This window comes from Lyngbya confervoides BDU141951 (assembly GCF_000817775.3).
Taxonomy (GTDB): domain Bacteria; phylum Cyanobacteriota; class Cyanobacteriia; order Thermosynechococcales; family Thermosynechococcaceae; genus Lyngbya; species Lyngbya confervoides.
Window position 1 is genome coordinate 1 of record NZ_JTHE03000035.1, and the last position, 56,433, is coordinate 56,433.

Genomic DNA, 56,433 nt, shown 5'->3' on the forward strand with positions numbered 1-56,433 from the left:
CCCTCAATGACGCCCCCTAGCCTTGGGAGTTTTGAATTCGACCAGAGTAATTCCGTTGCCCAAGCGCAGCTTGCAGTCCAGGGAGAAGGGCTTGCACAGGAGATTGCGGGGCAGATTCCATCCCAAGAACTGATCGAGCAAATTCCAGCGCAGGTGAATCCAGCGCTGTCTGGTGCGATTGTCACCCAGTCTTTCCTCCATAACCCAACTCGGCTGGTGCTTGACGCCGTCTACCCAGAGATTGCCCCAGGCGATCGCATTCTGATTGAGCGCGATCGCCAGCTCCAGGTGCGGACGGTCGATAACCTGGATCTGTTTGCCGCGCCAGTGAGTGAACCCGTCCTAGAGTTGACTGATCCGCCCACGATTCCAGTCACGCGGGTTCGACTTTCCCAGCCCCTGCCTGCGGCCTGGATTGCCACGCCGTCTCGCCTGACGGTTCATTTCCAGATGGTGTCGGCTGGAGCGCTGACCCGAGTGGCCAAACTCCATCTCGATCAAGGTGACTTTGAACCGAATGGGTTGGCGCTAGAGGGGCTAATTGAGCCGTTGCCAGATGGCGTTGCCGCCCCCGGAGCGCTGCTGCTCCAGGACGCCATGGACCAGGGACGACAGGTGAGCGGGGCGATCGCGATCAATCCCCAAGGCCAAGGCAAGGTCACCCTGGACCAGGATACTGACCCCTTTCAGCCCCGACTGCGCACCCCGGTCACGATTTTTGGCAACGTGATTCAGGCCAGTCGCGGTGAGAGCGTGATCGACGAAGTGCTGGGCAGTGGCGATGCCGCTCAACCCTTTCAAACCTTTGCCCTCCAGAAAAGCCCCCTGACCTACTTCAATGACCCGGCAGCTCCCAACGGGCGACGCAGTACCTTGTCTGTGCGGGTGAATAGGGTGCTGTGGCGGGAAGTTCCTAGCTTTTTTGGGCAGGGTCCCCAGGATCAGGTTTATATCGTTCGCCAATCGGAGCAGCAGGAGACCACTCTCACCTTCGGGGATGGCAAAACCGGGGCTCGCCTGCCGACCGGAATTGATAACGTGATTGCCACCTATCGCTACGGGGCTGGAGCTGCTAAACCTCCGGCAGGGGCGATCGCCCAGCTTGCTAAGCCCGTGGCGGGACTGCGGCGCGTCGTCAGTCCAGTAGCTGCAGGCGGCGGAGCCGATGCCGACCGCCCCCAGGATATCCGTCGCAATGCCCCCACCAGTGCCCTAATTCTAGGCCGGGCGATCTCCACCCTCGATTTTGAGGCCCTGGCCCGCGAATTTGGCGGGGTGATCAATGCCCAGGCCACCTGGGCTTGGGATGAAACCACGCAGCGCGCTGTGGTGAAGGTGTGGTTCATTGGCGATGGCGGCGACCTGGCCGCCGACCTGCGCAGCTTCTTGCAGGGACAGGCGGACCCGACGACGCCCCTGGTGGTCACTGAAGCGATCGCCCAGCCGTCAAGCCTGGTGCTGGATGTGACCCTGGACCCGCGCTTTACGCCTGCCCTGGTGGAAGATGCCCTCCGTCAGGCGCTGGTTCACGAAGAAACAGGACTGCTGGCTCTGGCGAATCTGGCGATTGGGCGACCGCTGTTTCGCAGTCAGCTTTTTGCCACGCTGCTGGCGGTGGAGGGCACCTGTGGCGTCCGCGCGATCACCGTGGATGGCAGTCCCGCCCCCTTTGCAATGACCAGTCCAGAAGGCACCTACCGCGACTTTCTCGCAAATCTGGAGATTTCAACCACGCCAGCATCTACCTTGCAGGAGGTGAGTGGATTATGACGCAGCAATCCGATGCCCTGACCCCAGCCCAAGACCAGTTTGAGCGCTACTACACCGAGAAACTCTGGGACTGGATTCCGGCCATCTACCGCGACGAGGACGGGCTGGCGGACTATCCTGGCGTTCTGCGAGCCCTGGTGACGCTCCTAGCGCAGCAGGCGGCGATCGCACGGCGCAGCCTCGACCGTCTGTGGGAAGACCAGTTTATTGAACTGTGTGATGACTGGGCGATTCCCTATCTGGGCGACCTGGTGGGCACCCGCCTGGTCCATGAGCTAAATCGACGCGGGCGACGGGTGGACGTAGCCCGGACCATTTTCTATCGGCGTCGCAAGGGCACCCCCCTGGTTCTGGAGCGCCTGACCCAGGACATTACGGGCTGGGAAGGGACCGTTGTCGAAAGCTTCCGCCGTCTGGGACGCACTCGTCATGGGTTAGATCCAGAGCTGGCAGACCTTCAGCCGATTGAGGCCATTGCGAGTTTGTACACCCCACCGGGCGGCTGGGCCAACCTCAAGTCCGCGGCCCCAACCGTGGACGGTCCCTTCGAGGGACTGGCCCATACTCCAGATTTCCGGCAGCTTCGCGGACATCTGGGTCGCTACAACATTCCCAAGCTAAATGTGCATCTGTATCGGCTGCGGGCCTATGCAGTAGAGCTGGCTACCCCCTTCGAGTTTGGCTCCGGTCGCTGGACTGTGGACCCCTCTGGGCGGGATATCCCACTGTTTCGACCAGACCAACGTCTGGGGGGCGAGGAATGGCAGTTGCCCCAGGAATGGCAGTTCCCGGCGCCGATTCCCTGTCGGCTGCTGGGCGATGCTCGCTACCAGATCAGCTTCGATCAGCTGGAAGCGCTAGAGATTCCGGCGGATTCGCCCCTGGACGCCCCGGCCCTCTCGCCACTGGTGGGGATTCCCTTCCGTCAGGAAGCGCGACTGCGGCGCACGCTCCAGTCCTTGATTCCCAACTTTGCGGCCCTGACCCCGGCGGAGCTGGCCGCATTTGAAACGCTTCTGGATCAGATTCTGGCAGTGGCGATCGCCCCTAGCTCTCCCAAAGCCTATCTGGTCCCTAGCTCGATTCAGGTGGACCCCACCGCGATTGCTGTGGCGGAAGGCCTAGATCAGGACCCCGGCAACGCCAGCCTGGATCGGGTGCCTCTTCCCCATCAGCGTCTGGTGGCGGGGACTTTAAGCGACTGGGGGGTGAGTCTTAGCGGTCTGCTGCCGCCGACTAAGCGCCTGGTGATTGACCCCGAGCGCGGTCGGCTGTGGTTCCCTCCGGTTCTAGGTGAGGTGGATCCAGTCTGGGTGCTGCGCTATCACTATGGCCTGGCCGGAAATCTGGGCGCTGGAACTTATGATCGACAGGCTGCGATCGCCCAACCGAATCTGACGGCAACCCCGCCCTGTCCCTTGATCTCGATTCCTCCTGGCGATCTCAACAACCCCGGTCCGATTCCCTGGGCTCTGCCGCCGGAGCGAGTGGGCATTTTCCAATTTGAGAATAGTAAAACCTACACCTTCAGCGAAGACCTGATCGGGGTTGAGCGGTTGGTAATTCAGGTGGAGAATCCCCAGCGGCCCTACCTACGGCGTCTGGAATCTGAACCGGCCATCTGGCAGATTGAAGCTGCCCCCAAGCCCGATCCGCCGGACCCCGAGCTTGATCGCCGCACCCTGATCCTGGAAGGACTCTGGATTGGCCTGGAATCCCCTGAGGCGGTGCCTGGCCCGCCGCCGCGATCGCCGGTCATGGCCACCCTGGAACTGGCCGGTAACTTCGATCGCGTCGAGATTCGCCACTGCACCCTGGACCCAGGGGGGGAACAGGCTGTTGTTGAGGGAGTCACCCGCGCCATCCCAGCGGTGCAGCTGCTGGTGCGCGGCACGGTGGAGGATCTGGTAATTGAGTCCTCCATTGTCGGGCCGATTGCGGAGGCCAGCGATCTGGAAACCCCCGGTACGATTGCCCAGATCACCATCCGCGACTCGATTGTGCAAAGTCTGGGTCCAGCGCCCGCGATTGAAACCCATCGGGGTACTGTCACTCTAGATCGCTGCACCGTGTTCGGGGAGGTGCAGGTGAAGGTGCTGCAGGCCAGCGACTCCCTGATTCAGGGACGGGTTGCGGTGGTGGATAACCAGCATGGCTGTTTCCGGTTTAGTGCCACCCGATCTGGAGCCGATGTTCGATTGCCGCCGCAGTTTGAGTCACACCTGTTCACCCCGGAGATGCCCAGTCTCTACTTCGTATCGCGGCGGTTTGGCGATCCGGGCTACGGCCAGCTCAGCGATCGCGCCCCCCTGTCCATTGTTCGCGGCGCTGAGAATCGGGCTGAAATGGGGGCCTTTAATCACTTGTTTAATCCAATCAAGCTGGATGACCTGCGGGCCAAAATGAGCGAATTTATGCCCTTTGGTCTGATTGCTCAATTCATCCATCAAACCTAAGGGAGTGAGCCATGGCCACTGAAGATATTTCCAGATTCCTCTTCCAGCCAGAAAAGCGCTACGCCAGTGTGCGCATGCAGCAGGGCCGGGTCCTGATGGACTCGGACTGGAACGAGGCCGAACGCCTGGACCAGGAGCTGGATCGCCAAACCCTGATGGACCTTGTTTGCGCCAAGGGCACCTCCAACACCGGGTTTCAGATTGCAGATCCCGCCGCGGCAACGGTGTCCCTACCGCCGGATGGGGATCTGTCCAATGACGTGCAAACCTACGACTTTGCGATCGCCCCCGGCAGTTTTTACCTGGGGGGACTGCGGTTTACAGCTCCGGGACAGCCGTTTCTCGACCAGCTCGACTGGCTGCAGCAGGATGCCAGGGGGGATGGACTCCCCTCCAGCCCCGAGACGCTGGCCAGTAATGCGGTACGCCAGGATCTGGTGTATCTGCGCGGCTGGGAACAGTGCGTCACGGCGGTTGAGGACCGCGAGCTGCGGGAACAGGCCCTGGGTGGCCCGGATACCTCGGTGCGCATGCGGCGGATGCAGCGGGTGGAAGTGCTACCCGATGTGAGCGACACCTGTGCAGCGGCCATGACCCAGCTTCAGCAGCAGTTGACCGCAGGGCTGCACACCTTCGACGATCGCACCTGCGAACTCCAGTCGGCGGCTCGGCTCACGGTCAGTCCTGACCCGAATGGTGTAACCGAAGATCCCTGCCGGCCAGCGGTGAGCAGCGGCTATTTAGGGGCCGATAACCAAACCATTCGCGTTCAGCTCACGGCCCCGGATCGATTTCTCTGGAGTTACGACAACGCGGCTCCCCTCTATCGAGTGCAGGTGGATGCCAATGACTTAACCCAGGTGCGGTTTCTGACCCTACCCCGCGACCAAGAAGCTCAGCCGTTGGCGGGGCAGGCCGTCGAGATTATTCCCTGGGGGGCGCTGCTGCCCAATCAGGAAAAAATAGCGGAATTACAGGGACAGTTTTTCACCATTGCCAGCAGCTATGATCCTACGACACAAACCTTGACCCTGGCCCAGGGGATTGATCCGGCCTGGTTAGTTTGGCTGGCCGATCACCCCGAATACCACAGCGATCGCGACCCCAGTCAGGAGCAACAATATTTTTACCTGCGGCTGTGGACTGGAGGCAGTGGCGAAGCGACTAGCCCCGATTTCGGCTTTACGCCCACGGTTCCAGTTTCGTTGCCGGGAACGGGGCTGAGTGTCACCTTTAGCAGTCTCGGACTCACCGGGGATTTTTGGATCATGGCTGCCCGCCCGAATACGCCCGCCTTGGTGGTGCCCTGGGACCTCTTGGTCTCTGCTCCTCCCATGGGTCCCCGGGTTTATGTTGCGCCCCTGGCGCTGATTCGCTGGCAGACTGATGAAAATGGGGAACTCCGGGAGCCTGAGGTGCGCGACTGCCGCGATCGCTTCCAGCCCCTCTGTCAGATTCGCGGCTGCTGTACAGTAACGGTAGGCGATGGCAATCAAAGTCAGGGGTTGTTCAATGCCCTGGAAGAGGCGATCGCCTTTCTGCCTCCCGAAGGCGGCAAAGTCTGTCTGCTGCCGGGAGTGCATCGCGCCAATGTCGTGCTGGAAAATCGCCAAAACCTTCGCATATCGGGCTGCGGTCCTCAGACGATTGTCCAGCCGCGCCCGGATCAGGTCGATCAACCCATCTTTCGTCTGGATGGAGCTCAAGACATTCACCTGGATCAGATGACCCTGGTAGCCCAAAGCGGCACCGCCATTCAAGTGCTGGATACTGAAGCTGCGATTCAGCCGTCCCGTGGCATTCATATTCTCTGGAACGATATCGTTGCCCGTGTTCACGCGATTGAAATTCGTGTGGATAATACCCAATTGGGCAACAGTGAGATACGGATTGCTCACAATCATCTAGGCATCCTCGACACCGATCAGGGACGTGCCATCATCTTTAGCTTGGCGGATGATGTGGTGATTGAACGCAATCGCCTGGTTGTCGTACCCGCTCCCGACCCCAGCGATCCAAATGACCCAAGACGTCCCCAGGACTTCCCGGATGACCCGTTTGATAATTGTATTCGGCCGCAGTTTTTCTCGACCGCTAATTTTGCGATTCAAGCTTGGACAGTGCAAACTTTTAATTACATTGCCATTCTCACCTATCTTCCGCCTCGGACCTATCAGGCGCAGGGGGGCATTCAAATCGGGGGTAGCTCAGACCAGGTCCGCATCGTGGGCAATGAGATTTTTGGGGGCAGTGGACATGGAGTGACCTTGGGGCATTGGCCAACGGTTGTTACCGATACCGGTCGGCTTGAAACTGGGACTTTTTTTGTCAGTCAGTTCCCAGAGCAGGCCTTTGCTCGGATTCAGGAGGCGTTTGTGAGCACGCTCTACGCCATTGTGATTGCCGAAAACCAGATTCAGTTTATGGGCCTTTCTGGGATTGGCGTGGGGGCGTTTCTAATTGGCGATCGCATTGGCCTGCGGGTGCGAGTCGAGGACCTGACGGTCTATCGCAACCAGATCACCCACTGTGCCCAGCAAATTCCGGCAGAAATCCCGGAAGCACTGCTTCCCGATATGGCCTTTGGGGGGATTGCCCTCACCGACTGTGAGCTGGCCATTATTCAAGAAAATCGAATTGAAGACAATGGTCTCAGCCACCGCGATCCCGTCTGCGGCATCTTTATTCTCTACGGTGAAAAGATTGAGATCACTAACAATCGGATTCTCAATAATGGTCCCCGCACTTCCGCCAGCAATGCAAATCTCCGTTCCGGCGTTCGCGGCGGCATTGTAATCGGCATAAGCTTTCAGCCGCTCGCGCACGAGATTGACCAGGGAGAAGAGCTTCTCAGTCCTGATGGGATTCCAGCCGTTAAGATCCACGGCAATATAGTCACCCAGCCCCTAGGGCAGGCTCTGTTTATCGTTGCCTTTGGGCCAGTTTCCATCGTCGGAAACCAGTTCACCTCCCAGGATGTGGATGTTCAAGTTAATCCCATTTCATTGCTGGCTGGGACCGTGTATATTCTCAACCTGGGACTCTCGCAGGATTTGGCGACGTCGCTGCTGCTTAACTCTTTTCGGACAGCGGCCACCCACAACGCGGCTGGATTTGAACAAGCTCCTCAACTGACTTCTGATCCGGCAGCACTGAGGCGAATTTTCTATCTGCCTAGCGGCAGTATTTTGTTCGCTAATAACCAAACCACCTTAGATCTTAGAGCCGAGGAGATTGACTTAACGCTGAGTTCCCAACTTCTAGCCTCTCTGGATGACATTGCCTACAACAGTAATCAGTCAGAATGCACCACTATTCTGGATTTCCTGCTGACCAATACCATGATGCTTGGAGTCACAATACGCAGCAACGACAATCGATTTCAAGAGGGGGCGACAATTACGGTGTTTTCCTTAATTTCACTAGGCTTTGTGAATATGGCCACGGGCAATCAGGCTACGCATTGTTTATTTGTCTATAGTCCAGCATTTCGGGTTGAAGCTCTAAACACGATTTTGTATTCAGGGTTGTGTGAACGAGGCAACGTGATCCTGGCACGATTGCTAGGATTACCCCCAGTGCAGAGCCAGTCCAGGGCTTGAACTGAGTCGATGATGCTGAACGGTTGAAGCGGGTATAAATTAAAGCACAGGAGAAAGCCATGGCCAGCAATCAGAAGCAACCGGGTTTAGAGGAAAAACTACAGGCCGTTGACCGGGGGATCGACTGCTTGGATCAAGCGCGATCGCAGGGTCTAGAGCGCTTACAAACGCTGCAGGTAATCAACAACACCCTCCTGGAGCGAGAACAGCAGCGTCTTTCCCGCAAGTACGGTGCGACTCATCCCCGAACCCAAAAGGTAAACCAGCGTCTGGTCTACAACCAGGGCGTTCGCCAGGAGTTGGAGCGAGAAATTGAGCGATCGCAGATTCAGGTGCCCAAAACCGACGATCAGACCTGGCTGGTGCATGGTCGCCTCCTCACTGCGGAATTAAAAGGAATCTCCGGCTTAACCCTTTCCCTCTTCGATGCGGAAAATCGCTGGGTGCGGCAGCTTGGATTTACCTGTACCGATTCGCGGGGTTACTTTGCGATTTCCTATTCCCCTGACCCCAACTCCCCTGATCCGAATCCCATTCCTGCGGATCAGCCCCTGACGCTAACGGTGACCGATGGCGATCGCCAGATTCTGCATCAAGAACAAACCCCGCTGTTTGTGCGCCTGGGCCTGATCGACTCCCGCGAGATTATTCTTGACCCCAATGCCGAACCCAAGACGCCCCCAGAACCCGATGATGAGACGCCAGTCCCGGATGTTTTCCCCAAGGCTGTCCAGGTGACTTCGATCCAGGCTCCAGCGCAGCTCAAGGTGAATGAAGTTGGCAACTTTAGTGCTGAAATTAATCCTGATAGCACACCACCCGTCACCACCCAGTGGCAATTTGGAGATGGAGCCACGGCAATGGGGTTATTGGCGCAACATAGCTATGCTGAGGCCGGAACCTATCGAGCAGTCTTTACGGCCAGCAATCAATGCGGCAGGGATTCTAAATCTGCAGATGTGCAGGTCAGAGCCGACTCCCAACCCCCCATGATTGAAACCGTGACTGTTCAGCCAGAGAGCCCTACCGTCGGCAGTCCAGTTAAGTTTGAGGCAACGGTTCAGGGCAGTCCGCCGCTCTCGTTTCAGTGGAAGTTTGGCGATGACCAAATGGCTCAAGGTGCTGGGGTAACCCACACCTACGATCGCCCCGGCCTCTTTACCCTTGCCCTTACCGTCACCAATCCGGTGGGAACCGCAACCGCAGAGCGAGAGATTCGTGTAACGTCGTCCGAGCGAGGGTTTTGGGTGGTGCGCGGCAGGGTCACCAACTTAGCGAATCGAGAGTTTGCCACGGTTACTGTAGGATTGCGTAACCGGGCTGGAGAAGATGCTTTTAACCTGGGAACGGTCCCCCTTGACCGGGAGGGGGACTTCACTCTCCGCTATGCTGTGGCAGAGTTCCCAAGTCTATTCGAAGCCAGACCCATGCTGTTTCTGATAGTTCAAGATCCAACGGGTCGGGTGCTGGTTCGCTCCAATGAAGCGGTGCAACCAGAATCAGGCAAGCGCGATCGCATGGATATCGCCCTACCCTAGATTGCCCCTGGAATGATGCATGTTAGAGAGGGTTGATATGAGAACCTTTGCCCCTAAAACCCATGCTCCCGCCCAGCTCTCGCCTTAGCCGCGATGGTGTTCTCAGCCCCTCAGGCGACAACTCCAGCGCCAATGTGCCTGTGGGGGCCTTCGTCCCCGCTGTCAGGGTCAATGTTCACTCCCCGTTAACTACAGAGGGAAGGAGCAAACTCTTGTTGACCGCGACCCCGACGACAGCGATAGCGACCTCCAGCCCAATCAATCTCCCAGAGGTTTTGAGTGCGGATCAAGTCAGCTCTGATTTCCGACGCGGCTACAGAATCGTCCGCGCACTGTTCTCCCTGGGAGTCTCCAGTTTTAACCAGCACAGTCACCCAATTGGGGTCTTGCGATGCGATCGTAGAGACACTATCAGGTTGACAGTCCGATGAGTCAGAGAATCCAGCTAACCGTATCGCCACTTGCTCCGGATCGGATATCCAGGGCGCATTGTTTGCTTTGGCTGCTTGGTAGGCTTGATTAAAGCTAGATAGCCAGGGATCACCCTCAAAATCATAGGGGCGGTAGGACGTCCTCGGCAGCAGTGCGGAGTGTCCTGAATCCGCTTGTGTCACAAAGTCAGAGCGGACCCAGCCTTCGGCTTTGGATTTCTCAAACTGTAGATAGTACCAAAGATAGCTGTCTTCTCCCTCAGCCTGTTGGAGCAGGGTGACTCGGTCACCTTTGAGGCCATAGTGTTTGATTTTAGACTGGGTTGAGGGCTGCGATCGCACATTGATTTTCGAGCCCGCATATTGACTGGTCAACTGGGCTGCGACTGGGTCAATTTTTTCAGCGACGTAGGTTCTTACTTCCACCTCGCGCTGGGGCGGCGGCTCATTCCCAGGAGTATCAGAGGAGGGTGCTTCTCCTGAAGGTTCGTTGACGATGGCCGTGGTATCTGGCGATCGCCCACGCGTTTCAGTATCAGGAGAACCTTGCTGACAGGCTTGAAGGAGAATACAACAGACACAGAGGCCAGCCAACGGAATCAGATTGCGGGAGGTAGGGCGTATCATAGTCAAACCAAGTGGTGTGGGAGCAAATCAAAGGGGATTGGGCATCCAAACCTCAGGGGTTAGTCATTGAGCAGCACCAAGTCTTCTCTGACCCACCCCTTTGCCCCTGACTCGTTAAACTTCAAGTACCACCAGCGGTAGCCATCATTGCCATGGGCTTCATTTAAAATAGTGACGCGATCGCCGGATAAGCCGTAGTGTCTGGGGTAAAAATAAGTACCGGGGCCGGTGCGAACGTTGATTTGAGCATCCGAGTAGGATGAGTACAGTTCACCGGGGACGTAATATTCGGGAGAGGGATTGTATTCTTGGGGCAAGCCATAGGTGGCGATCGCACCTTTCAGGGAATCAGCATTTGCTTGGGGCGTAACGTTTACGGCTGTGTAGCCCAGGGCACTTGCTAGGGTGATCAGACCGACGATTTTGACACTTTTATTGAGCTTCACCATTGTTTTTCTCTCCTGAGTCGATAGGTTCAAGATAGTTCAGTCCCAGGAAAGCCCCGGTGATGTGTCTCACAGTTATCTGTCAGATCCGTTCACCCGGCTGCCACGAACCACCCGTTTGGGCTATGCCATCGCTCGGTGTCACTTCTGTCACGAGACTTCCCGCTGGCTAGGTCTGAAGGATAGGGGCAAGGCGCAGGAGACCCCTAGGGAGCGATCGCTCTTTCCTTCTCTTAGGTGGCGTTGGGGCGATCGTTGTTGCTTGTCGGCTTCACTCGCCGGACTCGATTGTGGGATCTGCCATTTCTTCTCTGAGTCTGACCAAAACATCACCAAGTCCAAACCATTCTTGGCCTTGCATCCCTCCTGACCATGAACTCATCCACCTGCATTCCCAGCACCGTAGGTTCCAGTTTGCCTTTTTCCAGGGTGACGTAGGCGCGTTCCTTCAGCGTCTGGTTAGCGATGTGCACTCGGATCAAAGAGAGAGTGGCATGCAGTCATTTCAGTGGACTTTAAGTGGACTTTAAAAAGAAGCCAGGAACGTGATTTCCTGGCGATTGAGATCAGAGATGAAAGATCTCATCAGTTAGCCTAGATAGGCCCAGTAGCAGACTTTTCTAAACTGAACTCTTACCCGATGACGCCACCCCCCTACACGCACCCAGCGGCAAATGAACCGTCTGTGCCGTTGAAATTGCTGACGACTCCCGCGGTTTCCCGATCGGGTCATTTGGACACGTTCTTCTGGCTGGGGCATTTCAGAAGAGTCGGATCCTTGAGGACCAGAGGACATATAGGCCGTCGCAGGGGCAATGATCAAGGAGGTCATTGTTGCGGCCATGAGCCCCACAGCGGAAACTCTAATGGGTTTAAACATGATTTTTTCCTCTACGCTTGGATTCAGATCGACCGGATGTCCTGCGACTGGCGGATCCCTGGTAAGAGGCGTCAATCTCTGCAATGAGGAAACACACCTGAATTCTATCGACCGGGGGATCTAGGTCACCAGGATCTTTGGTCATAACGGCCCCGGATCTATGGAACTATTATTCTCTGGAGATTTAGTACCAGGCTGGTGGCGATCGCCAGGGGGTTATCTAGGCTTTATCTAAGCGGTGACCCCTGAGCGGTTGTTTGAGAAGGATCAAACCCATTGCCCGCGCCCCCTTTTCTGGTATGCCCGGAGGGCTTTAATCCCCCAATGTTGGGGGACTTTGACCTTCAGACCCCCCAAACTATAGCCTTCGGCATTCAAGAAAGGGGGGGGCAGGGGGGCGAATGCAGAGTCTGGAGAGACTTTTTAAACTGCCTCTGAGGAAACGCTGAACGGTTATTTGGAACTATGAAACAGCGATGAGTTTGGCAATAAAGTCTGCGGCCCAGGCGTGATGCAGGTACGCTCAAGGGAGCCTGGAGAGTCCATCGGATCTCTCTCCCTAGCCTGGAACGGACAATCGCTTCACAATCTCCCGGATGATCTGGTCCGCCGTTTTTCCAGAAAAGCGGGCCTGGGGATCGACCACCAGACGATGGGCCAAGACCGCAACAGCCATCTCTTGGATGTGTTTAGGACGCACCACACTGTACCCATCAAAGAGCGCCAGAGCCTGGGCTATTTTCATCAGCGCAATCGATCCGCGGGGGCTCGCTCCAATCTGGACGCCCTCGGCTTGACGAGTCGCGTTAACGATATTAACGATGTAGCGTTTGATCTCAGGACTAACCTCCACCTGCTGAACCGCCTGCTTCAAGGTCAAAATATCTTCCAGCGCCAGGCAGGGACGCAGCTTGGCCATGGGGGACTGCTGCGTCTGATTCGAGAGAATCTCCACCTCTTCTTCGGCGGAGATATAACCCAGGCTAAACTGAACCGCGAAGCGATCCATTTGAGCCTCGGGAAGAGGATAGGTGCCGCGCGAGTCCACCGGATTTTGGGTGGCGATCACAAAGAAGGGATCGTGCAGGATGCGCACCTGACCCTCGATGCTCACCTGGGATTCGGCCATGGCCTCTAGCAGAGCCGACTGGGTTCGCGGAGAGGCGCGATTAATTTCATCGGCCAGGATGAGGTTGGCAAAAATTGGGCCAGCGTGGAATTGGAAGGATTGATCCTTGGGATTTAAAACGGAAACCCCCAAAATATCCGAGGGTAGCAGGTCTGGGGTAAACTGAATCCGCTTGAAGGCAATATCGACGGAGCAGGCCAGGGCCTTGGCTAGGGTAGTTTTTCCGGTCCCAGGATAATCGTCGAGCAGCACATGTCCGCCACTAAAAAAAGCAGCCAGCAGTTTACGGATGGAGGCATTCTGGCCCTTGATCACGGTTTGAATGTTTCGGGCTAAGCGCTGGTAAATCTCTTGACCGGTGCGGCTTTCCGTAGGTGAGGATGACAGGTCCATGGGGGATTTTTTACTCAGCATGCCCCGTTGAGGCGCAGGGCATAGCGCATGGGGGAAGCGATCCCTGATCCAGGGGGACCCCTGCGATGGACGGGCAGATTCCCTAGCTCTGACTGCTTTTCTTTTTTACCAGAGCAAATTGATCAAACTGCTGGGCCTGCTCCATCAGGCGCTTGCTAATGGATCCACACACCAACTCGCACAGCTCAAAGATAATGGGATCAACGATTTCGTAGTAGACGCTGACACCACTGGGCTGCCGCGAAAGAATCCCCGCCTGCGTGAGTAGCTTCAGGTGCTTGGACAGATTCGCCTGCCCCAAACCGGTTTCTTCCACTAACTCGGTCACCGTCATGGGACCCTTTTGCAGCGCACTCAGGATTTGCAGACGGCTTCCCTCGGAGAGCACCTTAAAGAAATCGGCAATGGATTCCAGAACGTTTTCGGAAAGTTGAACCATGGCTTACGTGTGCATCCATGACCATATATTAGCATAGGGATTTGCCTGAACCGCAATTGGGCCGCGCTTCCCACACAAATCCCCAAGAGTCTTTTAAAAGCCTGCTCAAAGTTCGCCGTAAATTTACAGGTCCGGAACTCTATTGATAAAATCGATGTATCGACATTTAATTATATAGTAATTATAATGGGATTAATAATTCAGCCGCGTCCCCGTTTGGGGTGAGCTGCGGGGCTGAGAGATTTGTTTTGGGAGAAAGCCCATGTTATTTCGCCAATTGTTCGATCCTGAAACCTCAACCTATAGCTACCTCATGGCTGATGAGGGCACGCGAGAGGCGGTGCTGGTGGATTCGGTGGCAGACCAAGTCCCTCGCGACTGGAAACTGCTTCAGGAGTTGAGGCTAACGCTTAAATACTGTCTGGAAACTCATGTTCATGCCGACCATATTACCGGGGCTGGGCAACTGCGAGAGCTGTCTGGCTGCGAGACCCTGGTTCCCGAGCAGGCTCAGGTTAGCTGTGCCACTCGAACCCTGAAAGATGGCGAAACTCTGCGGTTGGCCAACCTGACGATTCAGGCGATCGCCACGCCGGGTCACACCGACAGTCACCTCAGCTATCTGGTCAACGGCGATCGCTTGCTGACGGGGGACTCGCTCCTGATTCGGGGGTGCGGTCGTACCGACTTTCAGAGCGGTGATGCCGGGTTAATGTACGACCATGTGGTGGGGCGATTGTTTTCCTTGCCAGACCAGACGCGGGTTTATCCGGGCCATGACTATCGAGGACACACGGTTTCGACGATTGGTGAAGAGCGCCAATTTAATCCGCGCTTCCAGGGAAAAACCCGGCAAGACTTTATTGAATTCATGGCGACTTTGAACCTGCCCAGCCCGAAAAAGATGGCCATCGCGGTTCCCGCCAATCAGGAATGCGGCCAGGTTTCCGCCTAGCGTCTAGACCCGACTTTAAAGAACAGGCTTTCTTTACTTTTGACATGATTGATCCAACCCCAATGTCCAAACCTCCCTCGGCGGCCGCAATGGCCATGAATGCTCAGACCCTCAAGCAGCACCTCAATCACCCTCACACCCTCCTCATTGATGTCCGGGAAGCGGTTGAATTTTCCGGTGAACACATTCCAGGCGCTGTTTCCATGCCGCTTTCCAGCTTCACTCCCCAGGCGCTTCCCCTGCCGGGCGATCGCCAAATTGTCTTCTACTGTCGGACCGGCAACCGGTCTGCCCAGGCGTTGACTCAATGCCATCAGGCTGGATATTCCCAGTTCAAACATCTCCACGGGGGGCTAGAAGCCTGGAAGGCGGAGGGGTTTCCCACAGTTCGAAATCCAGAGGCCCCGATGAGTTTGATTCGCCAGGTCCAAATTGTGGCCGGGAGTTTAATTTTGGCCGGGGTGATCTTAGGTAGCTGGCTATCCCCCACCTTCTATGTCCTGAGCGGACTGGTGGGCGCAGGGCTCTTGTTTGCCGGACTCACAGATACCTGCGCCCTAGGGATGCTGCTGGCAAAGCTACCCTATAATCAGCCCCGTCCCTCTCGCCCAATCTCTCGCTCAATATCGCTCTAAACTGGGCTTATGCCCTATCGTCCATGGGGGATTCAACGTCATGATCTGGTGGATTGGTCACTTTCTTGCGGCCGGAATTGGAGTCAGCCTGGGGCTGATTGGAGGAGGGGGATCCGTTCTGGCCCTGCCCATCTTAGTGTATGTGCTAGGTGTGCCCACCAAGGCCGCCATCCCCATGACCTTGATCATTGTGGGAACCGTGAGTGTGCTGGGGCTCATTCCCCATTGGCGATCGGGGAATGTCAACTTTAAGGCCGCCACCGTGTTTGGCCTGGCAACCATGGTGGGTGCTTACGCCGGGGCCAGGTTAGCGGTTTGGGTCCCTGGAACCGTCCAGCTGCTGCTGTTTGGACTCCTCATGTTTCTAGCCGCGCTGTTTATGATTCGCAAGGGCCGACGGCGACCTCCACCGGAGGACGCATTAGCCTATTATCCCAAACCAATTTGCCGCTGGTGCTGGCTTTGGCTGCCCACGGAAGGACTGGGAGTGGGGCTGATGACGGGATTGGTGGGGGTGGGGGGTGGCTTTGCCATCGTTCCGGCCCTGGTGCTGCTGGCAAAGGTGCCGATTAAAGAAGCCATTGGCACCTCACTCCTGGTCATTGCCCTCAACTCCGTCACGGGATTTATGGGTTACCTGGGCCAGGTGGATATCAACTACCCCCTGATGATTTCCATGACCCTGGCTGCGAGCTTAGGCACCTTGCCGGGGGCGTATTTATCCCGCTACGTCTCGGCCCAACAGCTGCAGAAAGGATTTGGCTATTTCCTGCTGGCGATGGCGGCCTTTGTGTTGTTTCAGAATCGACCTCAACCCACGAAGGCGGCTCACCCCCCGAGTCATGGCCCTTTGGCCTCCTCCGGTAAGTCTGTGCCGTTTCATCATTACAGCTCCTGATCAAACATCATGAAACCACCCTGGCAAAACTTCAAGCGTGAGGCTCTTTTCTCAGCAGTTCTGAGGCAGGGCGGGCTTTGGGTGCTGGGGCAGGGCCTGCTCATTTTGTTATTTGTGACCCTGCCTACGAAACCCCTGCCCCTTCCCCATGATTTCTGGCCAGTCCAGGGGCGGCTGCACTGGCTTGCCAGCCTGGGTTGTGCCCTCACAGCCCTGATCTTTTTGGGGAGAGGCCTCCTGGATCTGGGCTCCAATCTCACCCCCTTTCCCTACCCCCGATCCGAAGGAACCCTGGTGCAAACCGGTATCTACAGACTCATTCGGCATCCCCTGTATTCGGGCTTGATCCTGCTAGAACTTGCCTGGTGCCTCTTTACCCTCAGCTGGACCCATGCCCTCGCCGCCCTAGCCTTGGGAAGTTTCTTAGACCAAAAGGCCAACCAGGAAGAAGAATGGCTTCAGGAACAGTATGGTGAGTATGCTCAATATCAAGAACGAGTTAAAAAGCTCATTCCCTTTGTGTATTAAAGACACCTTTGTGTATTGAAGACCTATAGACCGGACATGGATTCGACATGGATTGGACACGAGGGTAAACGCGAGGATAAAAAAGACCCGGTAGATTCCCAGGGCTTAGGCCGAATGATGCCGGGGGATGTCATTGCCGTTGCGGGTGTCTCAAGAAAATTTTAGCTCTCTGCCTGATGGAGGCGAGAGACTTCAGGTTCTCCCAGGGTGAAATAGAAGGTTGCGCCTTGATTGGGCTGGCTTTCTGCCCAGATTCTGCCGCCATGGCGCAGGATAATGCGTTGGGCAATGGCCAGTCCGATGCCAGTGCCTTCAAAGTCCCGTTGATCGTGTAGCCGCTGAAAGGATCCAAAGAGCTTGTTGGCATATTCCATTTGGAAACCCACGCCATTATCCTTGAAAAAAATTGTGCCCTGGGGCAGAGCGCCAATTTCAACCCGAGGCTGGGGCTGGGTGCGGCTAAACTTGACTGCATTGTCCATCAGGTTGGTCACTACCTGTTGCAGCAACGTGGTGTCCCCCTGCACGATGGGTAAGTCGCCTACAACAAATTCCACCGCTGCAGAGTCCCCTAATTCGCTCTGCAGCAGTGCCATGGCTTCTTGCACGAGATCACGGAGAGGGACCGAGCGCTGGACCATCGGCTTGCGTCCCAGACGGGAGAGGGTCAGAAGGCCCTCAATCAGCAAGGACATTTTTTTGCTGCTGTTCTCGATGACCTGTAAATAGTGCAGCACCTTGGCATCGGGCGGAACGCTCTGGCTCTGGAGGTGTTGCCGGAGGGCGTTGACAAATCCATTGACATGACGCAGTGGTGCCCGCAAATCGTGGGAGACAGAATAGGAGAAAGTTTCCAGTTCCCGATTCGTGGCTTCGAGCAACAGCGCCTGCTTGGCTAGGGCCTGGCGAGATCGCACCAGTTCCGTCACATCTCGGGAGGATCCAATCAGGGCGTACACTTCACCATTGGAACGCTTCAGCGGGATTTTATAGGTGTCGAAATGTAGTTGTTCCTGGGAGATCGACAGGAATTCCTGGAGATGCAGGGTTGTTCCAGATTCAAAGACTTGGCGATTTTGCGCGGCAAAGTAGGCTGCATTTTCCGCAGAAAAACACTCAAAAATGTTCTTCCCCTCGACTTTTTGGCGATCGCCTTGGGAGGTGGTGCGGGCCAGATGATCGTTACAAAAGACAATTCTCATCTCCTCGCGCTCGATCACGTAGATAGAGTCTGGCAAGGCATTGATAAAGGTCAACAGTTCAGCCGTTCGCTGCTCCACCATGGCCTCCAAGTTCCGGTTTTGCTGTTCCAGGGCTTCATTCAGCTGCAGAATTTCCTGATCGGCCCGCTTGCGATCGGTAATTTCGGTCAAGTAAATGGTTAATCCATCCTCAGAGGGATAGATGCGATTTGCAAACCAGCGGCCCCAGGGCTCATAGTATTCCTCCAGGGAAAGGACCCGTTGCTCCTCCATGGCCCGATAATACTGCCGATAGAACGGTTGATCGATTCCCTCCGGAAACTCTGTCCAGATATGTTTGCCCACCAACGCCTCGGCAGATCGGCCCAACAGGTCTGCGGCTTTTTCATTGACGTAGGTGTAGCGCCACTGGTTATCCAGGGCAATGATGCCATCGTTAACCCGCTCAAATACGCTTTGGAGTAAATCTCGGGTTTTGTCCGCCTCCTTTCGAGCCGAAAGCGCCTCAGACAGTAATCTCTCCCGTTCAAGTTCAGCTTCTTTGCGGTCGGTAACATCGCGCATGAAGCAATAATGACCGTCGTATTTTCCCTGGCTGTCTAGAGATTTAACCAGAAGCAGACGTTGATAGAACCGGGACCCATCCTGACGAAGGCCTTGAAGATCCTGTTCGGCTCGCCCCTGTGCCAACATTTTTTGGACGCTTTCCTGGGCGATCCCGTGGTCCGCTGCCGCAATGGTCTCGGTCCAGTGCATCCCGAGCAATTGCTCCGGCGCATAGCCCAGGATCTGTGCATATCCCTCCCGCACCAGGGTGAAATGACCCGAGGCATCAAGTTTAGAGACACCGGGCATGGCGTTTTCCACCGCAATGCCAAGCTGAAGGATTTTTTCTTCGCTTTGTTTTTGATCGGTGATGTCCTCCGCTACGCCGCAGATTCGATAGTGTTGACCTTTCTCATTAAAGATCGGGAAACTATGGTCTGATATCCAGCGAATTGAGCCGTCAGGACGGACAACCCGATAAATGGTCTGGGTTTTTTCTCCTTTTTTCTGTCGATCCAGGGATTCGAACACCTGTGGATGGTCATCTGGATGGATTGCCTCCAGGAATGACTGAGGCTGATGGTATAGACTCTGACAGCTGCGTCCCCAAATTTTTTCGTAGGCAGGACTGACGTATAGAACCTGGGAATGGCTACTCTCCGATAAATAAAACACTTCGTGGATATTGTCGGTGAGCTGCCGAAATTTTTCCTCACTTTGCCTCAGATTGGATTCCGCTTCGATGCGATCGCTGATGTCCTGAGCAAAGGACAGCATCGATTGCAAATGACCGGCTTGGTCGAAGATGACGGAGGAGTTCCATTCACAGGTAATCACCCGTCCATCTTTTCGATAATTTCGATTCTGAATTCTGCAATTTTTTAACCGTCCTTCCCTGAGGGCTGAGATTTGGCAGGCGACGGCGTCATAATCCTCCTCATGCACAAATTGCCAGACAGACAGAGACATCGACTGAATTTCTGCTTCTGTCCAGCCGAATATCTTCTCTGCCTGTTTAGACCACCGGGTAATTTTGCGATCTTTATCCCATTCAATAATTGCTAAGAGGGAATTTTCGAAATGACTATCCAACGCCGCCAACGAGTTGCTCAGTTGTTGCTCCACCTGCTTGCGATCGCTGATGTCAGTATGGGTGCCAAGCATCCGTAGCGGTTCGCCGTCCTCGCTCCATTCAATAATTTTTCCCAGGGATAAAATCCATTTCCAGTCCTGGCTACAGGTTCGTTGCCGAAACTCCACTCGATATTCTGGAATATCTCCAGCAACGTAGGCTCGAAAAATTTGGAGCACCCGATCCTTGTCCTCTGGGTGCAAGCGATCAATCCACCTGGCGTTGGTTTCAACAAAGGTGTCCGGATCGTAGCCCAGCATGGTGGCATATTCAGGGCTGACCAGGGCTTCTCCCGTTTTGATATTGAGGTCATAAATGCCTTGATTGGCGGCCTTAAGGGCCAGTCTGAGCCGCGCTTCACTCGCCTTAAGCGCCGCCTCGGCCTGTTTTCGGCTGCTGATGTCGGTCACAAACCCTTCCAAACAGATCAACTCCCCCCTCTCGTCATAGATGCCGCGCCCCCGTTCCCAGACCCACTTGAGATCCCCGGATTTCGTAATAATGCGATATTCGCACTCGTAGGGCGCTTTCGCCCCCAAGGCTTGCTGAATAATCTCCCAAATGGGATGGGCATCCTCGGGATGGACTTCCTGACCACAGGAGATGGTGCGATCAACCAGATATTCCTCCGGACGGTAGCCCGAGATCTCAAAAACGCCTGAGCTGATGAACTCAGGCGTATAGTTTGGGTCGTTGGCCACGCGGTACATATAACCTGGAAGGTTGCTCATCAAGGTCGCGAAGCGACGCTCACTTTCTGTCACAGCCTCCTCAGACCTCTGGGATGCTTCTGTTTCCTTGACCCTGTCCGCCCCGCCATCGCGCGGTCCTTGCCCGTCCGCACCAGGGGGCAGAAAGGAGTGGAACCTCTGGCGAACAGGCCTTTGCCAGGGAATCATTCCTCCCAGGACTATTCCCCCGATCAAGAAGAGAATATTGGGGAGTAAACCAGCGATCGCGGAACTCTGGCCAAGGTTATGGAGGCACTGGCTCCAATCATTCCCCATATTCAGATCCATAACGCTAATCATGACCGTGCCTTACATCCTGCTGCAACTGATTCATTCCCCTCTATTCACCTGCCCCTCCCTTGAAGTCTGTCCCCAAGTTTAAGGATAGTGGCCGAATTCTTCAATCAAATCTGGCAGATCTGGGGATTGCTCCCTGGGGCTGCGAAGGCCCAGGGGGCAGCGGCCCCTCAATAGAGATGTCGCAGCCTGAGACCAGGCGGCTATTCACCCCCCAAAAAAGATACTTGACTTTTGTATAACTATACAGTTATAAAATGATTTATTCATTGATTCCTCACATATTAAGGATGACTCAGTCATGATATCTACCTACCTACAGCGCGATCGCGTTTCTCCTTGGGAGAGATTCTGTCGCTGGATTACCAGTACCGACAATCGGCTTTATATTGGGTGGTTTGGGACCTTGATGATTCCCACCCTGCTTGTGGCGACCCTTGTCTTTATTCTTGCCTTTGTGGCGGCCCCGCCCGTTGACATTGACGGAATTCGCGAACCCGTTTCGGGTTCGTTGATGTACGGCAATAACCTCATTTCAGCAACGGTTGTTCCCACCTCTGCTGCGGTGGGGTTGCATCTCTACCCCCTCTGGGAAGCTGCATCCCTGGATGAATGGCTGTATAACGGTGGTCCCTGGCAAATGATTGTCTTTCATTTTCTGATTGGCATTTATGCTTACCTGGGACGGCAGTGGGAACTTAGCTATCGGCTGGGAATGCGTCCCTGGATTGCGGTGGCCTTTTCTGCGCCGGTGTCCGCGGCAACAGCGGTTTTGCTCATTTATCCCATTGGGCAAGGCAGTTTCTCCGATGGCCTGATGCTGGGCATTTCTGGAACCTTTAATTTCATGCTGGTGTTTTCCCCAGAACACAATCCCCTCATGCATCCCTTCCATATGCTCGGAGTGGCGGGTGTCTTTGGCGGCGCACTGTTCTCGGCCATGCATGGGTCCTTGGTCACCTCAAGCCTGATTCGCGAAACCACCGAGGTTGAATCCACGAACGCCGGTTATAAATTTGGTCAAGAGGAAGAAACCTACAACATTGTTGCGGCCCACGGCTATTTTGGTCGGCTCATTTTCCAGTACGCAAGTTTTAACAACAGCCGCAGCCTGCACTTTCTTCTGGCGGCCTGGCCCGTGGTCGGGATTTGGTTTGCTTCCCTAGGGATTAGCACCATGTCCTTCAATCTCAACGGATTCAATTTCAATCATTCCGTCCTGGATCACAATGGCAACGTCATTCCCACCTGGGCAGATGTTTTGAACCGTGCCAACCTGGGAATTGAAGTCATGCATGAGCGCAATGCACATAATTTTCCCCTGGATCTGGCGGCTGACACCAGCCAGCCGGTGGCTCTGGTTGCCCCTCACATCGGTTAGCAACACCTGAACGCATCAAAAATTTCCTCTCTTCTTGTTGATGGGGCGCTTGTGATCAAGCGCCCTTTTTCTGGGCAGGGGCAAGATTGCTAGAGTTCAATCTGCGCAGGAATTCCACGGATTCCAATGCCCACCAGACCTATGGGAAGACGACGGCAATGATCCCCCTGTTCCAGGCCCGGAGCAAGGGTGCCAGACTCCGGTGTATTGCGATCGCTACTCAGGCGTCCCTAACACCAAGAGGCTTCTCCCGATGGGCTGTTGAGCAACTCGCGAATGTTCGCTTCAATCACACGATACCCAACGTTGCCATTCAGGCGTTGCCGACCTTCGTTAAAGATGAGGGTTGGACTGACCGTTACCGCATGGGCCTTGACTAAATCTAGATCTTGAGAGAGCCTCGCGTAGGCGGTACCACTCTCGATCTTCTCTTGGATCTGGGCAATGGGGAGGTTCAATTCCTCGGCAATCTCCAGCTGAACGCTACGATGAGAGATGTCCCGTAGCTGGCAAAAGAAGGCTTCTCGACAGGCCTTTATGACTTTTTCCAGCAGGACGATGGATCCTGGGGATTGCTCTTGCTCCACAAGCTCGATGGCCTTTAAAAACACGTGGCTGGACAGGGAGGAGGTGGGAACGGTTTGAGTCCAAACTCCAGGATTTACATTGATATGATTAAATTTTTGACTGACCTTTTGGATGTGCTGACCATAGGCCGCCAGGCCGCCTCGATCCTGCCATCCCTTTTCCAGCTTTTCGCGGGCACTCCCAAATACTGAGACGAAGTGATATTGAACCGCCACCTGGGTAGAAAAGTTTCTTTGGAGCTCATCCAGGCGAATTTGAGCAATATAGGCCCAAATGCAGAGAATATCTGAGAAGCAAAAGATTTTAATGGGGGCCATAATAGCTCGATATGTCTTGCCAAATGTTCATCGATGTTCCACCATCGCCAGCTGGGAGAGAAGCGTGCCTGCAGCCGGGGTCAAGCACCCCGGTTAGCTTAATTAAGCCTGCGGCGGCAGGATGACTTTGCGGGCTAACCCCAGGGTTTTCAGGACCCAAATGGCCCACCAGGTGGGGTCATATTCCCACCATTTCCATCCGGCCTTAGCAACGTGGGGATAGGCATGGTGATTATTATGCCACCCTTCTCCGTAGGTTAATATGGCAGCCCACCAAAGATTTCTGGAATTATCGCGGGTTTGAAAGGAACGATAGCCCCACAGATGAGTGACGGAATTGATAAACCAGGTACTATGCCAGAGAAGCACCGCTCTGACAAACACGCCCCAGATCACGAAGGACCAGCCGCCCAGGAGGTAGAGCAAAAGACCGAGGGGAAGTTGCAGCAGCAGAAAGTAACGATTGAGAATTCTATAAAAGGGGTCGCGGGCTAAGTCAGGGGCGAATGGTTTGTACTGTTCATAATTGAAGAACTCGGCCTGGGGATAGAAGATCCAGAGCATATGGCTCCACCAAAATCCTCGACTGGCGGCATAGGGATCTTTATCTTGGTCTTCGGTGTAGGCATGGTGTAAACGGTGCCCTGCGACCCAAAAGATGGGGCCACCCTGCAGCGCCAGGGCCCCTATCATGGCGATCGCGTATTCCAGAGGTTTGGACACCTGCAAGCTTCTGTGGCTCAAGAGGCGGTGGTACCCCAGACAGATACCAATACTCCCCAACAGCCAATGCAGCAGTAAGGTCACCCCGACGGCAGACCAGGAAAAGTAAAGGGGAGCCAGCAGGGCCAGCAGATGAACGCTGCCGAAAAAAATCACGGCAATCCAGCTAAGCGGTGGGGTTTGCTGCGAACGGGCATGGGTTGAATGAACGGTCATGTATTTCTGGGTAATCGTTGTGCGCCTTCGGAAATCAAGGGCCTGATCGCCAATCGCTGCCTTTACTGCGCCCGTTAGGGCAGAGACCCGGTCTGGATTGATCTAACAAGGCCTCACTGGTCTTATGGATAACGCATTGCGGGTAATGCACATCCAGGGTTGCCTCCTGAGTGTGCCCAACCTTCCGTTGACTATAGCAGTTTATAACTAATTAGCTATTTATTTGTAAATTTTTTCGAAGCCTTGACTTGAATCCTTAAAATGCGATTTATACTCATTAACCTAGGTGTGATTTCTTGGAATTTTGTCTATAACTGCTAGGTGGTTATGCAAGGGTTGGGCGTGATTAACCCGATCAAGCTGCTCGCACCAATCTAGATCAAGCGAGGAGGCTTGCTCCGCCTTGGTCTGTCCCCTAGCCCTGGTTCCTAGCCAAACCTTTTTAGCAATGAGGTCATCATGATGCGGTCTCCCCAAGCGTTTACCTCCCCTGATCTCTCCGATGAAAGACCGATGCTCAATCTGATGGGATATGTCGATTGCTCGGAGGTGAACGGTCCTGGTCGGCGGGCAGTGGTGTGGCTCCAGGGATGTGTCCGAGCCTGTCCCGGCTGCTTTAACCCTGCCTCCTGGTCCACGGCTCCGAATCAGATCCTCTCTGTTGAGGAACTGGTGGCCCGAATCTTAGGAGATCCCCTGAATCAGGGCGTCACCTTTTCGGGGGGAGAGCCCTTTTTACAGGCCCTTGCCCTCACGCAGGTGGCCAAGCGGGTAAAGGCCCAGGGATTAAACGTAATGTCGTTTACCGGATTCACCCTGGATCAGTTGAAGGGGCCCCAGGCCCCTCCCGGTAGTGAGTCTTTACTGGCGCAGCTCGATCTTCTGGTGGATGGTCCCTATGTGGAGTCCTTGGCGATTCACTCGCCCACCTCTCTGGTTTCTTCCCGGAATCAGCAGGTGCATCGTCTCAATCCACGGCTCTCGCTGTCTCTGGATTGGGCGAGTGATCAGGTGGAGGTACATATTCTGAAGGATGGGCAGCGAATTATCACCGGGTATCGAGGCGAAGTTCTGCATAAAATCGGTGCGAGCTCCCTTTGAAGAAACAAGCATGACGGCATCCTCGGACTGGTCCTGCCAGCAGGGGTTCTTTGAACTCGAAACGCCCTGGCTCAAGCTCTTGGGTGAACAGTGGCGCGATGAGACTGGGGCAACCTTGAACTATTGGCGCATTGAAAAGGCTGATTCTGTGATAGTCATTCCTCTGTATGACCATCACCTTCTGCTGCCCCCGCCCCAATATCGACCTGGGATTGGGGCGGCCACCTGGGATTTTCCGGGGGGGCGACTTCCCTCCGGCCAACCCCCTGCGGCGATCGCCCCGGTGATTTTGCAACGAGAACTGGGGCTGGCGACCGAATCCATCGGCACGATTCAGCCGATCAATGATTCCGGTTGGGTGGTCAATAGCTCCTTTTCCAACCAGCGGGTTTTCGCCATGGAGGCGCTGATCCAGGACTCCACCGATCTCAAAAACCTCAACATCGGTCAAAAAATCCCCGCCACCCAAGCGGGGGTCGGGGACTTGCTCAAACTGTTGATTTGTTTACAATGTCGCGCGGTGCTGCTGGAATGGTGGTTTCTGCGCCACTGCTGACCGGCGTGTGGATTCCCGCCTATGGGGAGGCCAAGGAGGGGTCGAGTCCGGGCTCCAGGTCGGCGGTATGGGGACTTTTGAAGGTGTTCTGAGCGCTGGGCTGCTGACAGGCCACCATGGTTTTTACATGCTCCATTTCGTCATCGCGGATGGCCACAAAAACATCGTAAAGATTGTTAATCTCGGGACGTCGCTGGGTGGGCACCTGTCCAGTTTGAAACTCATCAAACATGTAGAGGTCTCCGTCCCGGTAATAGTGAACGGCAACCTCTGGGGCGGCTTGAGACTGGAGAAATTCTGCCTGAGAGTTGAGGAAGCCATCGTAGCTATGATAAGCGTGCTTTTCGACTTCTTCCATGAAATGATAGGCCGCTTTAGGATGGAAAAGGTAAAGAATTGCAATGATCCAATAGTAAAGCAGGGCTGTGTGACGAGCCAGGAACCGATCGATCCAATGGCGATCGCCCCCCAACGCTTCCATGATCAGCAGATGGTGCAGCTCATTCCAGGATTCCGCGAAATGCACCTTGAGCCAGTCGGCCTTGCGCCACCAGCCAATGGTTTCGTAGAGATGCAGCACCGACAAATAGGAAAAATAAGGCACCCGCGCCACGGTTTCGAGCACGTAAAAGCGGGGATAGGGGCGATCGCGGTACACCCGATTAATGACAAACACTAACAGACCGACGAGTAATCGAATCATGGGGTAGGTTCTCCCAAAACGGAATAGCTAGGCTCAACCCAGAGGTTTTCTGGGGGCTGGCCTCTCCTTTTCTATCCTGCTGATCCCCGATTCCTTTTCAAGGAACTTTCCTGGACCCTCCCTACTATCCCTGAGGGAAAAAATAGGGTTTCCTCCGGTAAAAACTTGGGCGAAGTCTGGCACCGGGAGAATCGTGAAAAAAAAGTTAAGATCCCGGTTCTGTGTGCAAAATTCCCCCAGTGGCGGTGGGCATTGGGAATAATAGAGGACGTTTGGTGCAACCCAGGGGTTTATGTTGAGTACAAGTGACTGTCTGCAAGGGGCGTGTCCCATTAGCCATGTGCTGGATCTCATTGATGGCAAATGGTCGATTCTGCTGTTGCGAGAACTGTTTTGTGGCGATCGCCGCACCCATGAGTTAAGCAAAGCCCTAACCGGAATTAGCAGCAAGACGCTTTCCCACGAACTGAAGCGTTTGGAGAAATACGGCTTACTGGATCGCCGCGTCTATGCCGAGGTGCCGCCCCGCGTGGAATACAGTCTGACGCCGAAGGGACGAGAGATTCAGCCGGTTTTGAGGGCCCTCTACGAGGTGGGGCGGCAATGGTTGGACCAGGACAGCTGCGATTGTCCGATGTGCTAGGGAAGTTTGACCGACTGGCAAGCGTGGCGGGAGGATCTCAAAGTGGCATCCAGATCGAAGGGGCTCAAGGTAAACCGAGACGAGAGTGAGTAGGCCGGAAGCATTCCTACACCGCCGTCAGTCCCATGCCCCAAGTGCATGCCAACCCCTTGGAGGCCTTGAATAGTGCGCTACGGCGTCGAGCTACGGCATATCGCAGACAGCAGAACCACTATGCCAAACACCGAGCGGGGTAACAGCGAGGGTTGAATGTGCAGCGATTACTTCATAACTGGGTGCGTCCGCACTGGAGTCTGGGAAAACAGACCACCCTAGCCATGGCGATGGGATTTGTTGAACGCCCCATCACGATTGCGAAAATCTTGATCTGGAGAGGCTTGAGTACCTTTACTCCTTAACTAGACAGTGCCACTTCCAGGGTAAGGGAAGAGTAAGGAGGGGAGGTCGTATTAGAATCAGGTACATACAAGTCAACCAGATCTACCCTCACTTATCGTCACTGCTCCAACTAACGCTAGATCAAGCGTTTTATAGAACGAAATGGGTGTTGCAAGGGGGGGGAGAAGGAAGGGCGATCGCCAATCGCTGAGGTTAGTCCGACCAATTGCTTGAGTTCCTCCCCAGGGAGTGGGTGGGCAAAAAAATCTCCGTCACAGCCCCTGCCTTCCTGAACATGGATTTTCGATTGAACCAGATCACTAGCCCAGCAACGGCCACAAATAGAACCGTATCGTAGGGTTCTGCGTCCGGCCAAAGCGGATTGATGCACTGAAAATGGAATAAGGCCGGTAGCAGAATGCTTCCGCCTGAGGCGTTCAGAAGGGGAGTGACGATGACGCTGAGGGCAATGGTGCCCACAAAAAACGGAGTGAAGGACCAGTGACTTTGCTGAGTTCCACTCAGCAGGAATGCCGGTAGATGCCAAATTCCCCAAATCCCGCCCACAATTAAGCCAGCCCAGATCGGCATAAATCGGCGTTGGAGCAGTGGCAAGAGCAGCCCCCGCCAACCCAATTCCTCAATTGGACCTTTAATCGCCGCTAGAAGCAGAGCCGCAAGCAGCGACGGAACGGAGTCAAAGGGCAGGGGTTCAGTAAAAAGCGTTCCTTTTAAGGCAGATCCACCGCCAAAAATGATCGGCATTCCGATGAGCAAGAAGGCATACCATGCCAGGGAGCAGCGCCAGAGCAGGCAACGAGTGATATAGGCCTGCAAGCCACCTAAGCCACCACTAGACAAAACAATGAGGCAAGCCGCGATCGCCGGTGCCCACACGGATAGATAAAAGAGGGGATGCTGACCGGTCAGTTGGCCAAAAATTGAGACCATGGGTGCAGGCAGCAGAATAAATAATCCCAAAATCCCCCAGGCCAGGCCAAAGGTTATCAGCAGAAATGGCACAAGGGCGATAAAGGGCACCTGAAGGGGGGTGGCACTTGAGGATTCACTGTTCATCACCTTCTCCGTGCAAAGCAGATTCTTTAAACTATCATTGCCGTATTGAGGGGCGGGTATAGGTTGCAAAGGACTAAGCCTTGCTCTTAATGATGCCAGGAACCGTTGATCGCCCTGCGAAGATGGTGCAACGTTCAGGAAAAGCACGAGCAATGTGCTGAGACTGAACGCCCCATGGGTTGCGTAGGCAATTTGCGATAATAAAGGTGTGAGCCATCATCTCCGTGCTGACGGAAGGGGGTTCTATGAAACTCTGCGGGAGTCTTTTAAGTGTTTTAACGGCGGGTCTACTCTGGGCCATCCCCGCCTCCGCCGAAACCCTGATTTCCGATAGTGGCAAAACGCAGATTTTTGACTATCAGTTTAGCCACTATCCAGGGGATGTCCTTGAATACCATACTGAAGTGCGCGGCGAATCGTATCATGGCTTGATTCAAGTCACGCAAGTAGGGAATGGCTTTGTCTCTGGATGGTTTAGCGATCGCAGCCAACGGGGGGATACCGGCTGCACCGGCAATGTCCACATCCGCTTTACTGGAAACAATCGCTATACCTCCATCTGGGATGTGGGCGGAAGCTATAGTCCTTACCTCACCTGTCCCGATTCTGGATCATCCTTCAGCTTGGGAATGACTGCCTACCCATAACGCTTTAGAATCCCTGGCATCAGATCGCGTCCTGCGAAAGCGGAGGGGCTGGGCACAGGCGACTCCACCCCCCACCAGGCCACTGCTGCGATCTGCCTGCCTGAGATTCACCCAGGATCGCTTTTCCAAGCGTTGATGCGCCTGTGAGTCGTTTTGCCACAACATCCTCCCAGGCAGACCGCCTTCCCTGGGGTTAGCTGTGACAATGACAGCCCGCATGTCCACAGCCCGAACCCCCGTCATGACCGCTGGCGCAGGCCTCGCTGCAAAAATATTGACCGCTTTTCTGTACCGCAGAACTCACGTCCACAACACATAAACAGGACTCGCAGGCACATTTCATTTGACTTACAGTTGCCATGGGAACCTCCATCGACTTAACATTTGAACACTTGTTCATGTATTAACATAGCACAAGCCGCCTGGCTCCAGGTCAAGAAACTCTAAAAATTTAGACTCCCCATGACTTCCCCTGCCTCCGACCGATCCCTGCCGAACCAGACCTAGCTGCTGAGTCCCGAGAAGGCAGAGCGGATGGCCCAGTTTTTTGGCGTTCTTGGCGATGCTAACCGCTGGCGCATTTTGTCGGCCCTGGCAGTCCAAGATCTGCGGGTGAGCGAGTTGGCCGATCTCGTGGGCATGAGCGACTCGGCAGTCTCTCATCAGCTCCGAGTCCTCAAGGGCCAGCACCTGGTGCGCTACCGGCGCGAGGGGCGCTATCGGGTCTACACCCTCAAAGATCACCACATTCTCACTCTCTATCGCGAGGTCTCAGAGCACTTGGACGAGGATCTTTGAAGGATCGCGGCCGAAGCCCCAACAAGATCGCCTCAGAGCATCCGCATTTGCTCGTTCGGAGGCGAATAGCCCAAATGCTTCCAGGCTGCCGGGGTGGCCACCCGACCGCGCGGGGTGCGATTCAGATAGCCAATTTGTAGCAGATAGGGTTCATAGACCTCCTCGATGGTTTGGGAATCCTCCCCTGTGGCGGCCGCTAGGGTGTCCAGGCCCACCGGTCCCCCCTGGTAATGTTCAATCATGACCGTCAACAGCCGTCGATCGGTCCAGTCTAGCCCACAGGGGTCCACATTAAATAGCTCCAGGGCCTCCACTGCGATCGCTGGGGTCACAGATCCCGAGGCCCGCACCTGGGCAAAATCGCGCACCCGCTTCAACAGCCGGTTGGCAATTCGAGGTGTTCCCCGCGATCGCCGGGCAATCTCCAGCGCCGCCTCCGCCTGCAGCGCCACCTCAAAAATGCCCGCGGTGCGTCGGACAATCTGGCTCAGTTCCTCCGCTTCGTAAAAGCGCAACCGCTGCACAAAGCCAAAGCGATCGCGCAGGGGGGATGAGAGGGCCCCCACCCGCGTCGTCGCACCCACCAGGGTAAAGGGCTTCAGATCCAGGCTGCGCGTGCGGGCACTTTGCCCCTTACCCAGGGTGATATCGAGGCGAAAATCTTCCATGGCCGGATACAGCAGCTCCTCACTCATGCGCGAAAGCCGATGAATCTCATCAATAAATAAGATATCTCCGGGTTGAAGATTGACCAGCAGCCCCACAATATCGCGGGGACGCTCCAGGGCTGGGGCACTGGTCACCTTACAGTTCACCCCCATCTCCGCCGCTAAAATCAGCGAAATGGTGGTCTTTCCTAATCCCGGTGGACCGTACAGCAGCAGGTGATCCAAGGGTTCAGCGCGGGACTTGGCCGCTTCAATGGCAATGTGCAGCACCTCCTTGAGATCGCGCTGGCCCACATAGTCGCTGAGCCGCTGGGGCCGAATTTTGTCTTCGCTTTGGGGTCGACGTTCCTCTTCATCGGCCTCGGGCTGGAGCAACTTCGGGTCAGGGGGCTGCGGCTGTACCGTATTTTTCTCTGGCGCAGGGTCAAAATGACCGGACTTGGAAGAAACAATTGCCATGCAGTAGAGTCTTAGGCTGAAGTGTTCTCTATGGTAAGAGGATTTGGTGATGGGGGGGAAAATAATCGGGGGTCTGGCCATCGCCGCCATGACCACCGGAGTTTTTGCCGGGAATGGATCTAATGCCCAAACCCTGGACAATACTTGGATCACTCGCGTGCGGATGCGATTGGCCAATTCCTGGACCGCGGCTTTGCCTCAGCGGCGATCGCGATCTCAAATGCAGGCCTACAGCCTGAAGCTGGTGAATCGAGACCGCAAGAACTACCGGCGATCGCGCCTTATGGCCGATCCGCTCTTAACTCAAGTTGCCCAGCGCCATGCCGAGGATATGGCAACCCGTAATTTTTTTGGTCATGTCAATCCCTGGGGACAAACCCCCAGCGATCGCATCAAGGCCGCAGGTGGATCAGGCGGCGTGGCGGAAAACCTGGCCTACCAGATGTCCGGGAGCGGCATCCATCCCTCCTATCCCCTGGCGGAAACCTTTCAGGACGGATGGATGCGCAGTGCCGGACATCGCGCTAATCTGCTGAATCCGACCTACCATCGGTTTGGGTATGGCATTGCCACCTCACGCGATGGGACCAAGGTCTTTGCGGTGCAGCTCTTTCGCTAACAGCCCAGGTCAGCGAGAGCCAGAAGACATATGATTTAAACCCCTTGCGTCAGAATGGGTAATCCTAGAACGCATATTGAACCCCAGCGGTCACGTGCCAATCCGTTTCAAGCTGGGGTCCATCCAGGGATTGAAAAATTGGCAATCCAAATTCGAGGCCTAAGCGCCCGCCTTTCAAGGCCCCTCGCGGCGCAAATAGATTGAGGCCAAGATTTAAATCTATGCGGCTTCCGCCACGACGGCTTGGATCGGCGGTAGGGATGACCAAGGGGTTGAGCCGAGGATCAGCTCCAGCAATGTCCCCCCAATCTCGCCCCTGTAGGCGTAGGGAGGTGCTAATCCAGTCATTCCAGCGTCGTGCGCCCCAGATCGTCCCATTAATTTCGTTGCCGAGCCGGTAATCGTTATCATTCTTTCCCAGACGGAGCGTACCCAGCATCTGCACTCCCCAGGACCAGTCTTGGGTTTGTCCCAGATAGGTGACGCCAGGGCGCAGATCAACGGTGCCTGAGCCAATTTGCATGGGATAGGGCAAAACCTGGTTTGGGCCAGCAGGGGTGTCATCGCGTTGATTAATGGACCCTGTGGGAAAGCTCGTGCCAAAGTTCAGATGAACCCGATGCCGGTCTCGATCCAGAATTTTATAAAGGCCGCTGAGACTGACATCTCCAAGTCCAGAACTGTTTGTGGTGAAGGAAGTACCCATGCGAGTTTGATGCTTCATTTCCTTGGTGATGAAGGGTACCATCCCCATCAAGGTCAGCTCATGGGTGGGTGCATACATTATCCCAAACATATGCATGTCCATAGTCATGTGAACCGGGGCAACCGGGAACTGTTGAAGGACATCAGCTAGGGTCAGGTTCGTCGTTCCGGTTAGATTTCCTCCCATCCCCATGGACATATATCGGTAGGAAACCATGAATTCGCCTGCCTGGTGTGTGTGATCGCCCATAACACCCATGGGAGCGTGGCCATCGGGCCGACCAGCGGTCCAGCGCAGCTGATCTAAACGCCCCTCTTCCGAGACAACCGCATCGGCCATCAGACTGGGGACAGGAGCAAGGGCGGGTTCCTCCCCAGACCGAACCTCTGGGGTTGTCCGGACTGGCGAGATGTCTGTCTGCTCTAGCAAAGGCTCCGCTGTGGGCAGGGCAAAATGATCCCTCCCCGAGAGAGGTTGATCGTGCCCGAGAGTCTCTAACGCTAGAGGTTCCCCTGCGTTCCCTGGGGTGGGAAAGTCCTCTGCGTTCCCTGGGGCGGGAAACAACAGTGGGAGATCCCAAAATCCTCCGCTGATAAGCACCATCCCCTTTAAAAATACGGAGGACCAATTCCCCCGAGTACGCTTTTGATTCACTGAGAGCTATCCTCATGTCCACTAAAGACCTCAATATCAAAGGCCGATGCATCAAGTCAAAAGACGGACTGTCAAACCACCGCAGGCCAAACCGCCGCAGGTCCAATCACCGTAAGGGAGACATCCTTTGTCTGTGGGTTGCCGGCGGATCTATAAGGCAAGGGCTCAAGACCCCAGAGAGAATACCTGCCCCCATCCCAAAGAATCCCAGAGGCTGCGATCGCAAGCGCGGACCTCTTTTCCTTGATACAGTAGGGCTTAGGTTTATTGCGTTGGTATGGCTCCCTTTCCAAACCATTCCCCAACCTCACTATCTTTAGGGCCTCTAGAGTCTGAGATTCTTGGAATTCTCTGGCATTTAGAGGCGGGGACCGTGCGGGAAATTCATGAACTGATTTTGGCCGATCCCGATCGCGAGTTGGCCTACCCATCGGTAACCACCGTTTTAAACCGGCTGGCAAAGAAAGGCTGGGTTCAATGCGATCGCCAGGCGCAGGCGTTTATTTGGCGACCGCTGATCTCAGAACACGAAGCCCAGGTGCTGCAAGCCCAACAGCATCTCAAAGATTTTTTAAAGGTCAGTCATCCAGATATTGTCGCGACCTTTATCGAGAGTCTGGACGAGGCCAGCTTGGCGCAGCTAGACGCCATTTCCGCCCAGATCAAGGCAGCAAGGGAGGCTAAACAAGACCCATGATTCATTCAGCCTTCTTGCTTAGTATGGTTGGGGTGGCTTGGGGACTGCGCCACTGTCGCCTAAGCCGCTTATTGGGTTCCGGGGGAAAAGATCAACGCAAGTCCCTCACCATTTCTCAACGGTGGCTATATGCTCTCCTGGCGCTGACCGTTCCTCCCTTAACACTTCTGATGAGCGTGGTGTCTATTCTGATCATGGGGCCTTGGGAACAGGGAATCCCTGCTTGGGAAGGCTGGCTTACCTATGGACTGTGCTGGTTGATCCTCCTCTATGGGGGAGCCTTGGGGATTGATCTTCTCTGGTACAACCACCTCATCCTGCGTCAAATTCGCACCTGGCCTCAGAGGACGGTGCAAGGACAATCCTGCCGAATTCTGGAGACCCCCCGGCGATTTAGTGGACTCTTTGGACTTTGGCACTCAGAATTGGTCCTGAGCCAGGGCCTATTGGATCAGCTTCAGCCTGCCCAGGTGGCCGCGGTTTTAGCGCACGAAAAGGCCCATCTGTTCTATTCAGATATTGGCTGGTTCGCGTTGATCCACTGGCTGAGTCGGATGTTTGGCTTTCTCCCCTTCACGGAAACTCTCTGGAAAGAACTGCTGTTGCTCCGAGAGCTGAGAGCAGATCATTGGGCCGCTCAGCGCACTGACCCCTTTGTCCTGGCGGAATCTTTAGTTCAGGTTGCTCGATACCCTTTGCTGTATCGATCAGACTTGTGTGCCACCCTCGGCAGCGAAGTACCTCCCTCCCGACTGCAAGAACGCGTCCAGGCCCTGCTGAATCCCCACGTGGCTCAGGTGAAAGCTTCAAGGGTTTGGCTAATCTTAGGCAGTATATTCGCCTGTGGACCGTTGCTTCTCATTCCGTTCCACCGTTAACTTCTGAAAATGCGTGATTTCTCGGAAATACAAATTGATATACCCAAAGAAAAATAGGGAACGATCAAGGTAAGTTCCCCAGTTTTCCAATCTATGTGTGCCCCCTCCCTGTGTCTGGGAGTCTTCGATCGAAGACTCTCTTATTCTTGGCTGTTTGCTTCGATCTGGTGGATCCAGCGGCTTCGTCGCGGGACGGCGATCGCCTGGCGCATCACCACAACGAGCCTGGGACAGGGGTGGTCTAAGCTGGCTTGGGGATGGGGGCAAGCCCATAGCGTCACCCCTGGAGATGAGGATCGCCAGAGCCACGCATCCCCCGCTGCCGTCGTGGGATATTTCGGGGCGGTGCAGCGAATTTTAATCATTGACGATGCTCCCGATAATCGGGCTGTACTGCGTTACCTTTTAGAATCTTTGGGATTTCAGGTTATTGAAGCGGAAAATGGCGAACAAGGACTATCCCAGGCTCAAACCCAGCCCAATTTAGTCATTACCGATTTAGACATGCCCGTGCTGGACGGCTACGGCTTTTTGGCCGCCCTGCGCGCTCAACCGGCCCTGCGATCCCTAACGGTCATTGTTTGCTCTGCGGCCCTTTCCGCTGGAGAGCGCCAAAAAATCCTGGCGGCAGGAGCCAATGATCTGCTGCCCAAGCCTGTGTCAGAGTCGGATCTGCTGCACATTCTCAGGCAGTACCTTCCCATCCGCTGGCGCTATGCTTCGGATTCCGAAGAGTCAAGATAACCCATCTGCGCGCCGCCACGGACCTAATCCCCCGAATGATGCCAAACAATGGGGGCAATGGGGTGAGTATGGAATGAACCGTCGGAATAGGGGCCTGTGGTTTCCGCATCTAGAACCTGGATCACGCGCTGATGTACCCGCTGTGCCTCCTCCGGTGAGTTCCCAATACTGGTCATACCCAGCTTGCCAAACTCCGAAAGACATCCCATGAGATGAAACACCGTGCCAGTTTCACTGCCGGTATCAAAATGCAAGCCATGGTGGGCAATGATATCCATCAAATCCGTCGGCATCAATCCCCGATAGGAATCCCGCTGTAGATTATCGGTTGCCAGATAGTACTTGGCCGCCCCCTGCTTGCCCAGAAAGAGACCCGATTCAGCAATATAATCCCCGTTGGTGAGGAGTTTAAGGGTCATAAATGGATGGGTGGTTCCGCCTTTGCGCAGATTGATTTCAATGGCGTCTAAGGTCCAGTGAACTTCCCCGGAGGGGAGAGGATGGGCCACCGCCACAAAATCCACACCGTAGCGCTCCAAGACGCCCAGCTTGCCTAAATATTCTCCAATGCGCTGGCCGTAATCGTGGAGCATTAATCGATAGGCCACATCGGCGGGAAAATGACAGCCCAGATAAATCTGTCCGCTGGGTCCCCCCAGAATCTGATCGTGGGTGGACAAAATTTCCACGCTGCCATCGGGATTGATCTGCCCCTGTACGCTGGGCGATCGCTTGGTCTCTCCTTCAATGAAGGCCTCCACAATGACGCCTAATTCTTGAATCTGCGCTTGAAAGCTCTCCCAGGTTTCGGTAGGCGACTCAAAGGCCATATGGGGAAGGCGATCGCGGATATAGCCCTGCCGCTGATCGAGGGCCCACTGGCGGCTTTGATCCAGGGGCAACAGGCTCAAAATGGCGTTGCCCTCTCCCGAAAACCCTTCATTGAGCTTCACCACCAGCCGCTTCAGGTCGGGGTTCCGATGCCAAAGCCGAGCGGCCTCTAGCACCAGGTCCTCCTGATTGGCCAGCAGCAAGCTGCCATCGGGATGGGGAATCGCGCAGTCCCGGAAAACCTGACGGCTACCGCTTTTAGTGCCCCACTGCAGCAGGGTGGGGTCAGCCGCAAACAGAGGAATATTCAGCCGCACCGAGAGTTCTTGCTCCAGGGCGGTGGAATTGAAGCAGACCATATAGGCACAGTCAGGACGCAGGGCCGTTTTAATCCGCTCAATCAGCCGGGGACGCTCCAGGATTTTCTGGCTCAGGGGCTTGAGGGACAAATCGTAAATGGGCAGCAGCAGCAGGCGATCGCGGGCATGGGAGAAGGGAATCCCCGGCAATAGCTGCAAATAGTAATCAATGACGATGGACGGTAGGGGCTGAGAGGTCACAAAAATCAGTCGCGCCCGCGGATTGCGTAACCGGATCAGGGAGAATAGCATCCGCTCTTCGTAGTGCAAAAAGCCCTCAATTTTCTGAAGTTCCTGCTGATCCAGACTAAAGGAGGGCACCACTAAAATATCCGTATTGCCATAGCGAGCGTCACGGATAGTGGCCCAGCGATCGCGCAGCTGAGCCTGTAGACGGCGGAAATTATGGGCCAGATCAGGGGATAACTCAGGGGACATCTCACTCGGGGGCATAGGGCGGGTGCAAGCACAGGGGCCAAGGCAACAGCAGGTGCAGGGACGTTCTCGATACCCTGTCTGTTCACGATAAATCTTAACCGGGGTGACGGGTCTATTTCTCCCTTTAGTTTTAAGCCTGGGCCGGGTCAATTCCTGGATTTTTGCATAGGATAGAGCCGAGGCCTCCTCTGAGAATGGTTTCAATGCCCCATCTGCAACTGCGTCTCAAAGGAATGAGCTGTGCGGCCTGTGCCAGCACCATTGAGCGCGCGCTGGCCCATATTCAGAAGCTCGCTGACCGCATCACGCGCTGGTTTGTGCCAGCGGTCATTGCCATTGCGATCGCCACCTTCCTCCTCTGGCTAAATGTGGCGGGCAATCTCACCCTGGCAATCCTCACCTTGGTGAGCGTGCTGATTATTGCCTGTCCCTGCGCCCTAGGACTGGCTACCCCCACTTCGGTCACCGTGGGCATTGGCAAGGGAGCCGAATATGGGATTTTAATCAAACGTGCCGATAGCCTGGAACTGGCCCACCAGGTTGACACCATTGTGTTGGATAAAACCGGAACCATCACCGCCGGGCAACCTGCCGTAACCAATTTTGAGGCTGTAGCACCCACCCACCCCCTGTCGCGAGACCAGCTTCTCCACCTGATGGGCTCGCTAGAGCATCACTCCGAACATCCTCTGGCCGAGGCCATGGTTGCCTATGCCCAATTAATCAATCCCCCATCCAGCATTCCCGGCCAAGCCTGGGCAACGGTGGACCAATTTGAGGCCATTCCTGGCCGAGGGGTTCAGGGATACGTCGAGTCCCGTTGGGTGCAGGTGGGTACCGTTAGCTGGATGGAGGACCAGGGCCTTTCCATTCCCACGGTCGTCCCTCCCCAACAGTCTGTTTGGGAAGATCAGGGAAAAACTGTGGTTCTAGCGGGGGTCGATGGCCAGGTTGTGGGTCTCATTGCCATTGCCGATCCGATCAAACCCACCTCTGGCGATGCCATCTGGAGCCTCCAGTGGCTGGGGCTAGAGGTGGTGATGCTCACGGGCGATAACCCGCGCACTGCCGCTGCGATCGCCCAGCAGGTGGGCATTAAACGCATCTTTGCCGAAGTGCGCCCGGACCAAAAAGCCACCACCGTGCGTCGCCTCCAGGAGGAGGGCAAGCGTGTGGCCATGGTGGGCGATGGCATCAACGATGCTCCGGCCCTGGCCCAGGCCGATGTGGGGATGGCCCTGGGCACAGGAACCGATATTGCCATTGCCACCGCCGACATCATCCTCATCTCTGGGGATCTGCGCGGGATCTGCACCGCCATCGAGCTCAGCAAAGCGACCATGGGCAACATTCAGCAAAATTTATGGTTTGCCTTTCTCTATAATGTGGCCGGCATTCCGATTGCGGCGGGGATTTTGTTCCCCAGGTTTGGGTGGCTCCTCAGTCCCATCCTAGCCGGAGCCGCGATGGCTTGTAGTTCGCTCTCCGTCGTCTCAAACGCCCTGCGACTGAGACAATTCCAACCGCGACTCTAGGGAATGTCCGGTCCCCATCCACTGCCCAAGGTTGAATGCTAGGATAAACGACGTCTGAGGATGTTTGTTTGCCCCTTTGCCAATGTCCCCACCCTTCGACTGGATCTTTTTTGACTGCTTTAACACCCTCATCGACGATTTTGATCCCCATGGGGATGAGTCTGGCCTGGGTCCCATGCAGCATCTTCCAGTGAAAGCCGGGCTTTATGCAGATGTGTATGAACTGCGGCGAGATTATCTGAGCTGGCGTCAGCAAACCGTGAAGGCCCAGCCCGAGGAAATGCCCATTCAGGATCGGCTCCGGGCGCTGCTAGAACGGCGATCGCCTCCCCTTTCCACCGCAGCCTTAGATCAGCTGGTGACCCAGATGGTGGATTGTTTTATCCAAACCTATCCGGCCACCCTGCGCCTTCCGGCCGGGGTCCAGGAGATGCTCGGTCACTGGCGTGGCACGGTTTCCATGGGCGTTGTGTCAAATTTTCACGTGGGCGCCTTGCCAGAGCAGCTTCTAGAGTCCTTCGGACTGCGCCAATATTTTGATTTTGTGGTGGACAGCGCCCAGTGTGGCTATCGCAAGCCCAGCGATCAAATTTATGCCATTGCAGCGGCCACGGCTCAGGTTCCCCCGGAAGAGTACCACCGTATCTTGTTCATTGGCGATCACCTCCAAAACGATTGCCTCAAACCTCGAACCCTTGGCATGAGCGCCGTCTACTTTGACCGAAGTGCCGTTCGTCCTCGATCTGCAAGCGCCCCTGAGAACATTCCTGCCATTCAGCACTGGGATGACTTTCGTCAGGAAACTTTGCCGCAGATCTTGGGATTATCCTCCTCCCCGCCATAATTTTTTTGAGCCTGCGGACGATTTTCGTATAATTTAACGACAATATCACTGTCCCTTTCAGCAGGGTTTATCCTACTGGAACGCAGACCAATCCTCCCGCAAGTGACCCGCTAATATGGCTTTTTACCTGGATTCTGCTGACTTATCGCAGGCTCAAGCAGCCATGGATTGGGGCTGGGTGCATGGAATTACCACCAATCCAACGCTGATGGCGCAACAGTCCCAGTCCCCTGAACAGATTCTGGCCCAGCTCAGGCGGATTTGTCGGGGAGAGCTGTACTATCAGCTCATGGCACCTGACCTGCCGCAAATGATCCGCGAAGCTCACCTGGCCTACGACATTGTGGGACCGCAGCTGGTCTTGAAAATTCCAGCAACGCACCATGGCTTTCGGGCGGTAGCTCAGCTTGCGCCACGGATGACCTGTTCCGTGACGGGAATCTACAGCGCGGCCCAGGCGGCCATCGCTCAGGCGGCCGGGGCAACCTACGCCATTGCCTACGTTAATCGCGCCACTCGACTGCTGGGCAATGGGATTGAACTGGTGCAGGGCATGGCTCAGGTGTTAGCCGGTACCAAGACGCAAATTCTGGCGGCCAGCCTCAAAAGTTCGGAGGAAGCCGTCGCTGCCCGCATTGCAGGGGCCAAGCACCTGACGCTTCCCTATGATTTGCTCAAAACTCTGGCTGACCATCCCTTATCCGAACAAACGGCAGCAGCCTTTCACCAATCCGGACGGGGGCTGAATCTTGAAACCCACTGACATGAAAACATCCCACCTCTCCGTGGCCGTTCTCTTTACTGAGTACCGCAAAAAAGTTCTCCAAAAGCGCGGCGTACTTTGGTTTCATGCAGACTACGGGCATTCTCCGGAAAAGATGCCGCCGCCCCCGGACCCAAGCTCTCTGCTGGAAGAGATCCCGGGGCCTGAATCTCTCCCGCTGGAGGAAATCGTGCATCGCCCTCCCCCCTCGTTTCAGGAGGGCGTTGACCCGCGATCTCTAACAGAATCAGCGCCATTGGGACTGCCCGTGTCGCGTAGGTCTGAACCCGATTCGCTGGCCCCCCTGGACCAGATGAGGGATCTGACCTCCTCCTCCCCTGTCCATCTTTTTCCCTTCTCGCCGCCTGCCACGGTGCCGCCGCCTGCCACGGTGCCGCCGCCTGCCATGGTGCCGCCCCCGGAGGAGATGCCCGCCCCCTTTGATCTCCATGAGCTAGACAGTGGCGAACTGGAAGTTCCCCCCCTTGCGATTCGCGAGCAAAAGCCCACCTTTTATGAGCGCATTGGACCTGAGCCACCGCCCACCCCGGATCCGCCAGCCCTGGAAACAGACCCCACCCCTGACCTGCCCAACTCCGCTGACCAGTCTTCGGCTGCGATCGCCAAATCTCGACTCAAAAACTGTCTCTAGCCGCTGCCTTTCCCCTGTTTATCCATTCCCTATGACTTCCAACCCTATCCAAGGTGGGGCTGCAGCCAGCGCCAATCCAAAACTCCCCCTTGGGTTTTGGATTATGGTGTTTATTGCATTTATCAATGCGGTGGGATTTACGATTATTATTCCCACCCTCTATCCCCTAGCCAAGCAGTTTCAGCTGACGGACTTTGAAGCGAGCCTTTTGAGTACCGCCTACGCCGGATCGCAGTTTCTTGCCACCCCCGTACTGGGTCGCCTTTCCGATCGCCTCGGGCGCAAACCCTTGTTGATTCTGAGTTTACTGGGCACGGTGGCAGCCAACCTCCTGGCCAGCCTCACGCCCATTGCCTGGCCCCTCTTCGCAGCTCGCATCCTGGATGGCTTAACCGGCGGGAACACCTCCATTGCCCAGGCCGTCGTCAGCGACCTCACTTCTCCGGCCCAGCGCGCTAGAGCCTTTGGACTGTTCGGGGGAATTTTTCGATTGGGATTTGTGGTCGGACCGGCCCTGAGCTACTTTGCCCAGTCCCTGCCGCCGATCCCCGGTGTTTCTTCCCTAGGGATGAGCTTCATTGTCTCGGCGGCGATGGCGCTTTTGGCTGCGCTGTTCACGCTGCTGCTGCTGCCAGAAACGGCCCAGCAGACTGAACCGTTTCAGCTGCGATGGCAAGACTTTGGGCTGGCTAAGGTGTTTCGGGCCGCGCGCCACCCCAACCTGGGGCCCATCTTCATTCTGACCTTCCTCAATGGTGGCACCTTCACAATTTTTACCTTTGCCTTTCAGCCCTTTTTTCTGAATGTGCTCAACCAGGATGCCAAAGCTCTTGCGGTCGTCTTCGCTGCCATCGGCATTCTGGGATTCATTGCCCAGGCATTTCTGCTGGAGCCGCTGCGACAGAAACTCTCCCTCCAAAGGGTCTTGGTCACCAGCTTGGGTCTGCGCGGGCTGATCTTTCTGGCAATTCCCACCTTTCCCACCCTCGCTGGATTTACAGCCATTATTCTGCCCTTCGGGATTATCAACGCCTTTCCGATGCCCATCATTGACACCCTGCTCTCCCTGCGAGCCGATGAAAAGCAGCAGGGGGAAGCCCTGGGAATCAATTCTTCCTACCTGAATATTTCCAACGCCCTTGGGCCGGCGGTGGGGGGATTCTTAGTGGGATTAGGCTATCAAGTGCCCTTCTGGACGGCGGGTGCCCTGACCCTCCTCACCGCCGGGTTTTCCCTGAGCCTGAAGCCAACGCCACAGTCCCCAGCCTGAGGGACCAGACTGTCTTGGGTGCGGTCTGTCGGGCGCGGCCTGTCTTGAATAAGGACTGTCTTGATCGCCAAGGACGTCAAGGCGAATCTAGGGGACCAGCTAAAGACAGACCTATACAGTGGCGCCATCGCCCCTCACAATGGAAACATGGTTGGATATTGTCAAAGATACAGGACATAGATGAGTGATAGACATGAGTGAACTATCCGGAGCCGAGGCCGTTGATGCCGCGATCGCCCAGGGAATTGATTTAGACGGCACGCCAATTCCGCCCCAAAAGCTGTCCCTGTATCGGCAGATTATGGCCCTAGAGGCACAGCGCAAACGCAGTGGGGTCACCACCAGTATGCGATCGCGGATTGTCCGGATTGGCGCCAAGCATCTCGCCCAGGCAGACCTCAACCAGAAGTTAATCGATGCCGACTTTCCTCCCCTCAAGGACAAGGAAATAGCCTTTTACTATGGCCAGTGAGGGTTCTACCAGGCATCAGTTCTGCCGGGCATCAGGGTCCGAGGGGAGCTTGATGCCCGTCAAATCCTCCTGCGTCTCCTCCTCGGCAAGGTCTAGGTCCCACGGGTCCATGGACAGCTTGCCCACCTTTTCACTCAAGGTTTGATGCGGCAGATGTTCCTGACCGGGCAGCTGAATCACGGCCTCTCCCAGTTCATAGATGGATCGACGGGTGGCTACCAGCTTACGATCCCCGATGATTTGGAACCCAATGATCTGAGAGGTGGTAATTTTCGTGCCCTTAGGGTACTTGCAGTGATGCTCTACCCATCCCCGAATGCGGATGCGGTTGCCCTGTGACTCATCAATGACCCATTGGTTAATTCTGGGAATCACAAATCCCACGGCAGGCCTGGACTGAGGGGACCGGGACTCTGCCTCCAGTAAAGCTTTAATTTTTCCTGCCGATAACCACATAGACAGCACCCATTGAAGTCCCCTAGAGCAGGATTGCGCCCCTGATTATTTTCCAGGAGAGATTAACTTCATCTTATCGGGTCGGTGGAGGGAATGGTTTGCGTGGGTTCACGGAAAATCAGGTCCCTCCTGTCCAGCCAGACTCGCGCCATTCTTGTCTCCGCTGTCCCTCACCCAGGGAGCTCTGGTCCGTCCTGAGGATGGAAGCGGGGCTCGGGGATGATGAGGTCATCTGAGGCAAATCCTGGATCTGGGCCTGGAACTGGGGCCAGTCCACTGTGTGGTCTACCTCTCGCAGGGGCACTTCGTAGAGTGCTGCAAATCCATCCTCTAAGCGGGGAGGCTGCTGGTTGAGCAATTGGGCATAGTCAATGATCACATCCAGAGGCACCTGGCGATCGCGCTGCTGATTGCGCTCCAGGCAAATCTTGACTGGGGTCAACAGGATCCAGCCCAGCCATTGCAGTTGCGGATAGGCACCGATCAAATCCCGCCGCCAGGATCGCTTGACATTGGTGGCATCGTAAATGACAGAGCGATGGGCCTGAATGGCCCCCTGAAACTGTCGCCGGACTTCCGCATTCACGGCTTCCCAATCCCCTTGAATAATCGGATCGCCATACAACTCATCGCGGATGGCGTCCGGGGCAATGACCACCAGACTCGGGTCGAGGGCCAACCACTGCTGGGCTAGCGTGGATTTTCCCGACCCAGGAACCCCCATCAGGCAATGACAATAGAGCGTTGTGGTCATGGCAACGGCTCACTCATAGCGTAAAGGTAAAGTCTCGAATCAGCATTCCGGGCACAAAGGATCCCCCCAGTGCCCGCGCATCGTAGGTGTCCACATCGGGAATGAAGGACTGCTGCTGGGTCACAGCCTCTAGATTCTCTCCCAGGAACTGGTAGAGGCTATCGTCAAAGCGCAAATCTTGAATCGGGGCAACAATCTCGCCTGCTTCAACCCAAAAGCAAGCGTAGCGCGTCATTCCCGTAATCCGCCCCCCAGGGCGATCGCTCCAGTTCAGGTAGTGCAAGTTAGACAGGTAAAGTCCGGTGCCAAGGACGCTGAGAACCTCGGCGGGATGCAGATGGCCGGGTGCCACATCGGGGGCTCGCAGGGATTCGGCCAGGTTGGCGCTGTTGCTCTCCAGGCCATATTCTTTGGCGGTGCGGGAATTCACTAGGGTTTGGGTAAGCTCGCCTGCTGTAATCAAAGGAACCTGCTCTGGCGCAGTTTCGCCAAAGCTATTAAATCGGGGCACCGTTCCGCGGCTAAAGTCCTCTTTCAGGCTAAACAGGGGCGATAGGGACTGACCATCCCGCAGCTTTTTGAGGGCACTGCCCCCCTGGCGCAGGGCGGCTTCGCTCACCGCTCCCCAAGAAAACATGGTCAGAATTTCGGCAAGGGCCGCTGGCGCCAGATAGGTGCGATGCTGGCCGGGAGCGATGGTTTTCATTGGGCGCTCTAGGACCAAAATCTGCTGCTTGGCCTGGTCAATTTGCTTGGAAAATTCCTCCCCCTGCCAGGTGGACCCCGCCAGGGTGGACTTGACGGCTTTTTCGCTCGGGGCAATCACAGAGTAGTCTAAAAAGAAGGTTTCTGTGGAAAACCAGTGGCGCTGCCCGACAGAGTTCCGATTGGCCCGCACAATGGGACCGGCCGCATAGATCCCCGTGAAGTCAAGGCCCTGCACCGTTGGTAAAATGGCGTCGGCAACCTGATCCGGGTCCAGGAGAGTTCCCGCATAGGCATCGTGACTGGACCCCAAATTTTGCGGCCGGATCAGATAGGGATCATCCGGAAGCTGCGGCAAGTCGGCCCGCAGCAGGGCAATCTGGTCCAGGCCTAGCCGGGTGTCGCGCTCCAGGTCGCCCGTAAAGGGAAAGGTTGCGGTTGCGGTTTTAGCGTCGTGAATGAAGGTGAGGCGAATTTTGCCATCGGTCACCAGCCCTGTTTGACGCACCCTCGCCGCGTTCAGCCGCATAAAGTGGCTTTGCTCACCCATCAGCTCAATGGAAAGATGTTCTGCCGGGGCCAGGGCATTAAACAGGCGATCGCAGAGCTGATCAAAGCTGGCTTCCCAGGTTTCAATGGCCATAAAACTCATGCTGCCCCTCCAAACACTTCAATATCGCGAAACGCACAGACTGGGGAAGCATGGCCCACCCGAATGCACTGATTGGGTTCTCCTTTGCCGCAAAAGGGGGTGCCGTACATCTCAAAGGTGCTGGCATCGCCCACTTGAATTAAGCTGCGCCAGAACTGATTGGTAATCCCGCGGTAGTTCGGGTTGCGCAGGGTTTTGGTCAGCCGGCCGTTTTCAATTAGCCGGGCATATTCGCAGCCAAACTGAAACTTATTGCGGTAGTCGTCAATGGACCAGGATCGGTTGGATTCCATGTAAACCCCGGATTCAATGGAGGCAATCATCTGATCAAAGCGGCTCTCTCCCGGCTCCAAGTTGAGGTTGGCCATCCGGTCAATGGGGGGCCGATTCCAGGAGGTGGCGCGGAAATTAGCCACCCCTGCCACCTGCGATCGCGCCTGACTCTCTAAACTGCCCAACCCTCGCAGCAGCAGGCCCTGCTTGATTAAATACTCGCGCGATGCTGGCATCCCAGCATCGTCAAAGGCATAGCTCGCCATTTCTCCGGCGACGCTGGGATCAAAGGTCACGTTCATCAGGGGAGATCCGTACACCAGCTGACCAAAGTCCGAGAGCTTCACAAAACTAGATCCGGCATAGTTGCGCTCATCACCCAGGATCCGGTCTAACTCCAGGGGATGACCAATGCTCTCGTGAATTTGCAGCATCATCTGATCCGGCGCCAGAACCAGGTGGGTGGTAGTGGTGGGGCATTCTTGCGCCTGCAGCAGTTCCAGAGCCTGCTCCCCAATCCGCTGCGCCCGCCCCAGAACGGTTTCTAGATCCAATACCTCAACACCGGTTTGATAGCACCGGGCAAAGGCGCCGTTGTCCGACCGCTTCTGCACAATGGTGCCCTCTTGGGCCGTGGCTTCGTAGTCGGTGTCAATGAAGGTGAAGGACTGGAATACGTCCGATCCATTGCTGCTCACAAAGCGCTGTTGGGTTTCGGTGGTTTGGGCCAGCGCCGTGGTGCTGACGATGGGATCTGCAACCTTAAGGGTGTCGCACACCTGTACGAGCAGTCCCACCACATCGCTCACAGACATCAAGTCCAGGGGTTTTTGCAGAGGAGATTGATAGGTGCCAACGGCCTTAGGCCGTGCTGCAATCGTAAACCCATGCACCCCGTACCGAGCCGCGGCGATCGCCTGATGGTAGGCCCGCTGCGCCGCCGTTTGCAAACTCGCCAAATCCAGGTGATTCGTGGCGGCATAGCCAAACTGCCCCTGGGCCAGCACCTCCACCATCACCCCCTCCGATCGAGATCGGCTGTTGCTCTGGGGCTTACCATCGCGTACATAGCGACGGGTGGATTGCTTCGCCTGATGGCGTAGACCCACCCAATCCGCCTGGGGCAGGTCAAGCTGGTTCAACACTGGGCTGATATCAAAATTCACGCGATCGCTCCTCAAGGGGACTGAACCTCAAGCCTATTTTTAGCCTATTTTCTAAAGCGTATTTAAATAACTCAACAAATCGGCCATCTCCGAAGAAGAAGCCTGAAACTTAGGCATGGGTGGCGTTTTGCCCGTGGTAATTTGCCGAATCAGCCCAATCTGGGTTCGGCGGGTGGCCACCCCCTGCAGGCTCGGTCCCACCTTCCCCGCGCCAAAATCACCATGGCAGCCAGCACAGTTGAGTTGAAAAATTGCCTGGCCGTTGTTAACGTCGCCGGGCGTCGCTAACACGTCACGCACATAGGGATCGGACATTCGAATGGCGTAGACGCCGCCCACTAGGAACAGCACCCCTATGACAGTGCCAAGGACAGCTAAAATGACTCTGAGTCGTCCAGTTTTAAGCGTTTGAGGCGGCTCGGTGATCATTCTACGGAATATCTACGGAATATCAAACAACGGTTTTGTAATGGGTGAACCCACCAAGATGGGCCTCAGAGGACTGCTCAGCGGTTAGCCTTTGATCATTACATTGGGTTTTGTAAACATCTATTTGCATATCTTAACTGTTAGGGTTCAGAAACGGTTAGGGGTCTGGTCGAAGAATCGATCCCTCTGTTGACCTCGGGGACGAGGGTTCAAACGCACCTGCTTAACCCTCTGGCCCAACAGCACCTCAGTGTTGTAGCGTTCATCGCAGGAATGCAGCTAATCAGAGAGATCCATGACCGGCCCAGCTCAAAAAAATGTTGCCCTCCTTCAACTGTGGGCAGGCGCCACCTGTATTGCCTTTGCCCCCATCTTGGTGCGTTGGAGTCCAGTCGGCCCCACGGCAACAGCCTTCTATCGGCTGGCCCTGGCCCTGCCCTGGCTCGCGACATGGCATTGGCAGGATCAATCTCGGCCAACCCGTCCATCGTCCTCCGCTTCGCTCTGGACCGGTTCGCCCGCTTGGCCCCTGGCCCTTTCGGGACTTTTTTTCGCGGCCGATTTAGCCCTTTGGCACCAGTCCATCGCCTTGACCAGCGTGGCTAATGCTACGCTGTTGGCTAACTTTGCCCCGGTTTTCGTGGTGGCTGGGAGCTGGATTCTGTGGCGGGAGCGCGTTGCCCTTCACTTCTGGGGCGCCCTGGCCCTCGTCTTGGCTGGTATGAGCCTCCTAGCTAGCGCCAGTTGGGAGGTCAGTTCTCAGCGGCTCCTGGGTGATGCCCTCGGCCTGCTGACGGCAGTTTTTTATGCGGGCTATATCTTGACGGTCTCCCATCTGCGATCGCGCCATCGAACCGCCAGGGTTGCGCTCTGGAGTAGCGGCATTGGCGCCCTGGTGCTGGGGCTTCTGGGCCTGCTCGCCGGGGAGTCCTTCTGGCCCCAAACCTCCACGGGCTGGATCCTGTTGGGGAGTCTCGCCTTGATTTCCCAGGTGTTAGGCCAAAGCCTGATTGCCGCAGCCCTGGCCCATCTGCCCCCATCCTTTTCCGCCGTGGGCCTGATGTTGCAGCCTGCGATCGCCACTGTGTTGGCCTGGCATTTCTTTGGAGAGTCCCTGACCCCATCCCAGGGAGTGGGCGCTATCCTATTGTTGATCGGCATTTACTGGGCCAGAAAGCTTTCCATTCCCCAGCCTGAATCCATCGCGCCCCTGGAGCAAGACCCATGACCGTTAAGGTAACCGTCAAACTGTTCGCGGCCTATCAAGAGGCCTACGGCGTCCCGGAAATTATTCTGGAGGTGGCCCCCGGCACAACGGTGCAAGCCCTGGGCGATCGAGTGCGACAACCCTATCCAGAGCTGAGATGGCTAGCTCCCCTCACCCGCTATGGGGTCAACTACGAATTTGCAGACCCAACGCAGCCCCTTCAAAACGGAGACGAACTGGTGCTCATTCCCCCCGTGAGCGGCGGCTAATGGGGCTGAGAATCTAGAAGTTGAAACAGATCTGGGGCAATCTCGTATCCAAACATTTCAGCCATCTGCTTCAGCTTTTGAGGACTGTGCACCCCGTGGTCGCGCAGCCAGCGGTGGATCACGAATAGCTTACTCATCACGAAGATATCCAGGGCTTGGGGATTATATTGGATGCCCTCGCCCTCGCTAAACTGGTGGGGAACCAGCATTGCCGCATAGCGAGCCAATTCCCCAGAGCGCCAGTCTAAAACGTAGGGCAGCCAGGGGTAGACTGCATCCAGGCGAATAAACCAGAGCCGAACCTCTGAAATCTCCGGAAGTTCCCGAGGATCTTCCTCCTCTTGGGGATATTCGATGTCAAACCTGATCTGACTCTCCGGGTGGTTGAGAGTCGTTAGCTGCGCGGTAACGGGCGCAAGGTCCAACTGCTCAAAATGGTGGGGCTGAAGGGAGATCGTAAGGCTCATGGACGGACAAGCTCAGTCAGGCTGGACCAGGAAAAAGTTTTAACTTTCGTTATTATAGGAAGGATTCTTGGAATCACGGCGGTGAATTACTGTCGTTGGCTTAGAGGCGGGTTCTCCCTATTTAGGCCTTTGCCTCGAACGTTGGGCCTCGGATATGCAGGGCCAATGTCCAAGGTTGAACTGGAACTAGGAGTTGAGAAAGTGTGGTGAAATCTTTCCCTGCCGATCTTAAGGCCCCGCCACCGATTCGATCCCTGAAAGATGCCATCGCCCGCTGCCAGAGTCTGGGAATGCGGGTCAGTCGTCAGCGTCGATTAATTCTGGAATTGCTCTGGCAAGACACCGACCATCTAACCGCCCGTGAAATTTACGACCGCCTCAACCAGAACGAACAGAAAATTGGCCATACGTCCGTTTATCAAAATCTCGAAGCGCTCACTCAGCAGGGCATTATTGAATGCGTCGAGCGATCGGAAGGACGGCTTTACGGAAATATTAGCCATGCCCACAGCCATGTGAACTGCCTGGATACCGAGCAAATTATTGACGTTTTTGTGGAACTTCCTCCCGAACTGATTGCGCAAATTGAAGAGCGCACCGGAACCACCATCACCGACTATCGAATTGATTTCTTTGGCTATCAGCGATCGCCCTAACTCCCCCTCAAGGCCGATCTCTGGCCCCCGAGATCGGGGCTGCGCCAGGCTAGAAAGTTGATTTATTCCAGTGTGACTCAGTTGCACAGGATGCCCCCTGGGGCTACGTGGAATCCTGCCCGCCTGATTGAGAGGCGGGTCACAGGTGGCAGCAGAAAAATTGTGTTAGGCTGAAGCTCTTAAGGAAATTATTTTCGGTTCCTAAATCCCTCCCGATAGGCATTTCTCCGAATTTAACTCTCCTCCGTTGTTTAATTTGGTGGAATTTTAATGTCTATCTATGTTGGGAATCTATCCTACGACGTAACAGAAGCCGACCTCTCAGAGGCCTTTTCACAATACGGCAATGTTAAGCGAGTGCACCTGCCCACGGATCGAGACACAGGCCGTTTCCGGGGGTTCGCATTTTTAGAAATGGCTTCAGATGCCGAGGAAGATTCAGCCATAGAGGCCCTAGATGGTGCCGAGTGGATGGGGCGAGATATGAAGGTCAACAAGGCAAAGCCGCGCGAGAATCGGAGCGATCGCAGCCGCACATCCCGACGTTACTAAGCCCTCCGGCAAGGCTCAATCCAATTAAATTCTGTCCTAAGGAGGCCGAATGGCACAAATTGTGCTTAGCAGGGATGAAGGCATTGATTCTGCGCTTTATCGATTCAAGCGAAAGGTGGTGGTGGCTGGTATTTTCTCTGATATGAGAAAAAATCGTCATTTTGAAACCCCCATTGAAAAGCGTAAGCGCAAGCTCCTGGCTCGCCAGAAGCGGCGCCGCCACCAAAAATTCCGGTGATAACAACCCTCTAATCCCTGGGGCTAATCCCTGGGGGTGACCTCAAAGGCTGCCCTCAAAGGCCGTCCTAACGCCGTTCTCCGGCGCGAAACTTTTCCCCTAAATTGGCCAGAGAATGGTTCACGTTCAAGGCCATTGAAACTAAATCTGTTTCCGGAGGGGGCAGTTGGGAGAGCAAGGTGAACATTGCCCTTCTCCCCATGGGGACACCCTCTAGACAAGAGTTGCAAACACAAGCGCTTAGGGCCTGGAAGAAAGGAAAGGACTCTCCGGTTCCCAAGGAAGAGATCAGGGACAGCGGTGGATCACTGAGGATGCCATTGCCGGAAATTCCCTAATCTACCGCAAAAATAGCTTATAAGCAGGATTATGGCTCTCATTCCAGTAGGGATATCCCAGCCGATCTAGAAATGGCTGCAAGTCCGATATCTCTGCCGGGGGAACCTGCATTCCCACCACAATTCGACCGTAGTCTGCCCCGTTATTGCGGTAATGAAAGAGACTGATGTTCCAGCTTGGGTTCATGCTGCTCAAAAACTTCATCAGAGCCCCAGGTCGCTCAGGAAACTCAAAGCGATAGAGCAGCTCATGATCGACCAAGGGCGATCGCCCCCCCACCATGTGGCGCAGGTGCAGCTTGGACAGTTCATCGTCGGTTAAATCAAGGGTCCTAAAACCATGGGACTCAAAATTTTCCACCAGACTTGCCGCATCCTGACGACCGCTGATTTGTAACCCAACAAAGATGTGAGCTTCGTGGGTATCCGCCATTCGATAATTAAACTCCGTGAGACTATGCTGACCGAGACAGGTGCAAAACTTGCGAAAGCTGCCGCGTTCTTCGGGAATGGTCACCGCTAGCAGCGCCTCCCGTTGCTCTCCCACCTCAGCGCGTTCTGCCACAAAGCGCAGCCGATCAAAATTCATATTTGCGCCACAGGCCACGGCAATGAGGGTCTCATCCTGGATTTTCTCACGCGCCACATAGGCTTTGACCCCCGCGATCGCCAGGGCACCAGCGGGCTCTAGAATGGATCGCGTATCTTCGAAGACATCCTTGATGGCCGCGCAGATATCATCCGTATTGACCCGAATAATTTCATCCACATAGTTCTGGCAGAGTCGAAAGGTTTCCTGACCTACCTGGCGGACGGCCACGCCATCGGCAAACAGTCCCACCTGCGAAAGTCTCACCCGCTTGCCAGCCTGGAGCGACTGTGCCATGGCATCGGCATCCACCGGCTCAACGCCAATCACCTTAATCTCTGGACGCAGTCGCTTGACGTAGGCCGCGATTCCCGAAATGAGTCCCCCTCCCCCAATGGCAATAAAAATGGCATGAATAGGCTGCTGACATTGCCGAAGTAGCTCCATCCCAATCGTGCCCTGCCCTGCAATGACAAAGGGATCGTCGAAGGGATGAATGAAGGTAAGACCTCGATCGATCTCAAGTTGCTTGGCATGGGCGCAGGCATCATCGTAGGTGTCGCCGTAAAGCACCACCTCTGCGCCGCGGGCGGCCACCGCTTCCACCTTCATGCGGGGCGTGGTAACCGGCATCACAATCACGGCCCGAGTCCCCAACTTCTGGGCTGACAAGGCCACCCCTTGAGCATGGTTGCCCGCAGAAGCGGCAATGACCCCACGCTGTAGCTGATCTAGGGGCAAATGAGCCATTTTGTTATAGGCCCCCCGCAGCTTGAAGGAAAACACAGGCTGCATGTCTTCCCGCTTTAGCAAGAGTCGATTATGCAGGCGATGGGAAAGATTGGGAGCGAGTTCCAGGGGAGACTCTTGGGCCACATCATAGACGCGGGCGGTCAGAATTTTCTCCAAATAGTCGTCCATGATGGGGAAAGGCGGCGCAGTGAATAATTAACGATCGCAGTCCCCATTGTATCGAGCAATGCTCTGTTCTCGGATCCTGGCCCCTCAAAGCTAGGGATGCTGTCCGACAACTGCCTGGCACCAAAATGCCATGATCCGCTCTGGGTCAAAAAATATATAGCTCCCATCATCTATGGCTCCCACAGGCCTCCCGGCAATTGAGTACAGTATTGACGGAATAGTATCGACAGCACAGTATTGACGGCAGGCCTATGCCCTCAATGACCCACCCTCTATCCCCCGTAACACCATGCGCACCTGGGACGAAATTAACGACAAGATTGCTCACCAGCAAGCGACGATTTGGACCCTTGAGGAACTAAAGGCCAAGGTGGCCGACCTAGGAATCCGGGACTGTGCCAAGCAAGTGGATGTTCTGGTGGCGGGCACCTTTGAGCCCATGGAATCCTCCGGGGCAATTCTGAATCTGGGCCAAACCGATCCACCCATTAAAATTCGGCAATGCTGGATTGATAATGTGGCCGCCTACGCAGGGTTTGGCCCTGTGGATCTTTACCTGGGGGCAGCCCATCCCACAGACTCCCCCAATGGCCTGGACCCGTTGGAAACCGAAGAGCATCGGGAACGAGGCGGCGGCCACGTCATTGAGGATTTAATTGCTGGGAAAACCCTGCCCCTCAAAGCTCTGGGACAGGTTACGGATTGCTATCCTCGCCCCAAGCTCGAAACCACGATTTCCAAAGATACGATTAACCAGTTTTATCTGTTTAATCCACGCAATCTTTACCAAAACTTTATCGTGGGGGTCAATGGCGGCGATCGCCCCCTGGCTACCCACCTGGGTCCTCTCCTCCCCCAGTTGGGAAACGCTGTCTATTCAAACCTCGGGGCCCTGTCCCCTCTGCTGAATGATCCTCACCTGCGGCTGATTGGCATCGGCAGCCGCATTTTCCTGGGGGGCGCAGCGGGCTATGTCACCTGGGAAGGAACCCAACATTTTCCCCTCCAGAAACGTCTGGCTAACCAAACCCCCATTGGCCCAGCCGCCACCCTCGCCCTAATTGGAGATGCCAAGCACATGTCCACCCACTGGGTTCGGGGCTGTTTTTTTCCACAGTATGGCCCCTCCTTAATGCTGGGGATCGGTATCCCGTTTCCCGTGCTGGATGAGGCCGTCATTGAAGCCTGTGCCGTCAGCGATCAAGATCTGGTCGCTCCCGTTATTGACTTTTCTATTCCGCGGCGGATCCGCCCGAGCTTCGGTCTGGTCACCTACGAGCAGCTCAAGCAGGGTCACATTATCCTCGAAAATCGCCGGGTGCGTACGGCGCCTCTGGCCAGCCTTTACCTGGCCAGACAGGTGGCCGAAACCTTCAAGCAGCAAATCCAGCGCGGCGACTTTCTCCTGTCTCCCCCCGTGGCGCCCCTGCCTGCAGACCGGGCATTTATCTCTCAAGATAGCTGGCGCAGCCAGAGCGAAGCCTAGGATCGCGCCCGGACGCGACTGGCTTCTGCTCAATTTTCTGCCTGGCGGGTTTCAGCGTAATAGGTCCAGTGGCGGCGATCCATGTAGGGCTTGGGATCAATGGCTTTGCCATCGTGGTAAATGGAATAGTGTAGGTGAGTTCCCGTGGATCGGCCCGTACTGCCCATGTAGCCAATGAGCTGCCCTGGCTTGACCGAACTGTTGGGCGCGATCGCCAACTGAGAGAGGTGCCCATAGAGGGTTTCGTAGTTCTGCTCACTTTTGATCAACACATGGTAGCCGTAGCCGCCATCGTAGCCCGCCCGCTCTGCCTTACCGGCCACAGTTGCAAAAATAGGGGTTCCCTCTGATCCTAAAATATCGATGCCATCATGCCCTTCGTACCCCCCTGTTCCGAAGGGATTCGGACGCACGCCAAAATCAGAAGACACCCAAAATTCCCCCTGAACCGGATTCCCCTTGGGCGTTGCTTGAACAGTGCGCGCCTCGCGCTCCAGGGTTTGCTCTAAGGCGGGCCGAGTCTGATGCTGCAACACCTTGGCCAGACGAGGGAGTTTAGACTTGGCCAGATTGATTTGCTCAACGGCAGGAATTGTGGTGGGCACGCCGCCCCGACCCTCCACCGATGGCAAGACCGCTTTCTCTAAATTCTGCGTGGCGCTCATGCGGGGTAACCCGGCCCGCCGATTTAGCACTTCAATCTCCTGGTTCAAGACCTCGATCTGACTGACCACTTCCTGGGTGGTGCTTGCTAAGGCGCGATTTTGCTGGTAGTAGCGATAGGCGATCCCCAAGCCGCCAGCCGCGGGGATCGCACAGAGGGCCAGCAAAGCCATGGCCTTGGCCTTAGACCTCAACAAAAGCCTGAGCATCAAGCGCTCGTCCCGGCTTAAAATTCCAAGACCGTAAATCGCCTCTTTTAACGGGTTCGATTTAGAAGTCATAAGTATTTTTGCTTAGTCTTTTTGGAAGATCTGTTAAGGAGTATATCAGAAATGGGGATCGCATTAAGATTTGTTTAATTTTTGGGGATAAATCCTGAGAAGGTACTAAGAATGGGCGGCCCGTGGCGCGTTCCTGGGGCGCCTCAAGAAGCACGCCCGAGGGGATCTTTGGAGGTGCCTCAGGATGATCCCCAGGGGAAGATCGACAGGACCTCGGAGAAGAGAAAATCGATGTTCTGCTTCCCTGACTTTCTGGACTCATCCACGGGGATCACAAGGACAGAGGATTTAAAAATCGTGGTCCAGATCCTCGCCTTAGGAGAAAGCAAGCTAGGATGGGCTAACGCCATCGAGGTTTTCAATCTCGACAACTTGGTGTTCCAGTCTGCACCTTCGCCTGAACATCCATGGGTATTCTCGAAAGTAAGGGTGGCCTTCAACTCCTCAGCGTTGAAATGCTGCTGAGTCGGTCTTTGCCTCTGAAAGCGCCCCTATTTATTTCACCGATTCATTCTCGATCTAGCTTGGAGACGCTATGCCAGCATCTCCAGTCCCAAGGCGGCGGCGATCGCGCGGTCCAGCTCTTTTCGCCCTTGGATCCCAGGGCTCCCGTCTACACCAGGGAGGGGCTGGCTCCGCTGATGACGGCGATCGCCGCTGAGCCCCTAGAGTTTCCCCTGGCCCTCTATGTGGAAGCACCTGCCGTTCAGCCGGCCCTGCAGCGTTTAGTGGATGTGGTGGCACAACTGCGGCATCCTGAGGACGGTTGTCCCTGGGATCTTGAGCAGACCCCAGAGAGTTTAACTCCCTATATCTTGGAGGAAGCCTACGAAACCATTGATGCCATTCAGTCAGGCGATGCCGCAGCCATTGCCGATGAACTGGGCGACTTACTGTTACAGGTGGTGTTGCAGGCTCAAATTGCCAGCGAGGCTCAACAATTCACCCTCAAAGAGGTGGCCCAGGGCATTGCCGAAAAGCTAGTTCGCCGTCATCCCCACGTTTTTGGGGATCTCCAGGTCAACAGCATTGAACAGGTAAAAGCTAACTGGGAAAGCATTAAGGCTGCAGAGCAGGGGCGATCGCCTGCGGAGGTTCAGCACATCAGTCACCGCATGCAGAAAGATGCCAAGCGTTTTCCTCCCATTGTGGCCGGGCTGAAACTTTCTAAACAAGCAGCCGAGGCTGGCCTGGAGTGGTCGGACCTAGGAGGCGTTTGGGAAAAATTTTACGAAGAGCTGGCGGAATTTCAAGAAGCCCTACTGAATGGTCCGACAGAGGATCAATTGGCAGAACTGGGGGATCTGCTCTTTACCCTGATTAACGTGGCCCGCTGGTGTCAGCTAGATCCCAGTGCAGCCCTCCAAAAGACCAACCAAAAGCTGATTGAGCGTATACGGATCATCGAGGGCAAGGCCGATCGCCCCCTCACGGACTATTCCCTGCAGGAGTTAGACGATCTCTGGAATGGGGCCAAACAGGATCTGGCCCATGCCCCTTCCCAGGGGGCGAACTCCCAGAATGGTCAGCATTCCCTGCCTTCTTCCGCCGCCGAAGTCTCTTCTTGACGACGCAGCCAGGCTTGATATAAATCGGGTCGGCGCGTTTGAGTGCGCTGCCGCTGCTGCTGTTGCCGCCATTGGGCAATGGCTCCGTGGTGGCCTGAGCGCAGGACCTCCGGAACCGCCCAGCCTCGAAAGACCGCCGGTCGCGTGTAGTGAGGATAATCCAGCAGCCCGTCCTGGAAACTGTCCTCGCGCAGAGAAGCCACCTTGCCCACGGTGCCCGGAAGCAGACGCACAATGCCATTCAGAAGCGCCAGAGCTGGAATCTCACCACAGGTCAGCACGTAATCTCCCATGGAAATTTCCCGAGTCGCGAGATGTTCCATCACCCGCTCATCAATTCCCTCGTAGTGACCGCAAATGATGACGCATTGAGCCATCTGATGGGCTAGG

54 protein-coding genes (1 of these 54 only partly in view) are annotated in these 56,433 nt (G+C 55.5%); 32 read left to right on the forward strand and 22 right to left on the reverse strand.

The window, feature by feature from the left end; genetic code table 11:
* From QQ91_RS05175 to QQ91_RS05190, 4 genes are all read left to right on the forward strand, one after another.
* A partial coding sequence (locus QQ91_RS05175; protein ID WP_236096078.1) for a baseplate J/gp47 family protein occupies positions 1-1,770 on the forward strand: 1,770 nt, incomplete at its 5' end.
* Positions 1,767-4,226: a hypothetical protein gene (locus QQ91_RS05180; RefSeq protein WP_166280760.1), complete on the forward strand. Its 2,460-nt coding sequence runs from the start codon at positions 1,767-1,769 to the stop codon at positions 4,224-4,226. The genes QQ91_RS05175 and QQ91_RS05180, both read left to right, overlap by 4 nt.
* A gap of 11 nt (positions 4,227-4,237) precedes the next feature.
* Positions 4,238-7,828: a DUF6519 domain-containing protein gene (locus tag QQ91_RS05185; RefSeq protein WP_166280762.1), complete on the forward strand. Its 3,591-nt coding sequence runs from the start codon at positions 4,238-4,240 to the stop codon at positions 7,826-7,828.
* 59 nt (positions 7,829-7,887) lie between these two features.
* Positions 7,888-9,366: a PKD domain-containing protein gene (locus QQ91_RS05190; protein WP_166280764.1), complete on the forward strand. Its 1,479-nt coding sequence runs from the start codon at positions 7,888-7,890 to the stop codon at positions 9,364-9,366.
* 185 nt (positions 9,367-9,551) lie between these two features.
* Here the strand turns inward: QQ91_RS05190 and QQ91_RS05195 are convergent, their stop codons facing one another.
* From QQ91_RS05195 to QQ91_RS05210, 4 genes are all read right to left on the reverse strand, one after another.
* Positions 9,552-10,424 (reverse strand): SH3 domain-containing protein, encoded by an 873-nt coding sequence (locus QQ91_RS05195; RefSeq protein WP_166280766.1) that lies wholly within the window; start codon positions 10,422-10,424, stop codon positions 9,552-9,554.
* Positions 10,425-10,483: 59 nt separating this feature from the next.
* A complete protein-coding gene (locus QQ91_RS05200) occupies positions 10,484-10,873 on the reverse strand; it encodes an SH3 domain-containing protein (RefSeq protein WP_166280768.1) in 390 nt (129 codons plus the stop codon).
* Between the two features lie 1,436 nt (positions 10,874-12,309).
* Entirely contained in the window at positions 12,310-13,272 is a 963-nt protein-coding gene (locus QQ91_RS05205; protein WP_166280772.1) for an AAA family ATPase, read from the reverse strand.
* Positions 13,273-13,375: 103 nt separating this feature from the next.
* A complete protein-coding gene (locus QQ91_RS05210; protein WP_166280774.1) occupies positions 13,376-13,732 on the reverse strand; it encodes an ArsR/SmtB family transcription factor in 357 nt (118 codons plus the stop codon).
* Positions 13,733-13,994: 262 nt separating this feature from the next.
* On the opposite strand from QQ91_RS05210, the gene QQ91_RS05215 reads away from it, so the two are divergent.
* The 4 genes from QQ91_RS05215 (at position 13,995) to QQ91_RS05230 (ending at position 16,748) form a co-directional block, all read left to right on the forward strand.
* Positions 13,995-14,687, forward strand: a complete 693-nt coding sequence (locus QQ91_RS05215; RefSeq protein ID WP_166280776.1) for an MBL fold metallo-hydrolase — start codon at positions 13,995-13,997, stop codon at positions 14,685-14,687.
* Between the two features lie 62 nt (positions 14,688-14,749).
* A complete protein-coding gene (locus QQ91_RS05220; RefSeq protein WP_166280778.1) occupies positions 14,750-15,322 on the forward strand; it encodes a rhodanese-like domain-containing protein in 573 nt (190 codons plus the stop codon).
* A 40-nt stretch (positions 15,323-15,362) separates the two neighbouring features.
* Positions 15,363-16,220 (forward strand): sulfite exporter TauE/SafE family protein, encoded by an 858-nt coding sequence (locus QQ91_RS05225; protein ID WP_166280780.1) that lies wholly within the window; start codon positions 15,363-15,365, stop codon positions 16,218-16,220.
* A gap of 9 nt (positions 16,221-16,229) precedes the next feature.
* The gene (locus QQ91_RS05230) at positions 16,230-16,748 is read left to right on the forward strand and encodes a methyltransferase family protein (protein ID WP_166280782.1); all 519 of its coding nucleotides are present in this window, start codon (positions 16,230-16,232) and stop codon (positions 16,746-16,748) included.
* A 161-nt stretch (positions 16,749-16,909) separates the two neighbouring features.
* Here QQ91_RS05230 and QQ91_RS05235 read toward each other — a convergent pair whose 3' ends face one another.
* Positions 16,910-20,659: a PAS domain S-box protein gene (locus QQ91_RS05235; protein ID WP_166280784.1), complete on the reverse strand. Its 3,750-nt coding sequence runs from the start codon at positions 20,657-20,659 to the stop codon at positions 16,910-16,912.
* Positions 20,660-20,957: 298 nt separating this feature from the next.
* Between QQ91_RS05235 and psbA the strand changes: the two genes are divergently transcribed.
* Positions 20,958-22,037: a photosystem II reaction center subunit D1 gene (gene psbA / locus QQ91_RS05240; protein WP_166280786.1), complete on the forward strand. Its 1,080-nt coding sequence runs from the start codon at positions 20,958-20,960 to the stop codon at positions 22,035-22,037.
* Between the two features lie 230 nt (positions 22,038-22,267).
* On the opposite strand, the gene QQ91_RS05245 is transcribed toward psbA, so the two are convergent.
* Positions 22,268-22,942, reverse strand: coding sequence for a DsbA family oxidoreductase (locus tag QQ91_RS05245; RefSeq protein ID WP_166280788.1), 675 nt, complete (start codon positions 22,940-22,942; stop codon positions 22,268-22,270).
* 102 nt (positions 22,943-23,044) lie between these two features.
* Entirely contained in the window at positions 23,045-23,881 is an 837-nt protein-coding gene (locus tag QQ91_RS05250) for an acyl-CoA desaturase (protein ID WP_166280790.1), read from the reverse strand.
* Between the two features lie 459 nt (positions 23,882-24,340).
* Between QQ91_RS05250 and QQ91_RS05255 the strand changes: the two genes are divergently transcribed.
* Together QQ91_RS05255 and QQ91_RS05260 are read left to right on the forward strand one after the other, a co-directional pair.
* On the forward strand, positions 24,341-24,982 hold the full coding sequence (locus QQ91_RS05255; RefSeq protein ID WP_236096079.1) for a 4Fe-4S single cluster domain-containing protein: 642 nt from the start codon (positions 24,341-24,343) through the stop codon (positions 24,980-24,982).
* Between the two features lie 10 nt (positions 24,983-24,992).
* Positions 24,993-25,538, forward strand: a complete 546-nt coding sequence (locus QQ91_RS05260; protein ID WP_166280792.1) for an NUDIX hydrolase — start codon at positions 24,993-24,995, stop codon at positions 25,536-25,538.
* Positions 25,539-25,557: 19 nt separating this feature from the next.
* Here the strand turns inward: QQ91_RS05260 and QQ91_RS05265 are convergent, their stop codons facing one another.
* Positions 25,558-26,241, reverse strand: coding sequence for an alternative oxidase (locus QQ91_RS05265; RefSeq protein WP_166280794.1), 684 nt, complete (start codon positions 26,239-26,241; stop codon positions 25,558-25,560).
* Positions 26,242-26,533: 292 nt separating this feature from the next.
* Between QQ91_RS05265 and QQ91_RS05270 the strand changes: the two genes are divergently transcribed.
* Positions 26,534-26,884, forward strand: a complete 351-nt coding sequence (locus tag QQ91_RS05270; RefSeq protein WP_166280796.1) for a winged helix-turn-helix transcriptional regulator — start codon at positions 26,534-26,536, stop codon at positions 26,882-26,884.
* A gap of 251 nt (positions 26,885-27,135) precedes the next feature.
* Positions 27,136-27,282, forward strand: coding sequence for a hypothetical protein (locus QQ91_RS05275; RefSeq protein ID WP_166280798.1), 147 nt, complete (start codon positions 27,136-27,138; stop codon positions 27,280-27,282).
* A 193-nt stretch (positions 27,283-27,475) separates the two neighbouring features.
* Here QQ91_RS05275 and QQ91_RS05280 read toward each other — a convergent pair whose 3' ends face one another.
* The gene (locus tag QQ91_RS05280; RefSeq protein WP_166280800.1) at positions 27,476-28,339 is read right to left on the reverse strand and encodes a CPBP family intramembrane glutamic endopeptidase; all 864 of its coding nucleotides are present in this window, start codon (positions 28,337-28,339) and stop codon (positions 27,476-27,478) included.
* A 245-nt stretch (positions 28,340-28,584) separates the two neighbouring features.
* Between QQ91_RS05280 and QQ91_RS05285 the strand changes: the two genes are divergently transcribed.
* Positions 28,585-28,986: a hypothetical protein gene (locus QQ91_RS05285; protein ID WP_166280802.1), complete on the forward strand. Its 402-nt coding sequence runs from the start codon at positions 28,585-28,587 to the stop codon at positions 28,984-28,986.
* A gap of 193 nt (positions 28,987-29,179) precedes the next feature.
* Here the strand turns inward: QQ91_RS05285 and QQ91_RS05290 are convergent, their stop codons facing one another.
* Positions 29,180-29,386: a metallothionein gene (locus tag QQ91_RS05290; RefSeq protein WP_375340938.1), complete on the reverse strand. Its 207-nt coding sequence runs from the start codon at positions 29,384-29,386 to the stop codon at positions 29,180-29,182.
* Positions 29,387-29,520: 134 nt separating this feature from the next.
* Here QQ91_RS05290 and QQ91_RS05295 point away from each other — a divergent pair, with 134 nt between their 5' ends.
* Positions 29,521-29,784, forward strand: coding sequence for an ArsR/SmtB family transcription factor (locus QQ91_RS05295; protein ID WP_166280806.1), 264 nt, complete (start codon positions 29,521-29,523; stop codon positions 29,782-29,784).
* A 32-nt stretch (positions 29,785-29,816) separates the two neighbouring features.
* Here QQ91_RS05295 and ruvB read toward each other — a convergent pair whose 3' ends face one another.
* On the reverse strand, positions 29,817-30,911 hold the full coding sequence (gene ruvB, locus QQ91_RS05300; RefSeq protein WP_166280808.1) for a Holliday junction branch migration DNA helicase RuvB: 1,095 nt from the start codon (positions 30,909-30,911) through the stop codon (positions 29,817-29,819).
* A gap of 49 nt (positions 30,912-30,960) precedes the next feature.
* On the opposite strand from ruvB, the gene QQ91_RS05305 reads away from it, so the two are divergent.
* Positions 30,961-31,530 (forward strand): CAP domain-containing protein, encoded by a 570-nt coding sequence (locus tag QQ91_RS05305; RefSeq protein ID WP_166280810.1) that lies wholly within the window; start codon positions 30,961-30,963, stop codon positions 31,528-31,530.
* Positions 31,531-31,594: 64 nt separating this feature from the next.
* On the opposite strand, the gene QQ91_RS05310 is transcribed toward QQ91_RS05305, so the two are convergent.
* Positions 31,595-32,890, reverse strand: a complete 1,296-nt coding sequence (locus tag QQ91_RS05310) for a transporter (RefSeq protein WP_250833266.1) — start codon at positions 32,888-32,890, stop codon at positions 31,595-31,597.
* A 277-nt stretch (positions 32,891-33,167) separates the two neighbouring features.
* On the opposite strand from QQ91_RS05310, the gene QQ91_RS05315 reads away from it, so the two are divergent.
* The 3 genes from QQ91_RS05315 to QQ91_RS05325 all read left to right on the forward strand — a co-directional run bounded on the left by QQ91_RS05315 (position 33,168) and on the right by QQ91_RS05325 (position 35,209).
* A complete protein-coding gene (locus QQ91_RS05315) occupies positions 33,168-33,587 on the forward strand; it encodes a BlaI/MecI/CopY family transcriptional regulator (protein WP_166280812.1) in 420 nt (139 codons plus the stop codon).
* Positions 33,584-34,465: a M56 family metallopeptidase gene (locus tag QQ91_RS05320; protein WP_166280814.1), complete on the forward strand. Its 882-nt coding sequence runs from the start codon at positions 33,584-33,586 to the stop codon at positions 34,463-34,465. Before QQ91_RS05315 ends, QQ91_RS05320 begins: the two co-directional genes overlap by 4 nt.
* Before the next feature lie 93 nt (positions 34,466-34,558).
* Positions 34,559-35,209 (forward strand): response regulator, encoded by a 651-nt coding sequence (locus tag QQ91_RS05325; RefSeq protein ID WP_166280816.1) that lies wholly within the window; start codon positions 34,559-34,561, stop codon positions 35,207-35,209.
* 23 nt (positions 35,210-35,232) lie between these two features.
* On the opposite strand, the gene QQ91_RS05330 is transcribed toward QQ91_RS05325, so the two are convergent.
* Entirely contained in the window at positions 35,233-36,837 is a 1,605-nt protein-coding gene (locus QQ91_RS05330; RefSeq protein WP_166280818.1) for a peptide ligase PGM1-related protein, read from the reverse strand.
* Between the two features lie 203 nt (positions 36,838-37,040).
* Here QQ91_RS05330 and QQ91_RS05335 point away from each other — a divergent pair, with 203 nt between their 5' ends.
* The 6 genes from QQ91_RS05335 to QQ91_RS05360 all read left to right on the forward strand — a co-directional run bounded on the left by QQ91_RS05335 (position 37,041) and on the right by QQ91_RS05360 (position 42,373).
* Positions 37,041-38,372 (forward strand): heavy metal translocating P-type ATPase, encoded by a 1,332-nt coding sequence (locus QQ91_RS05335; RefSeq protein ID WP_349306854.1) that lies wholly within the window; start codon positions 37,041-37,043, stop codon positions 38,370-38,372.
* A gap of 82 nt (positions 38,373-38,454) precedes the next feature.
* Complete coding sequence (locus tag QQ91_RS05340; RefSeq protein WP_166280822.1) at positions 38,455-39,216, forward strand: HAD family hydrolase; 762 nt, start codon at positions 38,455-38,457, stop codon at positions 39,214-39,216.
* 115 nt (positions 39,217-39,331) lie between these two features.
* A complete protein-coding gene (locus QQ91_RS05345; protein ID WP_166280824.1) occupies positions 39,332-39,979 on the forward strand; it encodes a transaldolase family protein in 648 nt (215 codons plus the stop codon).
* A 1-nt stretch (position 39,980) separates the two neighbouring features.
* Positions 39,981-40,631, forward strand: a complete 651-nt coding sequence (locus QQ91_RS05350) for a hypothetical protein (RefSeq protein WP_166280826.1) — start codon at positions 39,981-39,983, stop codon at positions 40,629-40,631.
* A 31-nt stretch (positions 40,632-40,662) separates the two neighbouring features.
* Positions 40,663-41,901 carry an MFS transporter gene (locus tag QQ91_RS05355; protein WP_166280828.1) on the forward strand — a complete coding sequence of 413 codons (1,239 nt, stop codon included), beginning with the start codon at positions 40,663-40,665 and terminating at the stop codon, positions 41,899-41,901.
* Positions 41,902-42,094: 193 nt separating this feature from the next.
* Entirely contained in the window at positions 42,095-42,373 is a 279-nt protein-coding gene (locus QQ91_RS05360; protein ID WP_166280830.1) for a small RNA NsiR4-regulated ssr1528 family protein, read from the forward strand.
* Positions 42,374-42,388: 15 nt separating this feature from the next.
* On the opposite strand, the gene QQ91_RS05365 is transcribed toward QQ91_RS05360, so the two are convergent.
* The 5 genes from QQ91_RS05365 to QQ91_RS05385 form a co-directional block, all read right to left on the reverse strand.
* Positions 42,389-42,829: a hypothetical protein gene (locus QQ91_RS05365; protein ID WP_166280832.1), complete on the reverse strand. Its 441-nt coding sequence runs from the start codon at positions 42,827-42,829 to the stop codon at positions 42,389-42,391.
* 118 nt (positions 42,830-42,947) lie between these two features.
* Positions 42,948-43,583: an AAA family ATPase gene (locus QQ91_RS05370; RefSeq protein ID WP_166280834.1), complete on the reverse strand. Its 636-nt coding sequence runs from the start codon at positions 43,581-43,583 to the stop codon at positions 42,948-42,950.
* Between the two features lie 13 nt (positions 43,584-43,596).
* Entirely contained in the window at positions 43,597-44,940 is a 1,344-nt protein-coding gene (locus QQ91_RS05375; protein WP_166280836.1) for a TldD/PmbA family protein, read from the reverse strand.
* A complete protein-coding gene (locus tag QQ91_RS05380; RefSeq protein ID WP_166280838.1) occupies positions 44,937-46,379 on the reverse strand; it encodes a TldD/PmbA family protein in 1,443 nt (480 codons plus the stop codon). Before QQ91_RS05380 ends, QQ91_RS05375 begins: the two co-directional genes overlap by 4 nt.
* 51 nt (positions 46,380-46,430) lie before the next feature.
* Entirely contained in the window at positions 46,431-46,808 is a 378-nt protein-coding gene (locus QQ91_RS05385) for a c-type cytochrome (protein ID WP_166280840.1), read from the reverse strand.
* Between the two features lie 295 nt (positions 46,809-47,103).
* Here QQ91_RS05385 and QQ91_RS05390 point away from each other — a divergent pair, with 295 nt between their 5' ends.
* Positions 47,104-48,036, forward strand: a complete 933-nt coding sequence (locus QQ91_RS05390; RefSeq protein WP_166280842.1) for a DMT family transporter — start codon at positions 47,104-47,106, stop codon at positions 48,034-48,036.
* Positions 48,033-48,284, forward strand: a complete 252-nt coding sequence (locus QQ91_RS05395) for a MoaD/ThiS family protein (protein WP_166280844.1) — start codon at positions 48,033-48,035, stop codon at positions 48,282-48,284. Before QQ91_RS05390 ends, QQ91_RS05395 begins: the two co-directional genes overlap by 4 nt.
* Here QQ91_RS05395 and QQ91_RS05400 read toward each other — a convergent pair.
* A complete protein-coding gene (locus QQ91_RS05400; protein WP_166280846.1) occupies positions 48,281-48,751 on the reverse strand; it encodes a CRR6 family NdhI maturation factor in 471 nt (156 codons plus the stop codon). The genes QQ91_RS05395 and QQ91_RS05400 overlap by 4 nt on opposite strands.
* Positions 48,752-49,041: 290 nt before the next feature.
* Here QQ91_RS05400 and QQ91_RS05405 point away from each other — a divergent pair, with 290 nt between their 5' ends.
* From QQ91_RS05405 to rpsU, 3 genes are all read left to right on the forward strand, one after another.
* Positions 49,042-49,407: a Fur family transcriptional regulator gene (locus tag QQ91_RS05405; RefSeq protein ID WP_166280868.1), complete on the forward strand. Its 366-nt coding sequence runs from the start codon at positions 49,042-49,044 to the stop codon at positions 49,405-49,407.
* Between the two features lie 270 nt (positions 49,408-49,677).
* Positions 49,678-49,959 (forward strand): RNA-binding regulator, encoded by a 282-nt coding sequence (rbp, locus tag QQ91_RS05410; protein WP_166280848.1) that lies wholly within the window; start codon positions 49,678-49,680, stop codon positions 49,957-49,959.
* Between the two features lie 49 nt (positions 49,960-50,008).
* Positions 50,009-50,197: a 30S ribosomal protein S21 gene (gene rpsU, locus QQ91_RS05415; protein WP_166280850.1), complete on the forward strand. Its 189-nt coding sequence runs from the start codon at positions 50,009-50,011 to the stop codon at positions 50,195-50,197.
* Between the two features lie 339 nt (positions 50,198-50,536).
* Here rpsU and ilvA read toward each other — a convergent pair whose 3' ends face one another.
* Positions 50,537-52,045, reverse strand: a complete 1,509-nt coding sequence (gene ilvA / locus QQ91_RS05420) for a threonine ammonia-lyase, biosynthetic (RefSeq protein ID WP_201277336.1) — start codon at positions 52,043-52,045, stop codon at positions 50,537-50,539.
* A gap of 289 nt (positions 52,046-52,334) precedes the next feature.
* On the opposite strand from ilvA, the gene QQ91_RS05425 reads away from it, so the two are divergent.
* Positions 52,335-53,531 (forward strand): homocysteine biosynthesis protein, encoded by a 1,197-nt coding sequence (locus tag QQ91_RS05425; RefSeq protein WP_166280852.1) that lies wholly within the window; start codon positions 52,335-52,337, stop codon positions 53,529-53,531.
* Positions 53,532-53,560: 29 nt separating this feature from the next.
* Here the strand turns inward: QQ91_RS05425 and QQ91_RS05430 are convergent, their stop codons facing one another.
* Positions 53,561-54,475: a M23 family metallopeptidase gene (locus tag QQ91_RS05430; RefSeq protein ID WP_166280854.1), complete on the reverse strand. Its 915-nt coding sequence runs from the start codon at positions 54,473-54,475 to the stop codon at positions 53,561-53,563.
* A 407-nt stretch (positions 54,476-54,882) separates the two neighbouring features.
* Here QQ91_RS05430 and mazG point away from each other — a divergent pair, with 407 nt between their 5' ends.
* Positions 54,883-56,043: a nucleoside triphosphate pyrophosphohydrolase gene (gene mazG, locus QQ91_RS05435; protein WP_349306855.1), complete on the forward strand. Its 1,161-nt coding sequence runs from the start codon at positions 54,883-54,885 to the stop codon at positions 56,041-56,043.
* On the opposite strand, the gene trmD is transcribed toward mazG, so the two are convergent.
* On the reverse strand, positions 56,001-56,433 hold the 3' portion of the coding sequence (gene trmD / locus QQ91_RS05440; protein ID WP_166280856.1) for a tRNA (guanosine(37)-N1)-methyltransferase TrmD. Its footprint extends 296 nt past the window's final position; only the last 433 of its 729 coding nucleotides appear in the window; its start codon lies beyond the right edge, outside the window; its stop codon occupies positions 56,001-56,003. The two genes, mazG and trmD, sit on opposite strands and share 43 nt — an antisense overlap.

Bases quoted from the DNA above. Each gene is read 5' to 3' on its own strand.
- QQ91_RS05180 (WP_166280760.1), top strand. From the start codon at position 1,767: ATGACGCAGCAATCCGATGCCCTGACCCCAGCCCAAGACCAGTTTGAG.
- QQ91_RS05185 (WP_166280762.1), top strand. From the start codon at position 4,238: ATGGCCACTGAAGATATTTCCAGATTCCTCTTCCAGCCAGAAAAGCGC.
- QQ91_RS05190 (WP_166280764.1), top strand. From the start codon at position 7,888: ATGGCCAGCAATCAGAAGCAACCGGGTTTAGAGGAAAAACTACAGGCC.
- QQ91_RS05195 (WP_166280766.1), bottom strand. From the start codon at position 10,424: ATGATACGCCCTACCTCCCGCAATCTGATTCCGTTGGCTGGCCTCTGT.
- QQ91_RS05200 (WP_166280768.1), bottom strand. From the start codon at position 10,873: ATGGTGAAGCTCAATAAAAGTGTCAAAATCGTCGGTCTGATCACCCTA.
- QQ91_RS05205 (WP_166280772.1), bottom strand. From the start codon at position 13,272: ATGGACCTGTCATCCTCACCTACGGAAAGCCGCACCGGTCAAGAGATT.
- QQ91_RS05210 (WP_166280774.1), bottom strand. From the start codon at position 13,732: ATGGTTCAACTTTCCGAAAACGTTCTGGAATCCATTGCCGATTTCTTT.
- QQ91_RS05215 (WP_166280776.1), top strand. From the start codon at position 13,995: ATGTTATTTCGCCAATTGTTCGATCCTGAAACCTCAACCTATAGCTAC.
- QQ91_RS05220 (WP_166280778.1), top strand. From the start codon at position 14,750: ATGTCCAAACCTCCCTCGGCGGCCGCAATGGCCATGAATGCTCAGACC.
- QQ91_RS05225 (WP_166280780.1), top strand. From the start codon at position 15,363: ATGATCTGGTGGATTGGTCACTTTCTTGCGGCCGGAATTGGAGTCAGC.
- QQ91_RS05230 (WP_166280782.1), top strand. From the start codon at position 16,230: ATGAAACCACCCTGGCAAAACTTCAAGCGTGAGGCTCTTTTCTCAGCA.
- QQ91_RS05235 (WP_166280784.1), bottom strand. From the start codon at position 20,659: ATGATTAGCGTTATGGATCTGAATATGGGGAATGATTGGAGCCAGTGC.
- psbA (WP_166280786.1), top strand. From the start codon at position 20,958: ATGATATCTACCTACCTACAGCGCGATCGCGTTTCTCCTTGGGAGAGA.
- QQ91_RS05245 (WP_166280788.1), bottom strand. From the start codon at position 22,942: ATGGCCCCCATTAAAATCTTTTGCTTCTCAGATATTCTCTGCATTTGG.
- QQ91_RS05250 (WP_166280790.1), bottom strand. From the start codon at position 23,881: ATGACCGTTCATTCAACCCATGCCCGTTCGCAGCAAACCCCACCGCTT.
- QQ91_RS05255 (WP_236096079.1), top strand. From the start codon at position 24,341: ATGATGCGGTCTCCCCAAGCGTTTACCTCCCCTGATCTCTCCGATGAA.
- QQ91_RS05260 (WP_166280792.1), top strand. From the start codon at position 24,993: ATGACGGCATCCTCGGACTGGTCCTGCCAGCAGGGGTTCTTTGAACTC.
- QQ91_RS05265 (WP_166280794.1), bottom strand. From the start codon at position 26,241: ATGATTCGATTACTCGTCGGTCTGTTAGTGTTTGTCATTAATCGGGTG.
- QQ91_RS05270 (WP_166280796.1), top strand. From the start codon at position 26,534: ATGTTGAGTACAAGTGACTGTCTGCAAGGGGCGTGTCCCATTAGCCAT.
- QQ91_RS05280 (WP_166280800.1), bottom strand. From the start codon at position 28,339: ATGAACAGTGAATCCTCAAGTGCCACCCCCCTTCAGGTGCCCTTTATC.
- QQ91_RS05285 (WP_166280802.1), top strand. From the start codon at position 28,585: ATGAAACTCTGCGGGAGTCTTTTAAGTGTTTTAACGGCGGGTCTACTC.
- QQ91_RS05290 (WP_375340938.1), bottom strand. From the start codon at position 29,386: ATGAACAAGTGTTCAAATGTTAAGTCGATGGAGGTTCCCATGGCAACT.
- QQ91_RS05295 (WP_166280806.1), top strand. From the start codon at position 29,521: ATGGCCCAGTTTTTTGGCGTTCTTGGCGATGCTAACCGCTGGCGCATT.
- ruvB (WP_166280808.1), bottom strand. From the start codon at position 30,911: ATGGCAATTGTTTCTTCCAAGTCCGGTCATTTTGACCCTGCGCCAGAG.
- QQ91_RS05305 (WP_166280810.1), top strand. From the start codon at position 30,961: ATGGGGGGGAAAATAATCGGGGGTCTGGCCATCGCCGCCATGACCACC.
- QQ91_RS05315 (WP_166280812.1), top strand. From the start codon at position 33,168: ATGGCTCCCTTTCCAAACCATTCCCCAACCTCACTATCTTTAGGGCCT.
- QQ91_RS05320 (WP_166280814.1), top strand. From the start codon at position 33,584: ATGATTCATTCAGCCTTCTTGCTTAGTATGGTTGGGGTGGCTTGGGGA.
- QQ91_RS05325 (WP_166280816.1), top strand. From the start codon at position 34,559: ATGTGTGCCCCCTCCCTGTGTCTGGGAGTCTTCGATCGAAGACTCTCT.
- QQ91_RS05330 (WP_166280818.1), bottom strand. From the start codon at position 36,837: ATGTCCCCTGAGTTATCCCCTGATCTGGCCCATAATTTCCGCCGTCTA.
- QQ91_RS05335 (WP_349306854.1), top strand. From the start codon at position 37,041: ATGCCCCATCTGCAACTGCGTCTCAAAGGAATGAGCTGTGCGGCCTGT.
- QQ91_RS05340 (WP_166280822.1), top strand. From the start codon at position 38,455: ATGTCCCCACCCTTCGACTGGATCTTTTTTGACTGCTTTAACACCCTC.
- QQ91_RS05345 (WP_166280824.1), top strand. From the start codon at position 39,332: ATGGCTTTTTACCTGGATTCTGCTGACTTATCGCAGGCTCAAGCAGCC.
- QQ91_RS05350 (WP_166280826.1), top strand. From the start codon at position 39,981: ATGAAAACATCCCACCTCTCCGTGGCCGTTCTCTTTACTGAGTACCGC.
- QQ91_RS05355 (WP_166280828.1), top strand. From the start codon at position 40,663: ATGACTTCCAACCCTATCCAAGGTGGGGCTGCAGCCAGCGCCAATCCA.
- QQ91_RS05360 (WP_166280830.1), top strand. From the start codon at position 42,095: ATGAGTGAACTATCCGGAGCCGAGGCCGTTGATGCCGCGATCGCCCAG.
- QQ91_RS05365 (WP_166280832.1), bottom strand. From the start codon at position 42,829: ATGTGGTTATCGGCAGGAAAAATTAAAGCTTTACTGGAGGCAGAGTCC.
- QQ91_RS05370 (WP_166280834.1), bottom strand. From the start codon at position 43,583: ATGACCACAACGCTCTATTGTCATTGCCTGATGGGGGTTCCTGGGTCG.
- QQ91_RS05375 (WP_166280836.1), bottom strand. From the start codon at position 44,940: ATGAGTTTTATGGCCATTGAAACCTGGGAAGCCAGCTTTGATCAGCTC.
- QQ91_RS05385 (WP_166280840.1), bottom strand. From the start codon at position 46,808: ATGATCACCGAGCCGCCTCAAACGCTTAAAACTGGACGACTCAGAGTC.
- QQ91_RS05390 (WP_166280842.1), top strand. From the start codon at position 47,104: ATGACCGGCCCAGCTCAAAAAAATGTTGCCCTCCTTCAACTGTGGGCA.
- QQ91_RS05395 (WP_166280844.1), top strand. From the start codon at position 48,033: ATGACCGTTAAGGTAACCGTCAAACTGTTCGCGGCCTATCAAGAGGCC.
- QQ91_RS05400 (WP_166280846.1), bottom strand. From the start codon at position 48,751: ATGAGCCTTACGATCTCCCTTCAGCCCCACCATTTTGAGCAGTTGGAC.
- QQ91_RS05405 (WP_166280868.1), top strand. From the start codon at position 49,042: ATGCGGGTCAGTCGTCAGCGTCGATTAATTCTGGAATTGCTCTGGCAA.
- rbp (WP_166280848.1), top strand. From the start codon at position 49,678: ATGTCTATCTATGTTGGGAATCTATCCTACGACGTAACAGAAGCCGAC.
- rpsU (WP_166280850.1), top strand. From the start codon at position 50,009: ATGGCACAAATTGTGCTTAGCAGGGATGAAGGCATTGATTCTGCGCTT.
- ilvA (WP_201277336.1), bottom strand. From the start codon at position 52,045: ATGGACGACTATTTGGAGAAAATTCTGACCGCCCGCGTCTATGATGTG.
- QQ91_RS05425 (WP_166280852.1), top strand. From the start codon at position 52,335: ATGCGCACCTGGGACGAAATTAACGACAAGATTGCTCACCAGCAAGCG.
- QQ91_RS05430 (WP_166280854.1), bottom strand. From the start codon at position 54,475: ATGACTTCTAAATCGAACCCGTTAAAAGAGGCGATTTACGGTCTTGGA.
- mazG (WP_349306855.1), top strand. From the start codon at position 54,883: ATGGGTATTCTCGAAAGTAAGGGTGGCCTTCAACTCCTCAGCGTTGAA.